General features: G+C 59.6%; 50 protein-coding genes, 1 pseudogene and 1 riboswitch. Of the genes and pseudogenes, 38 read left to right on the top strand and 13 right to left on the bottom strand.

The annotated features are described in order from the left end of the window. Positions 1 to 431: 431 nt before the first annotated feature. A complete protein-coding gene (gene gltA, locus AEQ67_RS02045; protein ID WP_008148584.1) occupies positions 432 to 1,721 on the bottom strand; it encodes a citrate synthase in 1,290 nt (429 codons plus the stop codon). A 363-nt stretch (positions 1,722 to 2,084) separates the two neighbouring features. On the opposite strand from gltA, the gene sdhC reads away from it, so the two are divergent. The 12 genes from sdhC to AEQ67_RS01985 all read left to right on the top strand — a co-directional run bounded on the left by sdhC (position 2,085) and on the right by AEQ67_RS01985 (position 16,593). Next, positions 2,085 to 2,459 (top strand): succinate dehydrogenase, cytochrome b556 subunit, encoded by a 375-nt coding sequence (sdhC, locus tag AEQ67_RS02040; protein ID WP_017337242.1) that lies wholly within the window; start codon positions 2,085 to 2,087, stop codon positions 2,457 to 2,459. Then, positions 2,453 to 2,821, top strand: coding sequence for a succinate dehydrogenase, hydrophobic membrane anchor protein (sdhD, locus tag AEQ67_RS02035; RefSeq protein WP_059402221.1), 369 nt, complete (start codon positions 2,453 to 2,455; stop codon positions 2,819 to 2,821). Before sdhC ends, sdhD begins: the two co-directional genes overlap by 7 nt. A gap of 3 nt (positions 2,822 to 2,824) precedes the next feature. Then, a complete protein-coding gene (sdhA, locus tag AEQ67_RS02030) occupies positions 2,825 to 4,600 on the top strand; it encodes a succinate dehydrogenase flavoprotein subunit (protein ID WP_059402220.1) in 1,776 nt (591 codons plus the stop codon). An 11-nt stretch (positions 4,601 to 4,611) separates the two neighbouring features. Beyond that, positions 4,612 to 5,316 carry a succinate dehydrogenase iron-sulfur subunit gene (locus AEQ67_RS02025; RefSeq protein ID WP_056743991.1) on the top strand — a complete coding sequence of 235 codons (705 nt, stop codon included), beginning with the start codon at positions 4,612 to 4,614 and terminating at the stop codon, positions 5,314 to 5,316. A gap of 262 nt (positions 5,317 to 5,578) precedes the next feature. Then, entirely contained in the window at positions 5,579 to 8,410 is a 2,832-nt protein-coding gene (locus tag AEQ67_RS02020; RefSeq protein WP_059402219.1) for a 2-oxoglutarate dehydrogenase E1 component, read from the top strand. 42 nt (positions 8,411 to 8,452) lie between these two features. Then, positions 8,453 to 9,673 (top strand): 2-oxoglutarate dehydrogenase complex dihydrolipoyllysine-residue succinyltransferase, encoded by a 1,221-nt coding sequence (odhB, locus tag AEQ67_RS02015; protein ID WP_059402218.1) that lies wholly within the window; start codon positions 8,453 to 8,455, stop codon positions 9,671 to 9,673. A 99-nt stretch (positions 9,674 to 9,772) separates the two neighbouring features. Then, entirely contained in the window at positions 9,773 to 11,209 is a 1,437-nt protein-coding gene (lpdA, locus tag AEQ67_RS02010; protein ID WP_059402217.1) for a dihydrolipoyl dehydrogenase, read from the top strand. A gap of 196 nt (positions 11,210 to 11,405) precedes the next feature. After that, on the top strand, positions 11,406 to 12,572 hold the full coding sequence (gene sucC / locus AEQ67_RS02005; RefSeq protein WP_008148602.1) for an ADP-forming succinate--CoA ligase subunit beta: 1,167 nt from the start codon (positions 11,406 to 11,408) through the stop codon (positions 12,570 to 12,572). Next, positions 12,572 to 13,453, top strand: a complete 882-nt coding sequence (gene sucD / locus AEQ67_RS02000; RefSeq protein WP_008148605.1) for a succinate--CoA ligase subunit alpha — start codon at positions 12,572 to 12,574, stop codon at positions 13,451 to 13,453. The genes sucC and sucD overlap by 1 nt, the downstream gene beginning before the upstream one ends. Before the next feature lie 436 nt (positions 13,454 to 13,889). Beyond that, positions 13,890 to 15,203: a branched-chain amino acid transport system II carrier protein gene (gene brnQ / locus AEQ67_RS01995; RefSeq protein ID WP_059402216.1), complete on the top strand. Its 1,314-nt coding sequence runs from the start codon at positions 13,890 to 13,892 to the stop codon at positions 15,201 to 15,203. Positions 15,204 to 15,454: 251 nt separating this feature from the next. Next, a complete protein-coding gene (locus AEQ67_RS01990; protein ID WP_059402215.1) occupies positions 15,455 to 16,192 on the top strand; it encodes a DUF599 domain-containing protein in 738 nt (245 codons plus the stop codon). Further along, complete coding sequence (locus AEQ67_RS01985) at positions 16,192 to 16,593, top strand: MAPEG family protein (RefSeq protein WP_059402214.1); 402 nt, start codon at positions 16,192 to 16,194, stop codon at positions 16,591 to 16,593. The genes AEQ67_RS01990 and AEQ67_RS01985 overlap by 1 nt, the downstream gene beginning before the upstream one ends. 79 nt (positions 16,594 to 16,672) lie before the next feature. Here the strand turns inward: AEQ67_RS01985 and AEQ67_RS01980 are convergent, their stop codons facing one another. Next, a complete protein-coding gene (locus AEQ67_RS01980; protein WP_033055882.1) occupies positions 16,673 to 16,906 on the bottom strand; it encodes a hypothetical protein in 234 nt (77 codons plus the stop codon). Positions 16,907 to 17,064: 158 nt separating this feature from the next. Here AEQ67_RS01980 and AEQ67_RS01975 point away from each other — a divergent pair, with 158 nt between their 5' ends. The 4 genes from AEQ67_RS01975 (at position 17,065) to AEQ67_RS01960 (ending at position 20,911) form a co-directional block, all read left to right on the top strand. Further along, positions 17,065 to 17,541, top strand: a complete 477-nt coding sequence (locus AEQ67_RS01975; RefSeq protein WP_059402213.1) for a PaaI family thioesterase — start codon at positions 17,065 to 17,067, stop codon at positions 17,539 to 17,541. Further along, positions 17,538 to 17,987 (top strand): PaaI family thioesterase, encoded by a 450-nt coding sequence (locus AEQ67_RS01970; protein ID WP_059402212.1) that lies wholly within the window; start codon positions 17,538 to 17,540, stop codon positions 17,985 to 17,987. Before AEQ67_RS01975 ends, AEQ67_RS01970 begins: the two co-directional genes overlap by 4 nt. 80 nt (positions 17,988 to 18,067) lie before the next feature. Further along, positions 18,068 to 19,972, top strand: a complete 1,905-nt coding sequence (gene htpG, locus AEQ67_RS01965) for a molecular chaperone HtpG (RefSeq protein ID WP_059402222.1) — start codon at positions 18,068 to 18,070, stop codon at positions 19,970 to 19,972. Positions 19,973 to 20,182: 210 nt separating this feature from the next. Beyond that, entirely contained in the window at positions 20,183 to 20,911 is a 729-nt protein-coding gene (locus tag AEQ67_RS01960) for a dienelactone hydrolase family protein (RefSeq protein WP_059402211.1), read from the top strand. Between the two features lie 160 nt (positions 20,912 to 21,071). Here the strand turns inward: AEQ67_RS01960 and AEQ67_RS01955 are convergent, their stop codons facing one another. The 5 genes from AEQ67_RS01955 to purM form a co-directional block, all read right to left on the bottom strand. Continuing rightward, a complete protein-coding gene (locus AEQ67_RS01955) occupies positions 21,072 to 21,932 on the bottom strand; it encodes a pirin family protein (protein WP_059402210.1) in 861 nt (286 codons plus the stop codon). A gap of 61 nt (positions 21,933 to 21,993) precedes the next feature. Continuing rightward, positions 21,994 to 22,410: an OsmC family protein gene (locus AEQ67_RS01950; RefSeq protein ID WP_059402209.1), complete on the bottom strand. Its 417-nt coding sequence runs from the start codon at positions 22,408 to 22,410 to the stop codon at positions 21,994 to 21,996. A 340-nt stretch (positions 22,411 to 22,750) separates the two neighbouring features. Next, entirely contained in the window at positions 22,751 to 23,464 is a 714-nt protein-coding gene (locus AEQ67_RS01945; protein WP_059402208.1) for a DUF3108 domain-containing protein, read from the bottom strand. 8 nt (positions 23,465 to 23,472) lie between these two features. Continuing rightward, positions 23,473 to 24,123 carry a phosphoribosylglycinamide formyltransferase gene (gene purN, locus AEQ67_RS01940; protein WP_059402207.1) on the bottom strand — a complete coding sequence of 217 codons (651 nt, stop codon included), beginning with the start codon at positions 24,121 to 24,123 and terminating at the stop codon, positions 23,473 to 23,475. Next, positions 24,123 to 25,181 (bottom strand): phosphoribosylformylglycinamidine cyclo-ligase, encoded by a 1,059-nt coding sequence (purM, locus tag AEQ67_RS01935; RefSeq protein WP_008148639.1) that lies wholly within the window; start codon positions 25,179 to 25,181, stop codon positions 24,123 to 24,125. The genes purN and purM overlap by 1 nt, the downstream gene beginning before the upstream one ends. 382 nt (positions 25,182 to 25,563) lie before the next feature. On the opposite strand from purM, the gene AEQ67_RS01930 reads away from it, so the two are divergent. From AEQ67_RS01930 to AEQ67_RS01905, 6 genes are all read left to right on the top strand, one after another. Then, entirely contained in the window at positions 25,564 to 26,622 is a 1,059-nt protein-coding gene (locus AEQ67_RS01930) for a DUF2066 domain-containing protein (protein WP_059402206.1), read from the top strand. Between the two features lie 40 nt (positions 26,623 to 26,662). Next, positions 26,663 to 27,736, top strand: a complete 1,074-nt coding sequence (locus AEQ67_RS01925) for an AI-2E family transporter (RefSeq protein WP_059402205.1) — start codon at positions 26,663 to 26,665, stop codon at positions 27,734 to 27,736. Between the two features lie 229 nt (positions 27,737 to 27,965). Continuing rightward, the gene (gene hda, locus AEQ67_RS01920) at positions 27,966 to 28,670 is read left to right on the top strand and encodes a DnaA regulatory inactivator Hda (protein ID WP_008033543.1); all 705 of its coding nucleotides are present in this window, start codon (positions 27,966 to 27,968) and stop codon (positions 28,668 to 28,670) included. 214 nt (positions 28,671 to 28,884) lie between these two features. Then, positions 28,885 to 29,535, top strand: coding sequence for a C40 family peptidase (locus tag AEQ67_RS01915; protein WP_059402204.1), 651 nt, complete (start codon positions 28,885 to 28,887; stop codon positions 29,533 to 29,535). Between the two features lie 165 nt (positions 29,536 to 29,700). Continuing rightward, positions 29,701 to 30,237 (top strand): C40 family peptidase, encoded by a 537-nt coding sequence (locus AEQ67_RS01910; RefSeq protein ID WP_059402203.1) that lies wholly within the window; start codon positions 29,701 to 29,703, stop codon positions 30,235 to 30,237. An 8-nt stretch (positions 30,238 to 30,245) separates the two neighbouring features. Beyond that, positions 30,246 to 30,908, top strand: coding sequence for a class I SAM-dependent methyltransferase (locus AEQ67_RS01905; RefSeq protein ID WP_059402202.1), 663 nt, complete (start codon positions 30,246 to 30,248; stop codon positions 30,906 to 30,908). A 120-nt stretch (positions 30,909 to 31,028) separates the two neighbouring features. On the opposite strand, the gene AEQ67_RS01900 is transcribed toward AEQ67_RS01905, so the two are convergent. Continuing rightward, positions 31,029 to 32,342 (bottom strand): PQQ-dependent sugar dehydrogenase, encoded by a 1,314-nt coding sequence (locus AEQ67_RS01900; RefSeq protein ID WP_059402201.1) that lies wholly within the window; start codon positions 32,340 to 32,342, stop codon positions 31,029 to 31,031. 69 nt (positions 32,343 to 32,411) lie between these two features. Beyond that, entirely contained in the window at positions 32,412 to 32,996 is a 585-nt protein-coding gene (locus AEQ67_RS01895; protein ID WP_059402200.1) for a hypothetical protein, read from the bottom strand. Positions 32,997 to 33,150: 154 nt separating this feature from the next. Continuing rightward, positions 33,151 to 33,384: riboswitch (cobalamin riboswitch) on the top strand. Between the two features lie 81 nt (positions 33,385 to 33,465). On the opposite strand from AEQ67_RS01895, the gene cobO reads away from it, so the two are divergent. The 14 genes and pseudogenes from cobO to AEQ67_RS01830 all read left to right on the top strand — a co-directional run bounded on the left by cobO (position 33,466) and on the right by AEQ67_RS01830 (position 44,952). Beyond that, complete coding sequence (gene cobO / locus AEQ67_RS01890; protein ID WP_059402199.1) at positions 33,466 to 34,077, top strand: cob(I)yrinic acid a,c-diamide adenosyltransferase; 612 nt, start codon at positions 33,466 to 33,468, stop codon at positions 34,075 to 34,077. Continuing rightward, positions 34,074 to 35,405: a cobyrinate a,c-diamide synthase gene (locus AEQ67_RS01885; RefSeq protein ID WP_059402198.1), complete on the top strand. Its 1,332-nt coding sequence runs from the start codon at positions 34,074 to 34,076 to the stop codon at positions 35,403 to 35,405. Before cobO ends, AEQ67_RS01885 begins: the two co-directional genes overlap by 4 nt. After that, on the top strand, positions 35,402 to 36,052 hold the full coding sequence (gene bluB / locus AEQ67_RS01880) for a 5,6-dimethylbenzimidazole synthase (protein ID WP_059402197.1): 651 nt from the start codon (positions 35,402 to 35,404) through the stop codon (positions 36,050 to 36,052). Before AEQ67_RS01885 ends, bluB begins: the two co-directional genes overlap by 4 nt. After that, complete coding sequence (gene cbiB / locus AEQ67_RS01875) at positions 36,049 to 36,957, top strand: adenosylcobinamide-phosphate synthase CbiB (protein WP_059402196.1); 909 nt, start codon at positions 36,049 to 36,051, stop codon at positions 36,955 to 36,957. Before bluB ends, cbiB begins: the two co-directional genes overlap by 4 nt. Beyond that, positions 36,950 to 37,942 carry a threonine-phosphate decarboxylase CobD gene (gene cobD / locus AEQ67_RS01870; RefSeq protein ID WP_059402195.1) on the top strand — a complete coding sequence of 331 codons (993 nt, stop codon included), beginning with the start codon at positions 36,950 to 36,952 and terminating at the stop codon, positions 37,940 to 37,942. Before cbiB ends, cobD begins: the two co-directional genes overlap by 8 nt. Continuing rightward, entirely contained in the window at positions 37,939 to 39,390 is a 1,452-nt protein-coding gene (locus AEQ67_RS01865; RefSeq protein WP_059402194.1) for a cobyric acid synthase, read from the top strand. The genes cobD and AEQ67_RS01865 overlap by 4 nt, the downstream gene beginning before the upstream one ends. Positions 39,391 to 39,537: 147 nt before the next feature. Next, positions 39,538 to 40,059 (top strand): bifunctional adenosylcobinamide kinase/adenosylcobinamide-phosphate guanylyltransferase, encoded by a 522-nt coding sequence (gene cobU, locus AEQ67_RS01860; RefSeq protein WP_059402193.1) that lies wholly within the window; start codon positions 39,538 to 39,540, stop codon positions 40,057 to 40,059. After that, positions 40,056 to 41,108 (top strand): annotated as a pseudogene (cobT, locus tag AEQ67_RS01855) (nicotinate-nucleotide--dimethylbenzimidazole phosphoribosyltransferase); the annotation flags it as partial. The gene cobU and the pseudogene cobT, both read left to right, overlap by 4 nt. 5 nt (positions 41,109 to 41,113) lie before the next feature. Further along, positions 41,114 to 41,683 carry an alpha-ribazole phosphatase family protein gene (gene cobC, locus AEQ67_RS01850; RefSeq protein WP_059402192.1) on the top strand — a complete coding sequence of 190 codons (570 nt, stop codon included), beginning with the start codon at positions 41,114 to 41,116 and terminating at the stop codon, positions 41,681 to 41,683. Positions 41,684 to 41,685: 2 nt separating this feature from the next. Further along, positions 41,686 to 42,420, top strand: a complete 735-nt coding sequence (locus AEQ67_RS01845) for an adenosylcobinamide-GDP ribazoletransferase (protein WP_059402191.1) — start codon at positions 41,686 to 41,688, stop codon at positions 42,418 to 42,420. Positions 42,421 to 42,545: 125 nt separating this feature from the next. Further along, positions 42,546 to 42,950 (top strand): MarR family winged helix-turn-helix transcriptional regulator, encoded by a 405-nt coding sequence (locus AEQ67_RS01840; protein WP_059402190.1) that lies wholly within the window; start codon positions 42,546 to 42,548, stop codon positions 42,948 to 42,950. Positions 42,951 to 43,002: 52 nt separating this feature from the next. After that, positions 43,003 to 44,211 carry an MFS transporter gene (locus AEQ67_RS01835; protein ID WP_059402189.1) on the top strand — a complete coding sequence of 403 codons (1,209 nt, stop codon included), beginning with the start codon at positions 43,003 to 43,005 and terminating at the stop codon, positions 44,209 to 44,211. After that, the gene (locus tag AEQ67_RS36460; protein ID WP_269084713.1) at positions 44,208 to 44,330 is read left to right on the top strand and encodes a hypothetical protein; all 123 of its coding nucleotides are present in this window, start codon (positions 44,208 to 44,210) and stop codon (positions 44,328 to 44,330) included. Before AEQ67_RS01835 ends, AEQ67_RS36460 begins: the two co-directional genes overlap by 4 nt. A gap of 55 nt (positions 44,331 to 44,385) precedes the next feature. Further along, a complete protein-coding gene (locus tag AEQ67_RS01830) occupies positions 44,386 to 44,952 on the top strand; it encodes a glutathione peroxidase (RefSeq protein ID WP_059402188.1) in 567 nt (188 codons plus the stop codon). An 89-nt stretch (positions 44,953 to 45,041) separates the two neighbouring features. On the opposite strand, the gene AEQ67_RS01825 is transcribed toward AEQ67_RS01830, so the two are convergent. From AEQ67_RS01825 to AEQ67_RS01815, 3 genes are all read right to left on the bottom strand, one after another. Continuing rightward, a complete protein-coding gene (locus AEQ67_RS01825) occupies positions 45,042 to 46,313 on the bottom strand; it encodes an OmpP1/FadL family transporter (RefSeq protein ID WP_059402187.1) in 1,272 nt (423 codons plus the stop codon). 146 nt (positions 46,314 to 46,459) lie between these two features. Continuing rightward, positions 46,460 to 46,942 (bottom strand): hypothetical protein, encoded by a 483-nt coding sequence (locus tag AEQ67_RS01820; RefSeq protein WP_059402186.1) that lies wholly within the window; start codon positions 46,940 to 46,942, stop codon positions 46,460 to 46,462. Positions 46,943 to 47,218: 276 nt separating this feature from the next. Further along, complete coding sequence (locus tag AEQ67_RS01815; RefSeq protein ID WP_007898912.1) at positions 47,219 to 47,443, bottom strand: hypothetical protein; 225 nt, start codon at positions 47,441 to 47,443, stop codon at positions 47,219 to 47,221. A gap of 1,119 nt (positions 47,444 to 48,562) precedes the next feature. Between AEQ67_RS01815 and AEQ67_RS01810 the strand changes: the two genes are divergently transcribed. Next, positions 48,563 to 48,886, top strand: a complete 324-nt coding sequence (locus AEQ67_RS01810; RefSeq protein ID WP_082377760.1) for a hypothetical protein — start codon at positions 48,563 to 48,565, stop codon at positions 48,884 to 48,886. Between the two features lie 175 nt (positions 48,887 to 49,061). After that, complete coding sequence (gene rmuC / locus AEQ67_RS01805; protein WP_177333625.1) at positions 49,062 to 50,426, top strand: DNA recombination protein RmuC; 1,365 nt, start codon at positions 49,062 to 49,064, stop codon at positions 50,424 to 50,426. Positions 50,427 to 50,495: 69 nt separating this feature from the next. On the opposite strand, the gene AEQ67_RS01800 is transcribed toward rmuC, so the two are convergent. After that, complete coding sequence (locus AEQ67_RS01800) at positions 50,496 to 53,966, bottom strand: hybrid sensor histidine kinase/response regulator (protein WP_059402183.1); 3,471 nt, start codon at positions 53,964 to 53,966, stop codon at positions 50,496 to 50,498. Between the last annotated feature and the right edge of the window lie 443 nt (positions 53,967 to 54,409).

Genomic DNA, 54,409 nt, shown 5'->3' with positions numbered 1-54,409 from the left:
GGCTCTCGGGGAGCAAGGTGCTTTGACCTCGATGTTCACCTTGGATGAAGCGTTTCATGGGCGACCCTTGCGATAAATTCTGGGAAATCATAGCAAGGGTTTGTTTCCACGTTTTTGCACACTCTGGGCCATGGATGGCCGATGGCGGCGGGCCCCCGGAGCAATGCCTTCGTTACGGCATGCCGAGCCTAAGCGAGGCACCGAATGGAGGGGCAAAGCGTTTTGCTTCCTTTTGGGCGTCTGCAAAAGGGAGTCGCTGTGAGAGCGAAACCGCCAGCGGCCGCGACCGCTAAAACGGATATGTACACAATGAAAGAGCCCGATCGGCCCGCAGGCCGTCGCGTACTCAATCTCAGGCACAAACAAAAACGGCCCCTATCTAAATAGAGGCCGTTCCCGGTACAACTTAAGATTTTATCGCAAGACAGGTCTTATTTGCGGTCTTCCAGCTTGGTGATGTCACGCGACTCGTAGCCGGTGTACAACTGGCGCGGGCGGCCGATTTTGTACGGGCTGGAGAGCATTTCTTTCCAGTGGGAGATCCAGCCAACGGTCCGCGCCAAGGCGAAGATCACGGTGAACATGCTGGTTGGAATGCCGATCGCCTTGAGGATGATCCCCGAGTAGAAGTCGACGTTCGGGTACAGCGAGCGTTCGATGAAGTACGGGTCGGTCAGGGCGATCTCTTCCAGGCGCATGGCCAGTTCGAGTTGCGGATCGTTGGTGATGCCCAGTTCTTTCAGCACTTCGTCGCAGGTCTGCTTCATGACGGTTGCGCGTGGGTCGCGGTTTTTGTAAACCCGGTGACCGAAGCCCATCAGTTTGAACGGATCGTTCTTGTCCTTGGCCTTGGCGATGTACTTGTCGATGTTCGAAACATCGCCAATTTCATCGAGCATGGTCAGAACAGCTTCGTTCGCGCCGCCGTGGGCAGGGCCCCACAGTGCAGCGATGCCGGCGGCGATACAGGCGAACGGGTTGGCACCCGAAGAACCGGCCAGGCGTACGGTGGACGTCGATGCGTTCTGCTCGTGGTCGGCATGGAGGATGAAGATCTTGTCCATGGCGTTGGCGAGGACCGGGCTGATCGGTTTGATCTCGCACGGGGTGTTGAACATCATGTGCAGGAAGTTTTCCGCGTACGTCAGGTCGTTGCGCGGGTACATCATGGGCTGGCCCATGGAGTATTTGTAAACCATCGCTGCCAGGGTCGGCATCTTGGCAACCAGACGGATCGCGGAAATTTCGCGATGCTGCGGGTTATTGATGTCCAGGGAGTCGTGGTAGAAGGCCGAGAGGGCGCCCACTACACCGCACATGACGGCCATCGGGTGGGCGTCGCGACGGAAGCCGTTGAAGAACGTCTTCAACTGCTCGTGAACCATGGTGTGGTTCTTCACGGTGCTGACGAACTGGGCCTTCTGTTCTGCGGTCGGCAATTCGCCGTTGAGCAGCAGATAGCAGGTTTCCAGGTAGTCCGACTTTTCAGCCAGCTGTTCGATCGGGTAGCCGCGGTGCAGCAGAATGCCGTTGTCGCCGTCGATATAGGTGATCTTCGACTCGCAGGAAGCGGTCGACATGAAACCAGGGTCAAAGGTGAAACGGCCCGTGGCCGTCAAGCCCCGAACATCGATAACATCGGGACCAACGGTGCCGGTTAAAATGGGCAGCTCGACGGGGGCTGCGCCCTCGATGATCAACTGCGCTTTTTTGTCAGCCATGTGGCCTCCTATTTATGCTTGAAATCATCAGACAGACCCCCCACGCAGGGCCCGCACCACTATAGTGAGATAAATTCGAATGTCAATTTGCCTAAAGTCTTGCTCCAGAAGGCTTTAACCGGACTTTTTCCTCGAAATTGACTGCCATTTACGCCTTTTATGCAACTTGTGCAATGCGCTATTAGGGGAAGGTGAACGCGTTGTCATTAGTAGCCTAACTGTCTATACTCGGCCTCCGACCGCCAGGGGCTTTTGGGCCTGCTTTATTGGGGGTCGCACTCCCTGGGTGGTGGGTACCTGACCAGTGCACTCCCCAACAACTTTGCCCTGATTGTTAGGGGCTCTTCAGTGTGAAAAAAAGCCGTGAATAGCCAACGACCTGTAAACCTAGACCTAAGGACCATCAAACTCCCAGTCACTGCTTACACGTCCATTCTTCACCGAATCTCCGGTGTCATCCTCTTTGTCAGCCTGGCCATCATGCTTTATGCATTGGACAAGTCGCTCGACTCGGAAGAAGGCTTCGGTCAGGTGAAAGCGTGTCTGACCAGTCCGCTAGCCAAGCTAGTGATTTGGGGAATCCTGTCCGCCTTGCTGTATCACCTGGTAGCCGGTGTGCGCCATTTGATCATGGACATGGGCATCGGTGAGACGCTTGAAGGCGGCAAACTGGGCTCGAAAATCGTTATCGCCGTTTCCGTGGTGGTAATCGTTCTGGCAGGAGTTTGGATATGGTAACTAACGTCACGAACCTGTCGCGTTCGGGCCTCTATGACTGGATGGCACAACGTGTGTCTGCGGTCGTTCTCGCGGCTTACTTCATTTTCCTGATCGGATACGTCGTTGCCCATCCAGGCCTCGGCTACGCCCAATGGCATGAACTGTTCGCAAGCAACTGGATGCGTATTTTCAGTCTCCTGGCCCTCGTTGCCCTCGGCGCTCACGCCTGGGTCGGCATGTGGACCATCGCGACCGACTACCTGACGCCAATGGCGTTCGGCAAGTCGGCGACTGCAATACGTTTCCTCTTCCAGGCAGTATGCGGCGTCGCGATGTTCGCGTACTTCGTCTGGGGTGTGCAGATTCTTTGGGGTATCTGATTCATGTCTACTACAGTTAATACGCTTTCGTTCGACGCCATCATCATTGGCGGCGGCGGTGCTGGCATGCGCGCTGCTCTGCAGCTGGCACAAGGTGGTCACAAGACTGCCGTAGTCACCAAGGTTTTCCCGACTCGTTCGCACACTGTATCCGCCCAGGGTGGCATCACTTGCGCCATCGCCTCGGCAGATCCGAACGATGACTGGCGCTGGCACATGTACGATACCGTCAAGGGTTCCGACTATATCGGTGACCAGGACGCTATCGAATACATGTGTTCCGTAGGCCCGGAAGCGGTTTTCGAGCTCGAGCACATGGGCTTGCCGTTCTCCCGTACCGAGCAGGGCCGCATCTATCAGCGTCCGTTCGGCGGTCAGTCGAAAGACTTCGGTAAAGGTGGCCAGGCTGCACGTACGTGCGCCGCTGCCGACCGTACCGGTCACGCCTTGCTGCACACCCTGTACCAGGCCAACCTCAAGGCCGGCACCGTATTCCTCAACGAATACTACGGCGTCGACCTGGTGAAGAACGAAGATGGTGCCTTTGTCGGCATGATCGTGATCTGCATCGAGACTGGCGAAACTTCCTACGTCCGCGCGAACGCCACCGTATTGGCGACCGGCGGTGCAGGTCGTATCTACTCGTCCACCACCAATGCCCTGATCAACACCGGTGACGGCGTCGGCATGGCTCTGCGTGCTGGCGTGCCGGTACAAGACATCGAAATGTGGCAGTTCCACCCGACCGGCATCGCCGGCGCCGGTGTACTGGTTACAGAAGGTTGCCGCGGTGAAGGCGGTTACCTGATCAACAAGCACGGCGAGCGTTTCATGGAGCGTTATGCTCCGAACGCCAAAGACCTGGCGGGTCGTGACGTTGTTGCGCGCTCCATGGTTAAAGAAATCATCGCCGGCAACGGTTGCGGTCCGGATGGCGACCACGTAATGCTGAAACTCGATCACCTCGGTGAAGAAGTTCTGCACAGCCGTCTGCCAGGCATCATGGAACTGTCCAAGACCTTCGCTCACGTCGATCCAGCCGTGGCGCCGATTCCGGTCGTTCCAACCTGCCACTATATGATGGGCGGCGTTGCCACCAACATTCATGGCCAGGCAATCACCCAGGATGCTGACGGTGTTGACCAGATCATCCCAGGCCTGTTCGCTGTAGGCGAAGTGGCTTGCGTATCGGTTCACGGTGCCAACCGTCTGGGCGGCAACTCGCTGCTCGACCTCGTGGTATTCGGTCGCGCCGCCGGCCTGTTCCTGGAACAGACCTTGAAAGAAGGCGTTGATTACGCCCGTCCTCGCCAGTCCGACATCGACGCTGCCCTGGCACGTCTCGATGGCCTGAACTCGCGTACCGAAGGCGAAGACGTCGCTACCCTGCGTAAAGAACTGCAAAACTGCATGCAGAACTACTTCGGTGTATTCCGTACCGGCGAATACATGCAGAAGGGTATTGCCCAGCTGGCTGATCTGCGTGGCCGTATCGCCAACGTCAAGATCAACGACAAGAGCCAGGCGTTCAACACGGCTCGAATCGAAGCGCTGGAACTGCAGAACCTGCTGGAAGTGGCCGAAGCGACCGCCATCGCCGCAGAGATCCGCAAAGAGTCCCGCGGCGCTCACGCCCGTGAAGACTACGAAGACCGCGACGACGAAAACTGGCTGTGCCACACCCTGTACTTCCCGGGTGACAAGCGCGTGACCAAGCGTGCTGTGAACTTCTCGCCGAAGACTGTTCCGACTTTTGAACCTAAGATTCGGACTTATTAAGGGTGGCCGCCATGTTGCAAGTCAGTGTTTATCGCTACAACCCTGATCAGGACGCTGCGCCGTTCATGCAGGAATTTACGGTCGATACCGGTGGTAAAGACCTGATGGTGCTGGACGTGCTGGCCCTGATCAAAGAGCAGGACGAAGGTTTCTCCTATCGTCGCTCTTGCCGTGAAGGTGTTTGCGGTTCCGACGGCATGAACATCAACGGCAAAAACGGCCTGGCGTGCGTCACGCCGCTGTCCGCTGTCGTAAAAGGTAACAAGCTGATCGTTCGTCCGCTGCCAGGTTTGCCGGTAATCCGTGACCTGGTCGTCGATATGAGCATCTTCTACAAGCAATACGAGAAGGTTAAGCCATACCTGCAGAACGACACGCCGGCTCCGGCCATCGAACGTCTGCAGACCCCTGAAGAGCGTGAAAAGCTCGACGGTCTGTACGAGTGCATCCTGTGCGCTTGCTGCTCGACCTCTTGCCCGTCCTTCTGGTGGAACCCGGACAAGTTCCTGGGTCCAGCTGCTCTGCTGCAAGCGTATCGCTTCCTGGCAGACAGCCGCGACACCAAGACTGCCGAGCGTCTGGCTTCGCTGGATGACCCGTTCAGCGTATTCCGCTGCCGCGGGATCATGAACTGCGTCAACGTCTGTCCGAAAGGCCTGAACCCGACTAAGGCCATCGGTCACGTACGTAACATGCTGCTGCAAAGCGGCGTGTGATTCAGCTGCTGTAAATGTAGGACCGCTGTACCCGTAGATGCTACGGCGCAGGCTTCAACCGGCGCCGTAGTTTTAACCTGAGCAGCAGCTTATAAGGCTGCGGCTCTTATTTTGAAGAAATGAGACAAGCAGGGGCATCCGGGCTGGTACCCGGACTATCAGCGTGATCCTAAGTGGCTTGTTTTGGTCGCTGCATTCGGACTTCTGCAAGTTTGCTCGGTGTCGACGCCGGTGGTGTTCCCCTAACCGAGGGTGACCAAGCATGCAAGAAAGCGTGATGCAGCGCATGTGGAACAGCGCCTACCTATCCGGTAGTAACGCTGCCTATGTGGAAGAGCTCTACGAGCTCTACCTGCACGACCCTAACGCTGTGCCAGAAGAGTGGCGCACCTACTTCCAGAAGTTGCCTGCTGACGGCAACACTGCCACCGATGTTTCGCACTCCACAATTCGCGATCATTTCGTCTTGCTGGCAAAGAACCAGCGCCGCGCCCAACCGGTTTCCGCCGGCAGCGTGAGCAGTGAGCACGAGAAGAAGCAAGTTGAAGTGCTGCGATTGATTCAGGCCTACCGTATGCGTGGCCACCAGGCAGCCCAGCTTGACCCGCTGGGGCTGTGGCAGCGTCCTGCACCTGCAGACCTGTCGATCAATCATTACGGCTTGACCAATGCCGATCTTGATACGACCTTCCGTGCCGGAGACCTGTTCATCGGCAAAGAGGAAGCGAGCCTACGCGAAATTCACGAAGCGTTGCAGCAGACATATTGCCGCACCATCGGCGCTGAATTTACGCACATCACCGATTCCGAGCAGCGCCAGTGGTTCCAGCAACGTCTGGAAAGCGTACGCGGCCGTCCAACGTACTCTGCCGACATCAAGAGCCACCTGCTTGAGCGCGTGACTGCCGGCGAAGGCCTGGAAAAATACCTGGGCACCAAATACCCGGGCACCAAGCGTTTCGGTCTGGAAGGCGGCGAGAGCCTGATTCCGATGCTCGACGAGCTGATCCAGCGTTCCGGTTCCTACGGCACCAAGGAAATCGTCATCGGCATGGCCCACCGTGGCCGTCTGAACGTACTGGTCAACACCTTCGGCAAGAACCCGCGCGAGTTGTTCGACGAGTTCGAAGGCAAGAAGAAGGTCGAACTGGGTTCCGGTGACGTTAAATATCACCAGGGCTTCTCGTCCAACGTCATGACCACCGGTGGTGAAGTTCACCTGGCCATGGCCTTCAACCCGTCCCACCTGGAAATCGTTTCTCCAGTGGTCGAGGGTTCGGTGCGTGCCCGTCAGGATCGTCGTAACGACCCGACCGGTGAAAAGGTTCTGCCGATCTCCATCCACGGTGACGCGGCATTCGCCGGCCAGGGCGTGGTGATGGAAACCTTCCAGATGTCGCAAACCCGCGGTTTCAAAACCGGCGGCACCGTGCACATCGTGATCAACAACCAGGTCGGTTTCACCATCAGCAACCCGCTGGACGCGCGCTCCACCGAGTACGCGACCGACGTTGCGAAAATGATCCAGGCGCCGATCCTCCATGTGAATGGTGATGATCCGGAAGCTGTATTGTTCGTGACCCAGCTGGCTATCGATTACCGCATGCAGTTCAAGCGTGACGTGGTCATCGACATGTTCTGCTACCGTCGTCGCGGCCACAACGAGGCCGACGAGCCTAGCGGCACCCAGCCTCTGATGTATCAGCAGATCGCCAAGCAGCGCACGACACGTGAGCTGTACGCCGATCGTCTGACCCAGGGCGGTGTGCTGGACGCAGAGCGTGTTCAGGCGAAGATCGATGAATACCGCAACGCGCTGGACAACGGTCTGCATGTTGTAAAAAGCCTGGTCAAAGAGCCGAACAAAGAGTTGTTCGTGGATTGGCGTCCGTACCTGGGCCACGCCTGGACTGCGCGTCACGACACTCGCTTCGACTTGAAGACCTTGCAGGAACTGTCCGCCAAGCTGCTGGAAATTCCAGAAGGCTTCGTGGTTCAGCGCCAGGTTGCCAAGATCTACGAAGACCGTCAGAAGATGCAAGCCGGCGGGCTGCCGATCAACTGGGGTTACGCCGAAACCATGGCGTACGCGACCCTGGCGTTCGAAGGTCACCCGATTCGCATGACTGGCCAGGACATCGGCCGCGGTACGTTCTCGCACCGTCATGCTGTCTTGCACAACCAGAAAGACGCGGGCACCTACATCCCGCTGCAGCACCTGTACGACGGCCAGCCACGTTTCGACCTGTACGATTCGTTCCTGTCCGAAGAAGCCGTACTGGCGTTCGAATACGGTTACTCGACCACCACGCCTGATGCGCTGGTGATCTGGGAAGCCCAGTTCGGCGACTTCGCCAACGGTGCCCAGGTGGTTATCGACCAGTTCATCACCAGTGGCGAGCACAAGTGGGGCCGTCTGTGCGGTCTGACCATGCTGTTGCCGCACGGTTATGAAGGTCAGGGGCCGGAGCACTCCTCGGCGCGTCTTGAGCGTTACCTGCAGCTGTGCGCCGAGCACAACATTCAGGTGTGCTTGCCGACGACGCCAGCCCAGATCTACCACTTGCTGCGTCGTCAGGTGATTCGCCCGCTGCGCAAACCATTGGTAGTCCTGACGCCTAAGTCGCTGCTGCGCCACAAACTGGCCATCTCGACCCTGGAAGATCTGGCTGAAGGTTCATTCCAGACCGTTATCCCGGAAATCGATGCCCAAGACCCGAAAAAGGTCGAGCGCATTATTCTGTGCAGCGGCAAGGTCTACTACGACCTGCTGGAAAAACGCCGTGCCGAAGGTCGTGACGACATCGCCGTCGTGCGTATCGAGCAGCTGTACCCATTCCCTGAGGACGACTTGAACGAAGTCCTGGCTCCTTATACCAACCTCAAACATATCGTTTGGTGTCAGGAAGAGCCGATGAACCAGGGTGCCTGGTACTGCAGCCAACACCACATGCGTCGCATCGTTGGCAATCACAACAAAGCGCTCGTTCTCGAGTACGCCGGTCGTGATGCTTCCGCTGCACCTGCTTGTGGTTATGCATCGATGCACGCTGAGCAGCAGGAAAAACTGCTGCAAGACGCCTTTACTGTTTAACGCCTTCGCGCACCTGAAACCGAATTTAAGGACCCACAGATAATGGCTATCGAAATCAAAGCCCCCACTTTCCCGGAATCGGTTGCCGATGGCACCGTTGCCACCTGGCACAAAAAAGCCGGCGACGCCGTCAAGCGTGATGACCTGATCGTCGACATCGAAACCGACAAGGTTGTGCTGGAAGTGTTGGCTACCGCCGACGGCGTGCTGGGCGCTATCGTCAAGAACGAAGGCGACACCGTTCTGTCCGACGAAGTCCTGGGCTCCATCGAAGCGGGCGGCGCTGCTGCCGCTCCAGCGGCTGCCGCTGCTCCGGCTGCTGCGCAAGCGGCTGCTCCGGCTGCCGAAGGCGAAGACGATCCTGTTGCTGCACCGGCTGCTCGCAAGCTGGCTGAAGAAAACGGTATCAACATCGCTTCCGTTGCCGGCACTGGCAAAGGCGGTCGTGTGACCAAGGAAGACGTGGTAGCGGCTGTTGCTGCCAAGAAAGCCGCTCCGGCTGCCGCGCCTGCCAAGGCTGCTGCTCCTGCCGCCGCTGCTCCGGTATTCTCTGCCGGTGACCGCGTTGAAAAACGCGTTCCGATGACCCGTCTGCGCGCCAAGGTTGCCGAGCGTCTGGTTGAAGCTCAATCGAACATGGCGATGCTGACCACGTTCAACGAAGTCGACATGACCGAAGTCATGGCCCTGCGTTCGAAGTACAAGGACCTGTTCGAGAAGTCCCACAACGGCGTACGCCTGGGCTTCATGTCGTTCTTCGTGAAAGCGGCCACCGAAGCGCTGAAACGCTTCCCGGCTGTCAACGCCTCGATCGACGGAGCTGACATCGTTTACCACGGCTACGCTGACGTCGGTGTTGCTGTTTCCAGCGACCGCGGCCTGGTTGTACCGGTTCTGCGTAACGCCGAACTGATGAGCCTGGCTGAAATCGAAGGCGGCATCGCCACCTTCGGCAAGAAGGCTCGCGACGGCAAACTGTCGATGGACGAAATGACCGGCGGCACGTTCACCATCACTAACGGTGGTACTTTCGGTTCGATGATGTCGACGCCGATCGTCAACCCGCCGCAAGCGGCCATCCTGGGCATGCACAACATTCTGCAGCGTCCTATGGCGATCAACGGTCAGGTCGTCATCCGTCCGATGATGTACCTGGCTCTGTCCTACGATCACCGTCTGATCGATGGCAAAGAAGCTGTGACCTTCCTGGTTACCATCAAGAACCTGCTGGAAGACCCGGCTCGTTTGCTGCTGGATATCTGATAGAAGCAGCCGCAGGTTTCAAGCTACAAGCTGCACGAAAGGGCAGCGTGGCTTGAAGCTTGCGGCTTCAAGCTTGCCGCAAAAAAGAGGATTTTTTGAATGTCGCAGAAATTTGACGTAGTAGTGATCGGCGCGGGCCCTGGCGGTTACGTAGCTGCCATCAAAGCAGCGCAGCTGGGTCTCACTACCGCCTGCATCGAGAAGTACACCGACAAGGAAGGCAAACTGGCCCTCGGCGGTACTTGCCTGAACGTCGGCTGCATTCCATCCAAGGCGCTGCTGGACAGCTCCTGGAAATACAAGGAAGCCAAAGAAGGCTTCGCGATCCACGGTATCAACCACGCTGGCGTGACCATGGACGTGGGTGCAATGGTTGGCCGTAAAGCCAACATCGTCAAAGGCCTGACCTCTGGCGTTGCGACCCTGTTCAAAGCCAACGGTGTGACCTCCATCGAGGGTCACGGCAAGCTGCTGGCCGGCAAGAAAGTCGAAGTCACCAAGCCTGACGGTTCGGTTGAAATCATCGAAGCCGAAAACGTCATCCTGGCCCCAGGTTCGCGTCCGATCGACATTCCACCGGCTCCGGTCGACCAGAATGTGATCGTCGACTCCACCGGCGCCCTGGAATTCCAATCCGTACCTAAGCGTCTGGGCGTGATCGGCGCTGGCGTGATCGGTCTGGAACTGGGTTCGGTCTGGTCGCGTCTGGGTGCAGAAGTGACTGTCCTCGAAGCCCTGGACACCTTCCTGATGGCTGCTGACGCCGCTGTTTCCAAGGAAGCGCTGAAAACCCTGACCAAACAGGGCCTGGACATCAAGCTGGGCGCTCGCGTGACCGGTTCCAAAGTGAACGGCGACGAAGTCGTGGTGAACTACACCGATGCCAACGGCGAACAGAACATCACGTTCGACAAGCTGATCGTAGCCGTTGGTCGCCGTCCAGTGACCACTGATCTGCTGTCTGCCGACTGCGGCGTGACCCTCGACGAGCGCGGTTTCGTGCACGTTGACGATCACTGCGCCACCACTGTACCGGGCGTCTACGCCATCGGTGACGTGGTTCGCGGCATGATGCTGGCGCACAAAGCGTCGGAAGAAGGCATCATGGTCGTCGAGCGCATCAAGGGCCACAAAGCCCAGATGAACTATGATTTGATCCCGTCGGTTATTTATACTCACCCGGAAATCGCGTGGGTGGGTAAAACCGAGCAGGCCTTGAAGGCTGAAGGCGTTGAAGTTAACGTTGGCACCTTCCCGTTCGCCGCCAGCGGCCGTGCCATGGCAGCCAACGATACCGGTGGTTTTGTCAAAGTCATCGCCGATGCCAAGACTGACCGCGTATTGGGCGTCCACGTGATTGGCCCGAGCGCTGCAGAACTGGTTCAGCAGGGCGCGATCGGTATGGAATTCGGCACCAGCGCTGAAGACCTGGGCATGATGGTTTTCTCCCATCCGACCCTGTCTGAAGCCTTGCACGAAGCAGCTCTGGCTGTGAATGGCGGCGCCATCCACATCGCCAACCGCAAGAAGCGTTAAGACAATAAGAAACCACGGCGGAATGGCCCGTCGTGAGCCTTGCATGCAAGACTCACCGCGGAATATCCGCTGGACGCAGTCTTGCGTAGTTGCACCGGTTGTCCGGAAAGGCTACGCAAGCAGCAGTCACAGGTGGTGCGGCACTTGAACAAGTGCAGCACCGAATGCGCAGTACCTAACGAAGACGGTAATAAGCATGAATCTTCACGAGTATCAGGGTAAGCAGCTGTTCGCTGAGTACGGCCTGCCAGTATCCCAGGGTTTCGCCGTAGACACCCCGGAAGCAGCAGCAGAAGCTTGCGACAAAATCGGTGGCACCGAGTGGGTTGTCAAAGCCCAGGTCCACGCTGGTGGTCGCGGTAAAGCGGGCGGCGTCAAGCTGGTTCGCAGCAAAGAAGACGCCAAAGCATTCGCTCAACAGTGGTTGGGCAAGCGTCTGGTGACTTACCAGACTGATGCCAATGGTCAGCCAGTCACCAAGATCCTGGTTGAATCGTGCACTGATATCGCTAAAGAGCTGTACCTGGGCGCTGTCGTTGACCGTTCGAGCCGTCGCATCGTGTTCATGGCTTCCACCGAAGGTGGCGTGGACATCGAGAAAATCGCTCACGACACCCCTGAGAAAATCCTCAAGGCCACTATCGATCCACTGGTTGGCGCTCAGCCATTCCAGGGTCGCGAGCTGGCATTCCAGCTGGGTCTGGAAGGCAAGCAAGTTGCTCAGTTCGCCAAGATCTTCGTAGGTCTGGCCAAACTGTTCAAGGATCACGACCTGGCTCTGCTGGAAGTGAACCCGCTGGTGATCAAGGCTGACGGCGATCTGCATTGCCTCGATGCCAAGATCAACATCGACGCCAACGCCATGTACCGTCAGCCTAAGCTGAAAACTTTCCACGATCCGTCGCAAGACGATCCGCGCGAAGCGCACGCTGCCAAGTTCGAACTGAACTACGTAGCACTGGAAGGCAACATCGGTTGCATGGTCAACGGTGCTGGCCTGGCCATGGGCACCATGGACATCGTCAACCTGCATGGCGGCAAACCAGCCAACTTCCTCGACGTGGGCGGCGGTGCTACCAAAGAACGCGTTACCGAAGCGTTCAAGATCATCCTGTCCGACACTAACGTCGCTGCAGTATTGGTCAACATCTTCGGCGGCATCGTTCGTTGCGACATGATTGCCGAAGGCATCATCGGCGCTGTGAAAGAAGTCGGCGTGAAAATCCCGGTTGTTGTTCGCCTTGAAGGCAACAACGCTGAGCTGGGCGCTAAAGTACTGGCAGAAAGCGGTTTGAACATCATCGCTGCTACCAGCCTGACCGACGCTGCTCAACAAGTTGTTAAAGCTGCGGAGGGCAAGTAATGAGCGTCCTGATCAATAAAGACACCAAAGTTATCTGCCAGGGTATTACCGGTTCGCAAGGTAGTTTCCACACCCAGCAAGCCATCGAATACGGCACCAAGATGGTCGGTGGCGTTACTCCGGGCAAAGGCGGCACCGAGCACCTGGGTCTGCCAGTTTTCAACACCGTGAAAGATGCTGTAGCTGCCACTGGCGCCACCGCCAGCGTGATCTACGTTCCAGCTCCTTTCTGCAAGGACTCCATCCTGGAAGCAGCCTTCGGCGGCATCAAGCTGATCGTTTGCATCACTGAAGGCATTCCTACCCTGGACATGCTGGATGCCAAGGTCAAGTGCGACGAGCTGGGCGTAGTCCTGATCGGTCCTAACTGCCCAGGCGTGATCACTCCAGGCGAATGCAAGATCGGCATCATGCCAGGTCACATTCACTTGCCAGGCAAGGTCGGTATCGTTTCCCGTTCCGGCACCCTGACCTACGAAGCTGTTAAGCAGACCACTGACGCCGGTTTCGGTCAGTCGACTTGCGTCGGCATCGGCGGTGACCCGATCCCAGGCTCGAACTTCATCGACATCCTGAAGCTGTTCCAGGAAGACCCGAAGACCGAAGCGATCGTCATGATCGGTGAGATCGGCGGTTCGGCTGAAGAAGAAGCGGCTGCCTACATCAAGGCACACGTGACCAAGCCGGTTGTTTCCTACATCGCTGGTGTGACTGCCCCTGCGGGCAAGCGCATGGGCCATGCTGGCGCAATCATCTCTGGCGGCAAGGGCACTGCAGACGAGAAGTTTGCTGCCCTGGAAGACGCAGGCGTTAAAACCGTGCGTTCGCTGGCAGACATCGGCAAGGCTTTGTCCGAGCTGACCGGTTGGGCGATCAAGTAAGCCTCGCGCTTAACTGACGCTTCACCAAACAAAGGCCACCTTAAACAAAGGCCACCTTCGGGTGGCCTTTGTCGTTTCCGGGGTTTGTGTTGGTCGTGCGGGCCTCTTCGCGGGCAAGCCTCGCTCCTACAGATTTACGGCGCCCACACGTATGGCGAATAACCTGTAGGAGCGAGGCTTGCCCGCGAAGGCGTTCTTACAGACATCCACCCTTTACATGCAAAAACGCGACACAAAAATGTCGCAGATCGGATAGTTCGCCCCCTAACAGTGCGTTTTCCGCCCAAATTCGTTAGGCTAGCCGCCATTTTTGCGTCCGCAGCCCACAAGGTTGCTACGCGCTAAACGGGTCAGTCCTATACGGACCGACAGCATTTCCCTCACCCATAGGGAAATCCCTCTCTAAATTCCGATTCAGTAGTGTGGTATTTCCTTAATGAAAGTGTTGAAAGGCCAGGACATCCTGGCACTTGGTTTTATGACGTTTGCCCTGTTTGTCGGGGCTGGCAACATCATCTTCCCGCCTATCGTCGGTTTGCAGTCCGGGCCTCATGTCTGGATGGCGGCGCTGGGCTTCCTGATCACGGCGGTCGGTCTGCCGGTGATCACCGTTGTTGCGCTGGCCAAGGTCGGCGGCGCGATGGATGCCTTGAGCAGCCCGATCGGCAAAGTCGCCGGAGGCTTGCTGGCCGCCGCGTGCTACCTCGCTGTCGGCCCGCTGTTCGCGACGCCGCGCACCGCGACCGTATCGTTCGGAGTGGGCCTGGCGCCGCTGACCGGCGAAAGCCCGCTGGCGTTGTTCCTCTATAGCTCGGTGTACTTCCTGCTGGTGTTCTTCATCTCGCTCTATCCGGGCCGTCTGCTGGATACCGTAGGACGTTTCCTCGCCCCGCTGAAGATCATCGCCCTGGCCGCTCTCGGTATCGCAGCGTTCGCCTTGCCGGCCGGTGACGTCGGCGTGGCCACGCCCGAGTATGTGGCGGCACCGTTCTCCCAAGGCTTCATCAATGGTTACCTGACCATGGATACCCTCGGTGCACTGGTGTTCGGCATTGTCATCGTCAATGCCATCCGCTCGCGCGGTGTCGAGTCGCCGGTACTGATCACTCGTTACGCGATCATCGCCGGGCTGATTGCCGGCGTGGGCCTGGCGCTGGTGTACGTCAGCTTGTTCCGTCTGGGCTCGGGCAGCCATGAAGTGGCCGCCGGTGCAACCAACGGCGCGGCGGTATTGCACGCCTACGTGCAGCACACCTTCGGCTCGCTGGGCAGTGGTTTTCTGGCGGTGCTGATCTCCCTGGCCTGCCTGGTGACGGCGGTCGGTCTGACCTGCGCCTGCGCCGAGTATTTCAGCCGTGTGCTGCCACTGTCCTACAAGACCTTGGTCATCATCCTGGCTGCGTTCTCTCTGCTGGTGTCCAACCTGGGCCTCACCAAGCTGATTGCGTTCTCGATTCCGGTCCTGACTGCAATCTACCCGCCGTGCATCGCCCTGGTAGCGCTGAGCTTCTGCAAGGACTTCTGGCATGAACAGGGTCGCATCGTCGGTCCGGTGATGCTGGTGTCGTTCATTTTCGGTCTGATCGACGCGCTCAAGGGTGCAGGTCTGGCAGACTGGATGCCGACGCAACTGGCTCACTTGCCGCTGAGCGAGCAAGGTCTGGCGTGGTTGGTGCCGTCGGTGATGACCCTGGTGGTCTTCGTGGTCTGCGATCGCCTGCTGGGCAAGCGCGCCGAAGCGCTCGCATAAGCTTTACGGCCCGCCACAAGCGGGCCTGAGCAGCGAACAGAAATGCCCCGTATCAATCGATACGGGGCATTTTTTATGGGCGTGATGCGGTGTCTTTTTTTGTGAGCTAACGTCGAAGCACTACCTGTAGGAGCGAGGCTTGCCCGCGAAGGCTGCCTATCTGTCGATAGATTCGTCGGATCTGACATCGCTTTCGCGGGCAAGCCTCGCTCCTACAGGTTTACCGTCGCCAATGTCTCACAGGGAATTGCATGTCGTTCATCCACGCCAACCTGATCCACATCCTCGCCGCGCTCTGGTTCGCCATTTGCTGGGGCGGCTACACCCGATATGCCACGTGGAAAGGCCGCGACACCGCGTGCCTGGCCAGTGTGCTGCACCTGTATCGCGAAGACTGGATGCGCCGCATGCTGCTGCGCGACAACCGTATCGCCGATGCCAGCGTGATCGGTAACCTGGAGCGCAACGCCTCGTTCTTCGCCTCCAGCACCCTGATTATCCTGGCCGGTATCCTGACCGTGCTAGGTGCCTCCGAGAGGGCAGTCTCGTTGCTGGCAGACATTCCGATGGTGCAACAGGCGTCGCAAGGGATGTCCGAAATCAAGTTGCTGTGCCTGGCGCTGGTGTTTGTCTATGCGTTCTTTACGTTCAGTTGGTGCATGCGTCAGTACAACTTTGCGGCGATTCTGGTCGGCTCGGCGCCGATGGTCGGCGAGCGCCATGTTTCCGAGCAGGAGCGTAAAGCGTTTGCGGCCCGCGCGGCGCGGGTGATCTCCATGGCGGCCAACCAGTTCAACTTCGGCCTGCGTTCTTACTACTTCGGCATGACCATGCTCGCCTGGTTTGTCAGCCCCTGGTTGTTCATGTTGATGAGTACCGGCGTGGTGCTGGTGTTGTACCGCCGCGAGTTTCATTCCGACGTTCTCGACGTGATGGTCTATACCCCTACAGAGGCGCCATTGCCCGAGGCGAACAAAGAGGCCGCTTGATGAGTATTCCGTTCTGGTGTGTGTTTATCAGTGCCTTGCTGATTTTTGTGGCAAAAATTCCAGTGGCCAAGGCGATGAACGAGCAGGGCGGTTACAACAATCACCTGCCGCGTCAGCAACAGGCGCAATTGACGGGCTTCGGTGCCCGTGCGCTGGCGGCGCATCAGAACTGTTTCGAGGCGTTTATATTGTTTGCGGTGGGGGTGTTGATGGCGCACACCACGCAGACGGCGGGATGGCTGATCGATACGCTGGCCATCATCTTCGTGATTACGCGAATTATCTACTTGCTGTGTTATTGGGGCGATCTGGCCTGGCAACGCAGTCTGGTGTGGTTCATCGGACTAGTGTGTTCGTTGCTGTTGATGATTAGTCCGACTTTTAGAACTATTTTGCTGTAGCGATTGCACTACAAACACAAACCGCAGGCAAAAGAAAACCCGCACTTGGCGGGTTTTCTTTATCACGCTAAAAACTGTTTTAGTTTTTAGGTGCTTCTTTTGCGGCGGCTTCGTTCGATTCAGCCTGAGCTTTGGCAGCTTCGGCGTTTTCTTTCGCAGCGTCGTTCACTTTATCCTGAGCTTTGCTCATGTCTTGCTGAGCTTGCTCAGCATGTTTGTCAGCTTCTTGAGCTTTGTCCTCGGATTTTTTATCGCAGGCAGCGAGACCGAGGGAAGCGGTCAACATCAAGGCAATAGCTAAAGTCTTACGCATGGGGTGTTTCTCCTTATGGAAAATATCTACTGGCCTTTCGAGCACAGCCCACAGCGTTAAGTTCCTCAATTCGTTCAGATATATAAGTTTGTTTTAGGGCGGAACTTTTGTCATTTCGCCTGCTGCTTTGACCGGACACTAAGAAGAGTTGTAATCAAATGGCCGAAAACCCCGTTTTTGAGCGTGCGACGCGATTCCTGTCGGCGCTGCGACATTGTCAGGTACTTGGGCTGCGAGTCCATAGTGCCAATAGCGAGGGCTTGACGGTGATTCTCCCGTACAGCCCGCAGATCGTCGGCAACCCGCAAACCGGCGTCATCCACGGCGGCGCCCTGACCTCACTGATGGACACCGCCTGTGGCATGGCAACCTTGTGCGTGCTGCCCGAGTTCGAAGTCTGCCCGACCCTCGACCTGCGCATCGATTACATGCATGCGGCCGAGCCCCATAAGGATGTCTACGGATTCGCCCAGTGCTATCGGGTCACTACCGATGTAATTTTCGCGCGCGGTTTTGCCTATCAAGACGACCCCGAGCAACCGATTGCTCATGTGGTGGGCACCTTCATGCGCATGGGCAAGGGCATCAAAGGCACCAAAGGCTTTGGTGGCGTCATTGCCGGAGGTACGAAATGAGTGACTTCAAGGAACAACTGCAGCAGGCCCATGAACAAGGGGACTACGCCTCGCTGCTGCACCTGATTCCCTATGCCAAGCTGATCGGTGTCGAGTGTTCACGAGTCGGGGATGAATTGCTGTTTCGGCTGCCGGCGAACAAGGACAACATTGGTAACCCTTTATTGCCGGCGATCCATGGCGGCGTGATTGCCGGGTTCATGGAGCTGTCCGCCGCCCTGCACCTGCTGGTTTTCACCGGTTCACCGGGCGTGCCGAAGATCATCGATTTCTCCCTTGACTACCTGCGCGCCGGGCAGTTTCGCGATACTTGGGCCAGATGTCAGGTGTGCCGGCAGGGGCGACGGGTCGCCAACGTTGCGATTACCGCCTGGCAAAGCACCGAAGCCGAGCCGATTGCCACGGCCCGCGCGCATTTCAAAATCGAAGAGCCCTTGAAATCCTGAACTCAGCCCCCAACTTTGATGACATCCCGCCGCCGACCCTCAAGGTCGCGGCTTAGCCATCTGATTGGAGTTTGATGACCATGAGTGTGGAAACTCAAAAGGAAACCCTGGGCTTCCAGACCGAGGTGAAGCAACTGCTGCACCTCATGATCCATTCGCTGTATTCCAACAAGGAAATTTTCCTTCGCGAATTGATCTCGAACGCCTCTGACGCTGTCGACAAATTACGTTTCGAAGCCCTGTCCAAGCCTGAACTGCTGGAAGGCGGCGCCGAACTGAAAATCCGTGTGAGCTTCGACAAGGACGCTAAAACCGTCACCCTCGAAGACAACGGCATCGGCATGAGCCGTGAAGATGCGATCACCCATTTGGGCACAATCGCCAAGTCCGGCACTGCAGACTTCATGAAACACCTGTCTGGCGATCAGAAAAAAGATTCGCACCTGATCGGTCAGTTCGGTGTGGGTTTCTACTCTGCATTCATCGTCGCCGATAAAGTCGACGTGTTCAGCCGCCGTGCCGGTGCTGCAGCCAGCGAAGGCGTGCACTGGTCGTCCAAGGGTGAAGGCGACTTTGAAGTCGCTACCGTTGAGAAAGCCGAGCGCGGCACGCGCATCGTCCTGCACCTGAAATCCGGTGAGGACGAGTTCGCCGATGGCTGGCGTCTGCGCAACATCATCAAGAAATACTCCGACCACATCGCTTTGCCGATCGAGTTGCCGAAAGAAGTGGCAGCCGCTGAAGGCGAAGAAAAGCCAGCCGTTGAATGGGAAACCGTCAACCGCGCCAGCGCGCTGTGGACCCGTCCTCGCACCGAGATCAAGGACGAGGAATACCAGGAGTTCTACAAACACGTCGCTCACGATTTCGAGAACCCGCTGAGCTGGAGCCACAACAAGGTCGAAGGCAAGCTCGAATACAGCTCGCTGCTTTATGTGCCGGCCCGTGCTCCGTTCGATCTGTACCAGCGTGAAGCGCCGAAAGGCCTGAAGCTGTACGTACAGCGTGTGTTTGTCATGGATCAGGCTGAGTCGTTCCTGCCGCTGTACCTACGTTTCATCAAAGGCGTGGTCGATTCCAATGACCTGTCGCTGAACGTGTCGCGGGAAATCCTGCAGAAAGACCCGATCATTGACTCGATGAAGTCGGCGCTGACCAAGCGCGTTCTGGACATGCTGGAAAAACTGGCGAAGAACGAGCCTGAGCAATACAAGAGCTTCTGGAAGAACTTTGGCCAGGTCATGAAAGAAGGCCCGGCAGAAGACTTCGCCAACAAAGAGAAAATCGCTGGCCTGCTGCGTTTCGCCTCCACTCAGGGCGAAGAAGGCGAGCAAGTGGTTGCGTTGGCCGAATACCTGGCACGCGCCAAGGAAGGTCAGGACAAGATCTACTACCTGACCGGCGAAACCTACGCGCAAGTCAAAAACAGCCCGCACCTGGAAGTCTTCCGCAAGAAAGGCATCGAAGTGCTGCTGCTGACCGACCGCATCGACGAGTGGCTGATGAGCTACCTCAGCGACTTCGACGGCAAGAGCTTTGTCGACGTGGCGCGCGGTGACCTGGACCTGGGCAACCTGGATTCGGAAGAAGACAAGAAGGCTGCGGAAGAAGTCGCCAAGTCGAAAGAAGGTTTGGTTGAGCGTCTGAAAACCGCACTGGGCGATTCCGTCGCTGAAGTACGGGTTTCTCACCGTCTGACCGACTCCCCGGCGATTCTGGCCATCGGCGAGCAGGACCTGGGCATGCAGATGCGTCAGATCCTCGAAGCCAGCGGGCAGAAGGTTCCGGAGTCGAAGCCGATCTTCGAATTCAACCCGGCTCACCCGCTGATCGAGAAGCTCGACAACGAGCAGAGCGACGAGCGCTTCGGCGACCTGTCGCACATCCTCTTCGATCAGGCGGCCCTGGCGGCCGGCGACAGCTTGAAAGACCCGGCCGCGTACGTGCGCCGTCTCAACAAGCTGCTGGTTGAACTGTCGGTTTAACTGCGTTGTACAAAAACCCGCTTCGGCTAATGCCGGTCAGTTAGGAATTTGTAGGAGCGAGCTTGCTCGCGATGGTCGTTAACGATAACGCGTGTTTACTGGCTAAACGCGGCGCTCTTGACTCCATCGCGAGCAAGCTCGCTCCTACACCGGCATTACCCGCTTCGGCGGGTTTTTTTTTATTCTGGTGTCTTTAACTGGGAGTTAGTCATGAGCCAAATCACTGTTCGTTCCGTCGCTTATCAGATTGACGGCCAGTCGTATGAAAGCCGCCTGGCCTTCGACGCCGATCATAAAGGCCCGCGCCCGGGGTTGTTGATGGCGCCGAACTGGATGGGCGTCAGCGCCGGTGCCGAGGAGATCGCCAAGTCGGTGGCGGCCAAGGGTTATGTGGTGCTGATTGCGGACCTCTACGGTCAGTCGGTGCGCCCGCAGAACGGCGACGAGGCGGGTGCCGCGATGATGCCGCTCAAGCATGACCGTCCGTTGCTGCGCAAACGCATGACTGCAGCGTTCGAACAGCTGCAAAGCCAGGGCGAGGCGGCGGTCGATACCTCGAAACTGGCAACGTTCGGTTTCTGCTTCGGCGGTTGCTGCGCCCTGGACCTGGCTCGCACCGGCGCGCCCGTCAAAGCGGCGGTGTCGTTCCATGGCACGCTGGATTCACCGAACCCGGCCGATGCCAAGCACATCAAAGGCTCGGTGCTGGTGCTGCACGGTGCTTCCGATCCGTTGGTGCCAAAAGAGCAACTGCCGGCGTTTGAAGATGAAATGAATGCGGCGGGTGTGGATTGGCAGCTGCTGAGCTACGGTGGCGCGGTGCATTCGTTTACCGATCCACATGCCAATGTGCCGGGCATGATGATGTACGACGCGAAAGTGGCTGCGCGGGCGTTTGCGTCGATGCATAACTTGCTGGATGAAGTGTTCAAGGGCTGATTGCAGTTCTTGGCCAATACTTGGCCGGTGTTTGTGCTGGCCTCATCGCGGGCAAGCCCGCTCCCACAGAAACTTGCGTTGTTTGCAATTTATGTGATCGACAGGATCAACTGTGGGAGCGGGCTTGCCCGCGATGGCGGTATAACTGGCGTCGAAAATTTTAAGGCAATTCAATCCGCTCACTTTCCCCCGGCACTGTCGGCCAGTCCCCGGCTGCCCAGCGCCGACGCGCTTCATCAATCGCTGCCGGATCGCTCGACACAAAATTCCAGTTGATCCGACGTGGCCCGTCCAGTGGCGCGCCGCCAAACAGCACGGCATGACAGTCGCTCTCGGCGAACAGCGTCATCTCTACCCCGACCGGCAACACCACCAGCGAATGCGGTTCAATCAGTTCGCCATCGAGTTGCACCTCGCCGTCCAGCACGTACAGCGCGCGCTCTTCGTGTTCGGTAGGTATCAGCAACGTCGTCGCGGTTTGCAGGTTCAATTCGGCATACAGCGTCGGAGAAAGCACCGGGACCGGGGATTCCAGGCAAAAGCCTGTCCCGGCGATCATCCGGATCTTCACCCCAAGGTTGTTGCTGACCGGCAGCGTGGCCGCCGGATGGTGGCTGTAATGCCCGGGACCCTGCTCGTGTTCCTTGGGCGACGCCAGCCAGATCTGCAAGCCGTGCATGGTGAATCCGCTGTCTTTCAACGCCTCGGGCGTACGCTCGACGTGGGCGATTGCGCTGCCTGCGGTCATCCAGCTGACGTCGCCGGTGTCCACCACCTGATCGGAACCGAGGCTGTCCTTGTGCTGGATCTGCCCCTGGAACAGGTAGGTGAGGGTGGAGAGGCCGATGTGCGGATGCTGGCGGATGTTCATGCCTTTGCCCGCCGGATAACGGGTTTCCAGCATGTGGTCGAAAAACACGAAAGGCCCGACGCTGCGGCATTTGGCTGATGGAAGAGGGCGCAGAATCGGCTGGCCTTCGACATCTTCGGCGCGGGGCCGGATCACGAGTGGAGTGGTCATGGTGCATTCCAGGCTGAGCGGGTGACGCGTGGAGCATAACCCGCTTGTGCAGCCCTTGCCGCTATTGGCTGAACGCACCTTCAGACAGGTGGGTTTCGATGCTGACTTCGGTGCTGGTCATCAGTTTGTGTACCGGGCAACGGTCGGCCACGCGGTGCAATTCATCGCGCTGGGCGTCAGTGAGCACGCCCTTGAGCGTCAGTTTGACGTGCAGCGCGTATTTGCCTTTCTGCTCTTCAGTGTTGTCGCGTTTGACTTCGACGGTGACGCCGGTCAGTGGGATGTCTTTTTTCTTGGCGTACATTTTCAGGGTCAGGGCCTTGCAGGCGCCCAGGGCGGCGTCGAAGTAGTCGTGCGGCTCCGGCGCCGTGCCTTCGCCGCCAACGGATTGCGGTACATCGGCAAAGAGCTCGTGTTCATCGATCTGGACGCTGTGGCGAAAACCTTCGGCGGAAACGGTATTGACGGTAACAGTCATGGGAAACCTCGCAGGCTGGGGAAAGTCATTCGATCAAAAAAGACCTTGAAGGTATAGAGCATTCCTGGTGTTACGCGTTCCACTTTGTTGGTGGTTGGGCTTTGAGTGCAGAAATGAATAAGAGCCCGCACACGGTCAAGGTAGGAGCTGGCTTGCCAGCGAAGCATTCGAATTCGCCGTGTTTATCCTGTTAAAACGCGTCATCGTTGACGACCTTCGCTGGCAAGCCAGCTCCTACAGGGGGTTGGTGTACGACCCAAAGAATGGATATACACCCAATAAAAAACCCCCGGTCAACGAGTATTACCTCATTGACCGGGGGCTTCTTCACAGAGCCAGATCAGCTGCCTTTGACAGCCTTCCCATTGACCGTACCGTCGAGGAGCATGATGTTGTACTCCTTGCCGTCGGTTTCAACCTGTTGCAGACGGACCAGCAGGTAATCCCAGTCCTTGGCAAACCACAGCACCGTGATGCGCTTGCTTTGGGTTGGGTCGCGCACGCGCTCGACCTTGATCGCATCGATCTGGCCAGCCTTGGTGTCGACTTTTTCCGAACCCAGCACGCGGAAGTCATAGGTATCGACTTCACCATCGTCGACCACCTGATAACTCATGCTTTTCTTGCCAGCAGCCACATCATGTTGCAGGGCCAACTGATATGTGGATTTGTCGACCATGCCGCGATTGAGCGGAATCTTGACCGGGTCACCGCGATCGGTCCCGGTGACCATCTTGTTGGTCCAGTCGAAGTCCAGGTCAGCCTTCTTGGCTTTACCCAGGCCGCCGCGTTCGAAGTGATAGGACTGGGGCAGCAAGGTGTCCTTGTCCAGGGTCAGGGTGCTTTGTTCGGACAGGCTGGCGATCATCATCGACGCCTTGAAACTGAGTGTCCAAACGCCGTTGGCGCCCTTGGTCAGGCTGCGTTCAGCCGTGCCGCTCATGGGCAACTGCTTCCAGTCAGCGGTGTAGCTGGCGGAGAAAGGTTGTAGTTCTGCAGCCTGCGCAAAAGGCAGAGCGAGCAGAGCGCAAGCGAAGAGCAGGGCACGACGCATAAAATCTCCTAGGTTCGAATCAAGTGGCCGCTGGCCGCGAGTAACTTGCCATCCAGTAAAGCACCTTGTTCGCCGAGGGATAAACGACCTTCGGCAAACCAGCGTACGGACATCGGGTAGATCAGGTGTTCCTGAGCATGGACCCGCTGCGCCAGACTCTGCGGCGAATCGTGCAACTCTACCGGTATTACTGCCTGTACGACCAGTGGTCCGCCATCGAGTTCCTCGGTGACAAAGTGCACGGAGCAGCCGTGCTCGGTGTCGCCGGCCTCCAGCGCGCGCTGATGAGTGTGTAACCCTTTGTATTTGGGCAGCAGCGAGGGATGGATATTGAGCAGGCGACCCTGGTAGTGACGCACGAAGTCAGCGCTGAGGATGCGCATGAACCCGGCCAGTACCACGAGTTTGGGATTGAAGGCGTCGATCAGTTCGATCAGGGCGGCATCGAAGGCTTCGCGGCCTTCGAAAGCCTTGTGATCCAGGGTGCGGGTGTCGATACCCGCGTCCCTGGCCCGTTGCAGGCCGTAGGCGTCGGCGCGGTTGGAAATCACCGCAGCGATGCGGACCGGGCTGTCGCCGGTCCGTGCGCTGTCGATCAAGGCCTGCAAGTTACTGCCGGTGCCGGACAACAGCACCACAACATCACAGGTTTGAGACATCAGTGAGCCTTGAGGTTCTTCAGTTCAACCTGGGCTGCGCCTTCGGCAGCGGTGGAGATCTGACCGATAACCCAAGGCTGCTCGCCGGCTTCACGCAACACGTTCAGCGCGGTTTCAACGTGCTCTTGAGCCACGCAGATAACCATGCCGACGCCGCAGTTGAGCACGCGGTGCATTTCGTTTTCGTCGACGTTGCCTTTCTCTTGCAGCCAGTCGAACACGGCAGGACGGGTCCAGCTCGCCACGTCAACCACGGCCTGAGCGCCTTTTGGCAGCACGCGCGGGATGTTGTCGAGCAGGCCGCCACCGGTGATGTGGGCCATGGCTTTGACTGCGCCGGTTTCCTTGATCAGCTTGAGCAGCGGCTTCACGTAGATGCGGGTCGGAGCCATCAACAGGTCGGTCAGCGGTTTGCCGTCGAGCTGGATGTTTTCGATGTCTGCACCGGACACTTCGATGATCTTGCGGATCAGCGAGTAGCCGTTGGAGTGCGGGCCGGAAGACGGCAGGGCGAGCAAGGCATCGCCGGCTGCGACTTTCGAACCGTCGATGATTTCGGATTTTTCCACGACGCCGACGCAGAAGCCGGCCAGGTCGTAGTCTTCGCCTTCGTACATGCCAGGCATTTCAGCGGTTTCGCCGCCGACCAGGGAGCAGCCGGACAGTTCGCAGCCTGCGCCGATGCCAGTCACGACCTGGGTCGCGGTTTCGACATTGAGTTTGCCGGTGGCGTAGTAGTCGAGGAAGAACAACGGCTCGGCGCCACAAACCACCAGGTCGTTGACGCACATGGCCACCAGGTCGATGCCGATGCTGTCGTGCTTGTTCAGGTTCAATGCCAGGCGCAGCTTGGTGCCGACGCCGTCAGTACCGGAAACCAGCACGGGCTGCTTGTAGCCGGCCGGGATTTCGCAGAGGGCGCCAAAACCGCCCAGGCCGCCCATGACTTCCGGGCGCGCAGTGCGCTTGGCGACGCTCTTGATGCGTTCGACCAATGCTTCACCGGCGTCGATGTCTACACCGGCGTCCTTGTAGCTCAGGGAGGGTTGCTTGCTCATGATCCAGGCCTTTAGGGGGGATTCAGGGGTAACGACCGAGTCCAGTGGGACCACTTAAACAGGCGAGGGCGAATGCCGAGCGCATATTTCAGGGTGCCCGGCTGTTGCCGGTCTGCGAAGGCGCGCGATTTTATCAGGCTTGAGGGGCAGCGGCCATCCTCACGCCGACGGCAGGGGCATATCGGCTTAAAAAAACCGTTATTGCTCGTGTCAGTGGCATCCTTCATGGCTGTATAAGGTATCGCGATTAACCGTCTATCGTTATGACAGTGCGAAAAACTCCAGCGATCGTGTGAATGTTTTGCGCCGGGATGTGGTCACAGCCTTGCCCGGTCATCTTCATGCGGTTTGTTCCAGCCGCTCTTGTCGTCAGGAATCTTCCATGCGTTTTTGTAAATTCTTTTTTGTCGGCTGTTTGTCATTGGTCAGCCTGGCGAGTCAGGCCGAAACCGTCAAAAACCTGTATCAGGTGCGTGAGCCTGTCAGCGGTCAATCGCCTGAGATACGCGATCAAGCAACCCAGCAAGCGCTGGATACGCTGGTGTTGCGCCTGACCGGCGATCCCAAGGCTGCGCAAAGTCCGGGGCTGGCGGCGATCCGCAAGGACCCGCAGCAAATCATCAGCCAGTACGGCTTTGACGCCGGGCCTCCGGAAGTGCTGAAAGTCGATTTCGACCCGGCCAGCACCGAGCAGGCGCTGCGTCGCGCCGGACTGGCCATGTGGGGCGCCAATCGGCCGTCGATCCTCGGCTGGTGGTTGAATGATTCCACCGAGGGCTCGAGCCTGGTCGGCGATGGTCAGGCCAGCGCTGCGCCGCTGCGTCGCGCAGCACAGCATCGTGGCTTGCCGTTGCGTCTGCCGCTGGCGGACCTGAGTGAACAACTGGTCGCCACGGCGCCGAATCTTGAAGGGACGGATGCGGCACCTCTGCGCGGCGCATCGGACCGCTACAACGCCGACGCCTTGCTCGCGGTGCATGCCCATGAAGAGGGCGGCCAGTGGCAGGCCAAATGGCATTTGTGGCTGGGCGATCAGAAAGAGGCCGGCAGCGTGCAGGGCGCCGACCAGGCTGCGCTGGCCGATGCCGTGATGCTGGCGGGCCGCGAACGTCTGGCGCCACGCTTTGTCGCCAAACCGGGGGCCTCCACCGAACAATTGCTGGAAGTGCAGGGCATGAACCTGGAGCACTACGCGGCGCTTGGGCGATTGCTCGAACCGTTTGGTGGGCGGCCGAAAAGTGTCGACGGCGACCGGATTCTCTACCGGGTCACTGGCAGTGCCGAACAACTGCGAGCGCAATTGTCGCTGGCGAAATTGCAGGAGGTCCCGGCAGGTCAGGCGCCAGCACCCACGGCACCGGTTCAACCCGCGGCCGACGGTTCGGCACCTGCCGTAGCGCCACCCCCTGCACCGACGCCGCAGTTGCGGTTCCGCTGGTAAGTTTTTCTTCTCTTTCCTTATATAGAAGCTGGAGTGGTACATGGCCGATACGCGGCGTTGGTTCTGGTTGGGTGGGGTGGTCCTGCTCTGCGTGTTCGTCTGGTTGTTGCATCCGATCCTGACACCCTTTCTGGTAGCGCTGCTGCTGGCCTATCTGTTCGATCCGCTGGTGGATCGGCTGGAGAGGGCCGGCCTGTCGCGGACGTGGGGCGTGGTGGCGGTGTTTGCGCTGATTACCTTGATCTTCACGACCTTGCTGCTGGTGTTGGTGCCGATGCTCGCCAAGCAGCTGTTTCGCTTGTACGAACTGGCACCGCAGATGCTCGACTGGTTGCAGCACACCGCACTGCCGTGGGCGCAATCGAAATTTGGCCTGTCGGATAACTTCTGGAAATTCGACAAGCTCAAGGCCGCCATCAGCGAGCACATGGGCCAGACCACTGACATTGTCGGCGTCGTGCTGAGTCAGGCGACCGCTTCCGGGCTGGCGTTGATCGGTTGGCTGGCGAATCTGGTGCTGATCCCGGTGGTGGCCTTCTATCTGTTGCGCGATTGGGACGTGATGATGGCCAAGATCCGCAGCCTGCTGCCGCGTGATCGCGAAGAGCGCGTGGTCATCCTGGCCGGCGAGTGTCATGAAGTGCTGGGGGCGTTTGTGCGCGGCCAGTTGCTGGTGATGGTGGCGCTGGGCGTGATCTACGCCGCGGGCCTGATGCTGGTGGGCCTGGAGTTGGGTCTGTTGATCGGTTTGATTGCCGGTCTGGCGGCGATTGTGCCGTACATGGGGTTTGTCATCGGGATTGGCGCGGCACTGATTGCCGGTCTGTTCCAGTTCGGTGGCGATCTGTATCCCATGATCGGCATCGTCGCGGTGTTCATGGTCGGCCAGGCGCTGGAAGGCATGGTGCTGACGCCGTTGCTGGTGGGGGACCGCATCGGTCTGCATCCGGTGGCGGTGATCTTTGCGATTCTGGCCGGTGGCGAGCTGTTCGGTTTTACCGGGGTGCTACTGGCGCTGCCGGTGGCGGCGGTGATCATGGTGCTGGTGCGCCATGTGCATGATTTGTATAAAGATTCTGAAATGTACAGTGGCGTCGACGAACCTGAGCTATAAGGCAGGTTGATGGCGCTTGGCGGGCGATCCGGTTCATGCCGGGTTGGCCCGCCACCTTCGCGCGGCTGCCACCGGTAGCGCCAAAGAAACTGTCACAAAACCAGTGCGTTAACGCAAACCTTTGATTTTGCTTGTGGTCTGTCGCATTGTGCGACCAGCGTCACGGGTATAAACTTCGCAAACTTTACACAGAGGCCACTAACGGTTCCGTTGGAACTGTTCAGTCAGCATGAAACCGATTCAGCTGCCCCTAGGTGTGCGTCTGCGTGATGACGCTACCTTTATCAACTACTACCCAGGCGCCAATGCCGCTGCACTCGGCTATGTCGAGCGTCTATGCGAAGCCGACGCCGGTTGGACCGAAAGCCTGATTTATCTTTGGGGCAAGGACGGGGTAGGGCGTACGCATCTGTTGCAGGCGGCCTGCCTGCGCTTTGAACAGCTGGGCGAGCCGGCGGTGTATTTGCCGTTGGCCGAGCTGCTGGATCGCGGCATCGAAATCCTCGACAACCTCGAACAATACGAACTGGTCTGCCTGGATGATTTGCAGGCGGTTGCCGGCCGAGCGGATTGGGAAGAGGCGCTGTTCCATCTGTTCAACCGTCTGCGTGACAGCGGTCGGCGCCTGTTGATCGCCGCGTCGACCTCCCCGCGTGAACTGCCGGTGAAACTGGCGGACCTCAAATCCCGCCTGACCCTGGCGCTGATCTTTCAGATGCGCCCGCTCTCCGACGAAGACAAATTGCGTGCCCTGCAACTGCGCGCATCCCGTCGCGGCTTGCACCTGACTGACGAAGTCGGGCATTTTATTTTGACCCGTGGCACTCGCAGCATGAGTGCGCTTTTCGAGCTGCTTGAGCGACTCGATCAGGCCTCTCTTCAAGCTCAGCGCAAGCTGACGATCCCTTTCCTGAAAGAAACTTTAGGCTGGTAAGGCCCAAGGTTTTCGCGGGTTTTGGCCTATTTCAGGCGCAAGAAAATCCGCTTTCCTACAGGGCTGCAGGCTGCGCAAGCGTTTAAATGGGGCTTAAGCGCTTAGATGTAAACGAGAAACCAAGAAGTCACATAAAGATCGATTGAATTTGCAAATGAGGTTGATAGCGGGCATAGTCTCGGCTTCTTTAAAACTATCAGCCACGGTCGTGCCCATGCTAAATCGCTTTGCACCCCTCGTGCCTCTCGCACTCGTCACCCTGTTGTTCGGTTGCGCTGCTCACTCCCCAGTGTCTCAGCAAGAGCAACAACAGCAGGTTAAAAACTCTGTCACTGCCCAGTCTTCCGCCCTGTATCAGCAAGCGCTCGAGCAGGAAGAAGCGGCCACCGAAAAAGAACTGGCAGCCTTCGCCGACGGCAAGTCCTACCAGCTTCCTGTTCTCGCCGACAGCATCCTCGAACGTGGCATGTCCCTGATCGGTACACGTTACCGTTTCGGCGGCACTTCCGAAGCCGGTTTTGATTGCAGCGGCTTTATCGGTTACCTGTTCCGTGAAGAAGCCGGCATGAACCTGCCGCGTTCCACTCGCGAAATGATCAACGTCGACGCTCCGCTGGTTTCTCGCAGCAAACTGGAGCCGGGCGACTTGCTGTTTTTCGCCACCAATGGCCGTCGCGGTCGCGTCAGTCACGCCGGGATCTACCTGGGTGACAACCAGTTCATCCATTCCAGCAGCCGCCGTAGCGGTGGTGTGCGGATCGATAGCCTGGGCGACAGCTACTGGAGCAAAACCTTCATCGAAGCCAAGCGTGCACTCGCGATGGCACCGACTGCGGCCCCGGCTATCGTCACGGCACGCAAGTAAGCGGACAATTTGTAAGGTGAACTTAAAGTCTTACTTGAAGTTTGCCGCGTAGCCGCTAGAATCCTGATCTAATATTGATGGCAAACCGCCTGCGTCCTGCGCAGGCGGTTTTCTTTTCTGTCTTCCCGGCAGAAAAAGCCGCAGCCAGATCAGGATGTTCTGCTTATGACGATGTCGGCCCGCCTCGCACTCATGTTCTTCGCAGCGCTGCTCAGCGCTTGCGCCAGCCGCCCACCGCCTCCTGCGCCGGTGGTTCGCGCGCCGATTATATTTGGTTCCCCCCAAGCATTCTCCCCCGAGGCAGAAGACGTACTGTTCCGCGCGCTCGGCCTGGTGGGCACACCGTATCGCTGGGGCGGCAACACGCCGGATTCCGGATTCGATTGCAGTGGCCTGATCGGTTACGTTTATCATGACGTCGCCGGTATCTCCCTGCCGCGCACCACGCGCGAGTTGATCAGCATGCAGGCGGCCAGCGTGGGCAAGGAAGGCCTGCAAACCGGCGACCTGATCTTCTTCGCCACCAACGGCGGCTCCCAGGTCAGTCATGCCGGGATCTACGTCGGTGAAGGCCGCTTCGTCCATGCGCCGGCCACTGGCGGCACAGTGAAGCTCGACAGCTTGTCCAAGGCTTATTGGCAGAAAGCTTATCTCAGCGCCAAGCGCGTCCTGCAACCTGAGCATCTGGCGCACAATCCCTAGAGGTTGTCATGACCGCTCGCACGCTTAATCTCGACGATTCCCTGTATCAATACCTGCTCGACGTTTCCCTCAGGGAAACGCCGCTGCTCAAGCGTTTACGCGACGAAACCCAAGCGCTGCCCATGGCTCGCTGGCAGATCGCGCCGGAGCAAGGGCAATTCCTCGCGCTGCTGGTGAAACTCACCGGCGCCAGGCGTTTGCTGGAAGTCGGCACGTTTACCGGTTACAGCGCCTTGTGCATGGCGTCGGCGCTGCCGGAGGACGGTTCGCTGATCTGCTGTGACATTCCCGGCGACTACAACGCCACCGCGCGCCGTTATTGGCAGGAAGCGGGGCTCGCCGGGCGGATTGATCTGCGTCTGGTGCCTGCTTTGGAAACCCTCGCCGAGCTTGAACGGCAAGGGCAGGGCGGGCAGTTCGATCTGATTTTCATTGATGCCGACAAGGCTAACTATCCGAGCTATCTGGAGCATGCGCTGCGTTTGCTGCGGGTCGGCGGTTTAGCGGTGTTCGATAACACGCTGTGGAGTGGGCGGGTGCTTGAGGAGAATTCCGAGAGCGCAGACACTCGGGCCATTCAGGCGCTCAATCGCGCGTTGAAGGATGATTTGCGTGTGGATCTGTCGTTGTTGCCGATAGGCGATGGATTGACCCTGTGTCGAAAACGCTGATCCCCTGTGGGAGCGGGCTCGCCCGCGATGAGGCCGGTTCAGTCAACATTGATGCTGCCTGAACCACCGCTATCGCGGGCAAGCCCGCTCCCACAGGGTTTGTGTATGGCAACGATGGCGCTATTTAACCGCCGAAACCCGCCACACCTTGTTCCCCACATCATCCGCCACCAGCAAATCACCCTGCTGATCAATCACCACGCCCACCGGGCGGCCCATGGCTTTTTCCTCGTCATTGAGGAAACCGGTCAGCACATCAACCGGCTTCCCGGTTGGTTTGCCTCCTGCGAACGGCACGAAAATCACTTTGTAGCCACTGTGCGGATTACGGTTCCACGAGCCGTGCTGGCCGATGAATGCCCCTTCCTTGAACTGCGCTGGCAGGGTGGTGCCTTCAGCAAACGTCAGGCCCAGCGACGCGGTATGCGGCCCGACCGCGTAGTCCGGTGCGATGGCCTTGGCCACCAGGTCCGGGTCTTGTGGCTCGACGCGAATGTCGGCGTGCTGGCCGTAGTAGCTGAACGGCCAGCCATAAAACGCGCCGTCCTTGACTGAGGTGATGTAGTCCGGGACCAGGTCGCTGCCGATTTCGTCGCGCTCGTTGACCGCCGTCCACAAGGCGCCGCTTCGAGGCTCCCAGGCCATACCGTTGGGATTGCGCAGACCCGAGGCGAAGATCCGGTGATTGCCGGTGGCGCGATCCACTTCCCAGATCGCCGCGCGACCTTTTTCCTTGTCCAAACCGTTTTCGCCAACGTTGCTGTTGGAGCCCACGGTGACGTAAAGCTTGCTGCCATCCTTGCTGGCGATGACGTTTTTGGTCCAGTGGTGATTCAGCGTGCCGCCCGGAAGATCGATCACCTTCATCGGCGCTGACTTGATCGCCGTATCGCCGTTTTCATAGTGGAAACGCAATAAACGGTCAGTGTCGGCGACGTACAGGTCATTGCCGACCAGGGTCATGCCGAACGGCGAATTGAGGTTTTCCAGGAACACCGTGTGGGTTTCGGCGACGCCGTCGTGGTCCTTGTCGCGCAGCAGTGTGATCCGGTTCGGGCTCGGTACAGCAGCGCCGGCGCGGCCCATGGCTTTGCCCATGACCCAGCCGCGAATGCCTTTGCCGTCATCGGGTTTCGGAGGTGCGTTGGTTTCGGCGACCAGCACGTCGCCATTGGGCAATACATAGAGCCAGCGCGGGTGATCCAGGCCCTCAGCAAACGCCGCCACCTGGGTTCCCGCCGCCGTGGTCGGTTTCGCGCCGGCCGGCCAGCCGATCGCCGGGGCGATGTTCACCGTCGGGATCAGGGTTTTGTTGGGTTCTGGCAACTGGGGAGACGGGCCGGTGCCGTCGGAAACTTGCAGGCTGGAGGTTTCACCACAGGCGGCGAGCCCTCCGGCGAGCGCGATGACAAGAACGAGCTGGGGCTTGCGCATGCTGATCTTCCCTATGAATGCAGTGACCTAATTCAATAGAGGAGCGCAGGCGTGCGATGGTTCAACCGGTCAGCCGCGAGCCTCTTTGAGCAGCACGGCGATGCCTGGGTGATAGTGGCCGGCTTCGTTGCGCAACTTGCGGTAGGCGTAGGGGAAATACCAGGCCACGGCGCAGGTGTGCTCCTTTTGCAAGTCGTCGACCATGTCTTGCAGTTCTTCCGGCGTGGCGCTTTGCTGGGTCTTTTGCGGCGCGACGAACAGGCAACCGAGTTTCAGGTCGCTGGCGTAGCTGATGCGCTTGGCGTCGCTGGTGATGTCCTGCAAGGCTTGAGTCAGGTTAAGACTGTTGACCCGTGGCCAGCGCTGGGTGGCTTGAAAAAAAGCGCGTTCTTCGGCGGTGGCGATAAACAGATCGGCGCGGCCGTTGCGTTCGCCTTCTTCGGTCTGTTTGCGCGTGGGGGCTTGCTGCAGCGTGACCATTTCCGCCATCCATGCCGCGGCGGAGAGCAGGCTGAGGTTGGCTTTTTCGTCGTACCAGTAAGGCGTGTCGTTATCGCCGCGCACGGCGTTGTAGCGGTCGATACAGTCAAACCAGCGTTCCAGCACCGGGCGCAGGAATTCCAGCTTCGGATTGCTGATGATCATGCCTTGCATGGGGCTCACCCTTGTTATTGTGTTGTCAGGTTGTGGCTCTTTGATATCACTGCTGTGAGTGTGGCACAAGATTGACGTCATTTAATTGATCGGCGGCAGTTTATCGCGCGCACGCCGCCCGTCTTCAATTGACGCTCCACCCCCAACCCTCTAACCTTCGCGGCTTGTTTCAGGTGCTTTGTGGCCTTGGTCGACAGAGTGAAACAGGGAAGCCGGTGAGTGATCTCTTCAATGCATGAAGGTCCGCGATCCCGGCGCTGCCCCCGCAACGGTAAATGAGTGAAAACTGCGTCTTGAGCCACTGTGTCGATCATCGACATGGGAAGGCGCGCAGTCCGGCCTTGCGCCGCTCATGAGCCCGGAGACCGGCCTGATCCATCCAGCGGCATCACGGTGGGCGATGCCAGGCTTCTTGCCGTCTATTCTTTTGCCTGCCCGCCGTTATCCAGCCTCAACGGAGAGCTCCCCCATGACTGATACCCCCGATCGTGACGAACGCCATTTGGCGCGCATGCAGCGCAAAAAAGCCGTGATCGACGAACGCATCGCCAATTCCCCGAACGAATGCGGCCTGCTGCTGGTGCTGACCGGCAACGGCAAAGGCAAGAGCAGCTCGGCGTTTGGCATGCTCGCCCGCTCCATGGGCCACGGCATGCAATGCGGCGTAGTGCAGTTCATCAAGGGCCGCAACAGCACCGGCGAAGAGTTGTTCTTCCGGCGCTTCCCGGAGCAGGTGCGCTTTCATGTGATGGGCGAGGGCTTCACCTGGGAAACCCAGGATCGCCAGCGTGACATCGCCGCCGCAGAAGCCGCCTGGGCCGTGTCCCAGGAACTGCTGCGCGACCCATCCATCGGCCTGGTGGTGCTCGATGAGTTGAACATCGCCCTCAAGCACGGCTACCTCGACCTCGATCAGGTACTCAGCGATTTGCAGGCTCGTCCGCCGATGCAGCACGTGGTGGTCACCGGTCGTGGCGCCAAGCCGGAAATGATTGAGCTGGCCGACACCGTCACCGAAATGGGCGTGATCAAGCACGCGTTCCAGGCCGGGATCAAAGCGCAAAAAGGCGTCGAGCTGTGAATCAACCCCGTCATTGCCCGGCGGTCCTGATCGCCGCGCCGGCCTCCGGTCAGGGCAAGACCACCGTCACTGCCGCACTGGCCCGTTTGCATCGCAATCAGGGGCGCAAGGTTCGCGTGTTCAAATGCGGCCCGGACTTTCTCGACCCGATGATTCTTGAGCGCGCCAGCGATGCGCCGGTGTATCAACTGGACATGTGGATGGTCGGCGAGCAGGAAAGTCGTCGACTGTTGTGGGAAGCCGCCGGTGAAGCCGACCTGATTCTTATCGAAGGCGTCATGGGCCTGTTCGACGGCACGCCGTCCAGCGCAGACCTGGCGCGGCACTTCGGTGTGCCGGTGCTCGGCGTGATCGACGGCACCGCCATGGCCCAGACGTTTGGCGCACTGGCTTTGGGGCTGGCGCGCTATCAGCCGGATTTGCCGTTCGCCGGCGTGTTGGCCAACCGCGTTGGCACTTTGCGTCATGCGCAATTGCTTGAAGGCAGCCTGACCGAAGGCCTGCGCTGGTACGGCGCTTTGTCCCGGGAAACCGGGATCGAACTGCCGAGCCGTCACTTGGGTCTGGTGCAGGCCAGCGAGTTGAACGATCTCGATCTGCGCCTCGATGCGGCGGCCGATGCACTGGCCAGCAGTTGCGAGGTTGCGCTGCCACCGGCGGTGGAATTCGCTGCGCCCGATGTGATCGTTGCCGAACCGTTGCTCGCCGGCGTGCGCATCGCCGTGGCCCGTGACGAAGCGTTCGCGTTCACCTATGGCGCGAGCCTGGATCTGTTGCGGGCGATGGGCGCCGAGTTGCTGTTCTTCTCGCCGATCCGTGACACCCAATTGCCGGCAGCGGACAGCCTCTATCTGCCGGGTGGTTATCCGGAGTTGCACCATGTGGCGCTGTCGCAAAACACCTCGATGCTGACCGCGATCCGCGCTCACCATGCGGCGGGTAAACCGTTGCTGGCCGAGTGTGGCGGCATGCTTTATCTGCTCGATTCGTTGACCGATGTCGAAGGCACTCGCGCGGAACTGGTCGGCTTGCTGGCAGGGGACGCGGTGATGCAAAAGCGTCTGGCGGCATTGGCATTGCAAGCGGTCGAACTGCCGGAAGGTTCGCTGCGCGGGCACACCTATCACCACTCGCTGACCAGCACCGAGCTTGAGCCGATTGCGCGTGGCCTGAGTCCTAATGGTGGGCGTGGGGCGGAGGCGGTGTATCGCGAGGGGCGGATGACGGCTTCTTATGTGCATTTTTATTTTCCGTCGAATCCGTCGGCGATTGCCGCGTTGTTTGGACCTGACCTTGTAGGAGCTGGCTTGCCAGCGAAGAGGCCATGACCGACAACGCCTTCTCCGAAGCCGAACGCGAAGCTGTTTATCGCGCGATCGCCGAACGCCGTGACATGCGCCATTTCAGCGGCGGCACCGTCGAGCCCGAACTCCTGCGGCGCCTGCTCGAAGCCGCGCACCAGGCGCCGAGTGTCGGCCTGATGCAGCCCTGGCGGTTCATCCGCATCAGCGACCGAGCCCTGCGCGGCAAGATCCAGCAACTGGTGGAAGAAGAACGCATCCGCACCGCCGAAGCCCTCGGCGAACGCAGTGACGACTTCATGAAACTCAAAGTCGAAGGCATCAACGATTGCGCCGAGGTGCTGGTCGCCGCGTTGATGGACGATCGCGAACGGCACATTTTCGGCCGCCGCACCTTGCCGGAAATGGACATGGCCTCGTTGTCCTGCGCCATCCAGAACCTCTGGCTGGCGTCCCGCGCCGAAGGACTGGGCATGGGCTGGGTGTCGCTGTTCGAGCCGCAAGCCCTGGCCGATCTGCTCGAGATGCCTGCCGGCGCCAAGCCGCTGGCAGTGCTGTGTCTCGGCCCGGTGAAGGAATTCTATCCGGCGCCAATGCTGGTACTCGAAGGCTGGGCGCAAGCGCGTCCGCTGAGCGAATTGCTGTACGAAAATGTTTGGGGAGTGAGTCAATGAGTGTGGCGTTGTTGAGTGTCGCCGCCGTGGCGCTGGATGCGCTGCTGGGTGAACCCAAACGCTGGCATCCGCTGGTGGCGTTCGGCCGTTTTGCCGACCGCATCGAGCAACGTTTTAATGGCGGTGGTCGCGGCTGGCGCAGTCATGGCGTTACTGCCTGGGTGATCGCGGTATTGCCGCTGACCCTGCTGGCCACGGCATTTTCCTGGGCACCTTATGTGGGCTGGATCGTTGAGATTCTTGCACTCTATTGCGCGCTCGGCATGCGCAGCCTGGGTGAACACGTCGAGCCGGTGGCCAAAGCCCTGCGCAGCGATGACCTGGAGGAGGCACGCAAGCGCGTGGGCTATCTGGTCAGCCGTCAGACCAGCGAACTGGATAAAACCGAAGTCGCCCGCGCGGCTACCGAATCGGTGCTGGAGAACGGCAGCGACGCAGTGTTCGCCGCGCTGTTCTGGTTTGCCGTGGCCGGCGCGCCGGGTGTGGTGCTCTACCGTTTGAGCAACACGCTCGACGCGATGTGGGGTTATCGCAACGAACGCTTTGAGCGTTTCGGCTGGGCGGCGGCGAAGATCGACGACGTGCTCAACTACATTCCTGCGCGACTGGTGGCGTTGACCTACGCGCTGCTCGGTAAAACCCGCCTCGCGCTGAAATGCTGGCGCACCCAGGGTCCGACCTGGGACAGCCCGAATGCCGGTCCGGTGATGGCCGCCGGTGCTGGTGCGCTGGGTGTCGAGTTGGGCGGGGCGGCGATCTATCACGGTGAACTGCATCAGCGTCCGCAACTGGGCGAAGGCGCGCCAGCGGATGCCGACTCCATCGACCGTGGCTGGCAATTGGTCCAGCGCGGGGTATGGTTATGGCTGCTGATTCTCTGCGTGGGGGCTGAATTCTATGCTTGAACACGGTGGAAGGTTGCGCAAGGCCGCGCTCGAATATGGCATCGCTGAAGCCGATTGGCTCGACCTGTCCAGCGGCCTGGCGCCCTGGCCGTTTGCGGTTCCAGAGATTCCATTGCGCGCCTGGGCGCGTTTGCCGGAAACCGATGATGGTCTGGAACAGGCCGCCTGCGATTATTACGGCGCCGTGCAGGTGCTGCCGGTGGCCGGCTCGCAAATGGCGATCCAGTTGCTGCCGCGTTTGCGTCGGGTCGGCAAGGTCGGCGTGCTCTCGCCGTGTTACGCCGAACACGCCGAAGCCTGGCGCCGTAGCGGTTACATCGTGCGCGAAGTGCTGGAGCAGGAAGTCGACTTTTTCCTCGACAGCGTCGACGTGCTGGTGGTGGTCAACCCGAACAATCCCACCGGCCTGAGCCTGACCCCGAGTCGTCTGCTCGACTGGCATTCAAAACTGGCCCAGCGCGGTGGTTGGCTGGTGGTCGACGAGGCGTTCATGGACAACACGCCGCAGCTCAGCCTGGCACCTTTCGCCAATCAGGTCGGGTTGATTGTGTTGCGCTCCTTCGGCAAATTTTTTGGTCTGGCCGGTGTGCGGCTGGGCTTCGTGCTGGCCGAACGCAAGTTGCTCAAATTGCTGGCCGAACAAGTGGGCCCGTGGGCGGTCAGCGGACCGACCCGTGTACTCGGTCAGGCCTGTTTGCTCGATACCCAAGGGCATGCCCGGCAACGGCAGCGCACCGAGGAGGCCAGCGAGCGTCTGGCGCTGCTTCTTGAACAGCACGGTTTCAAACCGCAGGGCGGTTGCGCCTTGTTTCAATGGCTGATCACCGAGTGCGCCGAAGAACTGCATGAGTTCATGGCCCGGCGCGGCATCTTGCTACGGTTGTTCACGCACAACAGCAGCCTGCGATTTGGCCTGCCGGCCGATGAAGCCGACTGGGCACGTCTCGCCGCCGCATTTGAAGCTTACGCCAAGGAAAGCCAATGACTACGTTGATGGTGCAAGGCACCACATCCGACGCCGGTAAAAGCACGCTGGTGACGGCGTTGTGTCGTTGGGTGGTTCGTCAGGGCGTGAGCGTCGTCCCGTTCAAACCACAGAACATGGCGCTCAACAGTGCCGTGACTGCCGACGGTGGCGAGATCGGTCGCGCGCAAGCCGTACAGGCCCAGGCCGCCAATCTTGAGCCGCACACTGACATGAACCCGGTGCTGCTCAAGCCCAACAGCGACACCGGCGCCCAAGTGATCATTCACGGTCGTGCGGTCACGACGATGAACGCCGTCGCCTATCACGACTACAAAGCCATCGCCATGCAGGCGGTGCTGGCTTCCCATGCGCGGTTGAGCGCAGCCTTTCCGGTGGTGATGGTCGAAGGCGCAGGCTCGCCGGCCGAGATCAATCTGCGTGCCGGCGACATTGCCAACATGGGCTTCGCCGAGGCGGTCGACTGCCCGGTGGTGCTGATCGCCGACATCAATCGCGGCGGGGGTTTCGCGCAGCTGGGGGGCACCCTCGAACTGCTGTCGCCCAGCGAACAGGCGCGGGTCAAAGGTTTCATCATCAACCGTTTTCGCGGCGACATCGCGTTGCTACAACCCGGTCTGGACTGGCTGGAGACGCGCACTGGCAAACCGGTGATCGGCGTCTTGCCCTACGTAATGGACCTGCATTTGGAAGCCGAAGACGGTATCGATCAGCGCCAGACCGACAAGGCCGACCAAGTGCTGAAGGTGGTGGTGCCGGTGCTGCCGCGCATCAGCAACCACACCGATTTCGATCCACTGCGCCTGCACCCGCAAGTGGACCTGCAGTTCATCGGCCCCGGCCAGGCGATTCCGCCGGCCGACCTGATGATCCTTCCCGGCTCGAAAAGCGTGCGCAGTGACCTGGCGTATCTGCGGGCCAATGGCTGGGACACCGCCATCGCCCGGCATTTGCGCTATGGCGGCAAAGTGTTGGGGATTTGCGGCGGTCTGCAAATGCTCGGTGAGCAGGTGCATGACCCACTGGGTCTCGAAGGCGCGCCGGGCTCCAGTGCCGGTTTGGGGCTGCTGGCATTCGAGACGCTACTCGAAGAAGAGAAGCAATTGCGCAATGTGCGTGGGCGTCTGGCGCTGGAAGATGCGCCGGTCAGCGGCTATGAAATTCATGCCGGCGTGACCACCGGGCCGGCGCTGGAAAACGCTGCGGTGCAGTTGGATGACGGTCGTTGTGATGGCGCGCAAAGTGTCGATGGGCAGATTTTCGGCACCTATCTGCATGGGCTGTTCGAGTCCCCAGCGGCGTGCAGTGCGCTGTTGCGTTGGGCCGGTTTGCAGGAGGTGCAGGAAGTGGATTACCACGGGTTGCGTGAGCGCGATATCGAGCGGCTGGCGGATTTGGTGGAAAAGCATTTGGATACCGCGCTGTTGCGTGAGCTTTGTGGGTTTTGAGGTGGCTGATTCGGCCTCATCGCGGGCAAGCCCGCTCCCACAGGTTCCGTGGGTGGACAAACATCTGTGAACTGCCTCGATCCTTGTGGGAGCGGGCTCGCCCGCGATGAGGCCCGTCGCCTTACCGAAGATGCTAAGGAATAAACCATGCTGCAACTGATCCTCGGCGGCGCCCGCTCCGGCAAAAGCCGCCTGGCTGAAAAACTCGCGACAGACAGCCAACTCCAGGTGACCTACATCGCCACCAGCCAACCCCTCGACGGTGAAATGAACGACCGGGTGGCCCATCACCGCGCCCGCCGACCGGCCGAATGGGCGCTGATCGAAGAACCCCTGGAACTGGCCCGCATCCTGCGCGAAACCGCCAGTCCCGAGCGTTGCCTGCTGGTGGATTGCCTGACCCTGTGGCTGACCAATCTGCTGATGCTCGACAACCCCGAGCGCCTCAGCGCCGAGCGAGAAGCCTTGCTGGACTGCCTGACCTCACTGCCGGGTGAAATCATTTTTGTCAGCAACGAGACCGGAATGGGTGTCGTGCCGCTGGGCGAATTGACTCGCCGCTATGTCGATGAAGCCGGTTGGCTGCATCAAGCTCTGGCCGAGCGCTGTCAGCGAGTCGTCCTGACCGTCGCCGGCCTGCCCCTGACTTTGAAAGGAACTGCGTTATGACTCAATCCTGGTGGCTGAACCCGTGCAAGCCGATCGATGCGGCAGCGGTCGAGCAGGCCGCAGCGCGTCAGCAGCAACTGACCAAGCCGGCCGGTTCCCTCGGCCGACTGGAGTCGGTAGCGGTGCAATTGGCGGGGTTGCAGGGGCAGGTCAAGCCGGGCCTCGATAAGCTGTGGATCGCGATTTTTGCCGGCGATCATGGCGTGGTCGCCGAAGGGGTGTCGGCGTTTCCCCCGGAAGTCACCGGACAAATGCTGCACAACTTCGTCAGTGGCGGCGCGGCGATCAGCGTGCTGGCACGGCAGTTGGGCGCTTCCCTTGAAGTGGTTGACCTCGGCACTGTCAACCCGGCGTTGAATTTGCCGGGTGTGCGTCACCTGAACGTGGGCCCTGGCACGGCGAATTTCGTCGACGGTCCGGCGATGACGCAGGCCCAGGGCGAACTCGCCTTGCAGGCCGGACGCGACAGCGTGCAGCGCGCCATTGCGGCGGGCGCGCAGTTGTTCATCGGCGGCGAGATGGGCATCGGCAATACCACTGCGGCCAGCGCCTTGGCTTGTGCATTGCTCGATTGCCCGGTGGTGCATCTGGCCGGGCCGGGCACCGGACTGAACGCGGCGGGCGTGAGCCATAAGGCTCAGGTCATCGAGCGTGCGTTGGCCTTGCATGGCGCTCAGCGTGGTGACACGTTGCAAACCCTGTTCAACCTCGGCGGTTTTGAAATCGCCGCACTGGTCGGCGCCTATCTGGCGTGTTCCCAGGAAGGTGTCGCAGCGTTGGTGGACGGCTTCATTTGCAGCGTCGCCGCGTTGGTCGCGGTGCGCTTGAACCCCGAATGCCGGCAGTGGCTGTTGTTCGGGCATCGCGGTGCCGAGCCAGGTCATCGCTTTGTACTGGAAACCCTCAACGCCGAGCCGTTGCTGGATCTCGGCCTGCGCCTGGGCGAGGGCAGCGGTGCCGCGTTGGCCGTGCCGGTGCTGCGTCTGGCCTGCGATCTTCACGGGCAGATGGCAACCTTCGCCGAGGCTGCGGTGGCGGATCGTCCGGCAGGACCTTGCGCCTGGATCTTTTGCGCCACGGCGAAACCGAACTCGGCGGCGGCCTGCGCGGCAGCCTCGACGATGCGTTGACCGACAAAGGCTGGGCGCAGATGCGCGCCGCCGTGATCGAGCAGGGGCCGTGGGATCGTCTGGTCAGTTCGCCGTTGCAGCGTTGTGCACGGTTCGCTGAAGAGCTCGGCGCGCAACTGGGGTTGCCGGTGCAGCTGGATAAGGATGTGCAGGAGCTGCACTTCGGCGACTGGGAAGGGCAGAGCGCGAAGGCGCTGATGGAAACCGACGCCGAGGCCTTGGGATTGTTCTGGGCCGACCCTTATTCGTTTACACCGCCTCAGGGTGAGCGAGTCGAGGATTTTTCGGCGCGCGTGCTCGCTGCGGTTGCGCGTCTGCACACAGCTTACGCGGGCGAGCGGGTGTTGCTGATCAGCCATGGCGGCGTCATGCGTTTGCTGCTGGCTCAGGCCCGGGGACTGCCCCGTGAACAGTTGCTCAACGTTGAAGTCGGCCACGGTGCGTTGTTCTCGCTGTCGGTCGAATCTGGCGGTTTATTAAAGGATGCGTCCTGACCATGTTGCCGTTCTGGATCGCCCTGCAATTTCTGAGCAGCTTGCCGATACGTCTGCCAGGCATGCCGGCGCCTGAGGCATTGGGGCGGTCGCTGCTGTTTTATCCGCTGGTAGGGCTGCTGTTCGGCGCGATTTTGTGGGCGCTGAATTGGCTGTTGCTGGGCACGCCGTTGTTGCTTCACGCCGCGTTGTTGCTGACGGTTTGGGTGTTGCTCAGTGGTGCGCTGCACCTTGATGGCCTGGCCGATAGCGCCGATGCGTGGCTCGGCGGGTTCGGCGACCGTGAGCGCACGCTGACGATCATGAAGGACCCACGCAGCGGCCCGATTGCCGTGGTGACGCTGGTGCTGGTGTTGCTGCTCAAATTCGCGGCGTTGCTGGCGTTGATTGAGCAGGGGCACGGCGTTGTTTTACTCATCGTTCCCTTGATTGGCCGTGCTGCGCTGTTGGGGCTATTTCTGACCACGCCGTATGTTCGCGCCGGTGGACTGGGGCAGGCGTTGGCTGATCACTTGCCGCGATTGGCCGGTAAGCAGGTGTTGGGCGTCAGTGCGGTGGCTTGTGTACTGATTGCCGGTTTCAGCGGGGTGTTGGCGTTGGTGCTGGCGGCGCTGGTGTTTGTCTGGTTGCGGCAGGTGATGGTGCGGCGCTTGGGTGGCACGACCGGCGATACGGCTGGTGCGTTGCTGGAGTTGCTGGAGATGGCATTGCTCGTAGGGCTGGCACTAATTGTGTAGGAGCGAGGCTTGCCCGCGAAGCTTTTGGCGCACTCAAGGACGCCTTCGCGGGCAAGCCGCGCTCCTACACGGGTAACATGCATCAAATATTTGCTTTCATTTAACCGCGGGTATATACACGCACCATGCTCGATTCCCAATGTTTATGCATCAACCTGCGTCGCGCCGCCCGTGGCGTCAGCAGGCATTACGACGGCGCTCTCGACGGCTTCGGGATCAACGTTGCCCAGTATTCTTTGCTATGCAATCTGCAGCGTCTGGATCAACCGAGTATTTCCACCCTGGCCGAAGCCATGGGCCTGGACCGCAGCACGCTCGGGCGCAATCTGCGCGTGCTGGAAGGCGAAGGGCTGGTGATGCTGGTCGAGGGCGAGGACATGCGCAATCGTATCGTCCGGCTGACCGAAGCTGGTGCTGACCGACTCGCTGCAGCCTTGCCGGCCTGGGAAGCGGCGCAGCAGCGCTTGATTGACCGCTTGGGAGCCGAGAAACGCGAAACGTTGCTGAAGCTGCTGGACGAACTGGCTTGATGCCGGGTTGTTCGATCTTAAGCGGGTATATACCCGCTACCGGAGAATAAGAATGACCTCGATGTGGCGTACTTGCGGTTGGGTGTTGGTGGGGAGTGCGCTGATTCTTGCGTTGTCTCTGGGGGTGCGACACGGCTTCGGATTGTTTCTGGCACCGATGAGCGCCGAGTTCGGATGGGGGCGTGAGACGTTTGCTTTTGCCATCGCCTTGCAGAACCTGATCTGGGGCCTGGCGCAGCCCTTCACCGGCGCGCTGGCCGACCGCTTTGGTGCGGCGAAAGTGGTGGCGGTCGGTGGTGTCCTGTATGCGCTGGGACTGGTGTTCATGGGCATGTCGGATTCGGCTGCGACCTTGTCCCTGAGTGCCGGCCTTTTGATTGGTCTCGGCCTGTCGGGCACTTCGTTTTCGGTGATTCTCGGTGTGGTCGGGCGCGCAGTGCCGCCGGAGAAACGCAGCATGGGCATGGGCATTGCTAGCGCCGCCGGTTCTTTCGGCCAGTTCGCCATGTTGCCCGGTACGCTCGGGTTGATTGGCTGGCTCGGTTGGTCCGCCGCGTTGCTGGTGCTAGGCGTGCTGGTGGCGCTGATTGTGCCACTGGTGAGCATGCTCAAGGACAAGCCGTTACCCGTGCTCGGTCATGAACAAACCTTGTCTGAAGCACTGCGCGAGGCTTGCTCCCATTCGGGTTTCTGGCTGTTGGCGTTCGGCTTTTTTGTCTGCGGTTTCCAGGTGGTGTTTATCGGCGTGCACCTGCCGGCTTATCTGGTGGACCAGCATCTCCCGGCGACGGTGGGCACCACGGTGCTGGCGCTGATCGGCTTGTTCAACATCTTCGGTACTTATACCGCCGGCTGGCTCGGTGGGCGGATGTCCAAGCCGCGTTTGCTCACGGCTCTGTATCTGTTGCGAGCGGTGGTGATTGGGTGGTTCCTGTGGGCGCCGGTCACGACCACCACCGCCTACCTGTTTGGCATGATGATGGGCTTCCTGTGGCTGTCGACAGTGCCTTTGACCAACGGCACTGTGGCGACCTTGTTCGGCGTGCGAAACCTGTCCATGCTCGGTGGGATCGTTTTCCTGTTTCACCAGCTCGGTTCATTCCTCGGTGGCTGGTTGGGCGGGGTGGTGTATGACCGAACCGGGAGCTATGACTTGATCTGGCAAGTGGCGATTCTCTTGAGTCTGTTGGCCGCCGCGCTGAACTGGCCGGTGCGTGAGCAGCCGGTGGCGCGCCTGCAAACCCGGCTGAGTGCGATATGAACAGTCTTTGGCCGCAGATAGCAGCAGTCGCTGTCGGCGCCTTGCTGCTGGCCCTGGCGTGGTGGGGCTGGCACCAGGGCGGGCTGGCATTGATGCAGTTGGGCATGGGTGCTTGCTAGCAGGACAGAAGGGCGAGTAACTTCGTTTCTGACGACCTCTGAAGGATGCACCGACATGCTGATGCGCTGGTTGGCAGTTCCCGCGTTACTGGTAGCGTTTACCGGATTGGCTCAAGCGGCAGAGTGCCCGGCACTGTTGCAAGGCTCATTGCCCAAGTTGCGCGCCAATGAATCCATCGACCTGTGCCAGCGCTACGCCGGCAAGCCGCTGGTGGTGGTCAATACCGCAAGCTTTTGTGGTTTCGCCCCGCAGTTTAAAAGCCTTGAGGCGCTGAATCAGCGTTACAAGGAGCAGGGGCTGGAGGTGCTTGGCGTTCCGTCTAACGACTTCAAGCAGGAGTCCCAGGACGGCGCAGAGACCGCCAAGGTTTGCTACGTGAACTACGGCGTGACCTTCACCATGACCGAGCCGCAGAAAGTCCGCGGCGAGGGCGCCACTCACTTGTTCAAGATTCTCGCCAAGCAGACGAGCGCGCCGAAGTGGAACTTCTACAAGTACGTAGTCGATCGCCAAGGCAAGGTGATTGCCAATTTCTCCAGCCTGACCAAGCCCGACGATCCCGAGTTCATTGAAGCGGTGGAGAAGGCCCTGGCTTCGCCGCCGCGGGCGTCCACCCCCTGATCGCCGCCCACAAAAAAGCCCCGCCTCTGAACAAGAGAGCGGGGCTTTTTTGATTCGGGCGGCGAGGGGTTCAGCCTCGCCGCGAATCATCAGAAGCGGGGAGTCGCGCCCACACCCAAACCATTTGCATAGTTTTCATACTTGGCGCTGTAGGCCCGGCGGCCGTTGTTGTCGTTGACCTTGACCGCCTCTTCACGCAGGTACGAATACGCCACGTCGATGGTCAGGTCGTCGGTCGGGCTCCAGCCGGCACCCAGGCTCAAGATCGTGCGATCGCCAGTCGGGATGCGTGGGGAGCGGTTTTCGTTGTTGGTCGGTGCCTGGTCAACGGACAGGCCGGTACGCAGCACCCATTGCTTGTTCAACTGGTAGGAAGCACCGATGGCGTGAGCCCAGGTGTCGTGCCAGTTCTGCTCTTCGGTGATAGTGCCGAACCCGCGTGCGGCCAGAGCGGCAGGAACGCCTTCGTTCTCGACGGTGATTTCTTTCAGGCGGCTCCAGCGAGTCCAGGTGCTGCCTGCGTAGAGGGTCCACTGGTCGTCCAGTTTGTGGGTAACCGAGAAGTCGACCGACTCAGGCGTCGTGATGTCCAGCGAAGCGTCGAACTTCTGGTTCGGGTTCTGACCCAGGGCACCCAGCAGGCCGTAGTTAACCTTGGTATTACCCTCGAGCTTGTACTTCACTTTCGAGTGGTAAGTCAGGCCGACGCTGGTGCGGTCGGTGGCTTGAACCAGGATACCAACGTTGTAGCCCAGCGCGGTGTCGTCACCCTTGATCTTGACTTCGCCGTCCGGTGCCAGCGGGTTCAGCGACAGGTTCGATTCCAGCTTGCCGTCGATGCGGTTGATGGTCGGGCCGAAACCGATGGACACCTTGTCGTTGAAGGCGTAGCTGACGGTTGGCTGGAGGGTGACGATCTTGACTTCGCTCTTGCTGCCGAAGTAACGACCGGCAAAGCCGTTCTCGTAGTCGGTCACCAGGCCGAATGGGGCGTACACGCCGATGCCGAAGGCCCACTGGTCATCGATTGGCTTGACGTAGTAGCCCATCGGTACGCCCATGAAAGGAACCATGTCACCTTTGTTCGTACCACCGTTCGGACGGGAGCTGGCATCACTGATGTCAGTGTGTGCATCGATAAATGCAACACCGCCGGTTACTTGTTCGCGTTTGAGGCGAGACATGCCGGCAGGGGTGCCAAAAATGGTGGATGCGTCATCGGCAGATGAAGATCGCCCAGCAAAACCTGTACCCATCCCGCTGATGCTTTGTTCGTTCAGGGCAAAGCCACTTGCGAAGATTTGGGTGGATGCCAAGGTAACGGCGAGGCTAAGGGTGGTTTTGAGCATTACTTTTTTCATTATTAGAACTCCTGGTGATCACCGGGGCGAAAATTACCAACATTTTCGTTCCAGCGCCATAGGCTGTATCGCTTGATTTAGAGCGGTTTTGTAGGACAATCAGGCCAGATTCGCGACGTGTTACGCGATCTTGCGAAAATGCTGGGTCAGCAGGCGACCTGATTCAAAGATGAAACACAGGTTTGCCAGGCGTAAGTGAAGTCTCTCAGACGTCCTTGGGGCTGGAAGATCTGGCGCCAGATTCGGGCCATTCCCAGCAGGTCGTCGGCTTCGGGGAGGGGAGTGTTCTGTTCTTCGATCAGCAGCCACGCGATGGCTGTGGCGTAACGCAGGTTGACGGTCAATTCGAGGTGCGGACCGCTGAGGAAAGCATGCTGGCTGGCCAAACCGCGGACCAGGCTTGCGCGTTCCGGGTCAAGTGCCAGGTAGTGGTCCCAAAGTGCCTGGTGGCGGGGTTCGGCGATTCGGTACAGGCCGTGTCCACGGCGGTCATGCAGGGCAGTACCAAGGGCTGACTGGCTGGCGGCGATGCCCAGCAGCAGGGATTCGGCAGTTGCGCTATGGCGTCCAAGGTAGATCAATGTCGGGCGGATCACATAGCGGCACAGTTCGCTGGCAGCGATACCCATAAAACCCTCGAAACATGAAATGGTCGGCGAAACCTGAATTTAGCGTTGGCAGCGGTGAATCGAGTCAGGCTCGCCGGAAGCGGATCAAGCCGCTTGAGTTGAAGTGTAGTGTCATATTCGCGCCGTAAAGGCCTGTTTTTAAAATATTTCCGGCTGCCAGTTATAACCGTTATATCGGTTAGTGCTTAGGCGCAGAGAGGGAAAAGTGAAATATCGGGCAATAAAAAGCCCCGCTTTTTGGGCAGGGCTTTTGAGGTTTTCAGTCTTTCTGGCGTATCAGGCAACCAGTGCCTGACGGGTACGCTCGATCACGGCCTGCAGCGGCTCGGCGCTGGAGTATTGATCGGGGTACAGGCGTTCGCTGTGACGAGCGATGCCGTGTTCGTTGACCAGAGTGAAGCTGAAGCAGCCTTTGCGAGCGGCCATGATCAGGCAGTTCATTGGTGCAAAAGCGTTGGTTAGGGTGCGGATGGCATCCTGGGTGTGGATTTGAGTAGACATAGTCATTGGGTGTTCCTACAAGCGACACGGATAAGAACCGTGCAAAGTTAAAACGTTCCAGTGACGACGACCACCATTGGTCGAACGAAGAACCCGACTGGAACAAAGCAGCCAGTTTGAAGCGCTGATAAATTGGCGCGCTTGGGCTGGCAGGTAGGTACTTAGGAGGGCAGGCAACACATCAAGGGCAAAGGTTCTGGGCCCAGGGTGAAGATCCTGATCAATTTGCAGGTTGGTTCGGTCAGAGTAAGTGAACTTCGCAACACCCTTTGCTTTCGTTTCAAAGGCTGTGTTGACGCAAGGTTTACCTGGAAACCATCGAGGTGGTCGATCCGCTTTGTCGGTGCAGGCTTCCGTTGGGAGGCTGACCGGGGGGGATTTGTTCGACCAGAATTGACTTTCAGCTTGGTACTAACGCCGCGGATACTAACGGATTGAATTGCAGAAAGGAAGTGTGTTAGCAAAAAAGATTCATGGCGTGCCTTTTGTAGCAGCTGTCGAGCTTGCGAGGCTGCGTTCGGCTGCGCAGCAGTCGTAAACCCTGAGTGCAAGGTTTATCTGAAACACCGCATTGTCTGATTTTACGACTGCTGCGCAGCCGAACGCAGCCTCGCAGGCTCGACAGCTGCTACAGAGCCGAACGCAGCTGCTACAGGTGCGCGGTGCTGCTCTGTAAAGCTCGGAATCCGACGGCTGGTCGGCCGCCTGGAGCTGCCTGAATCACGGCTTTGCGCAGGTTTATCCCCAGGCTCAGCTAAAAAAAGCGCCGAAAAAGCCCATCGATATAACTGCCTCGAAGGTACTTGTGCACATAAGTCGCGCGGGTTGTCACCCCGCTGTCATCTTCCCTTCAAACGCAGTGGGTGCCTGTAACCAAAATTTAAGTCAATGAAAAACATCGCTTTTTTTTACTGGTGAAAAAATCGTCAGTTTGACTGCGGGCCCCATTCCATAGGGCTTTGCGAGAGTTCAAGGGCGGTTGTCCACTGAGTTATCCACAGCTTCTGTGGATTGTCCCGAGCGCTTGCTCTAGGACGGGCGTGCCGGGTTTTTTTAGGCTTTACCTGTAAGAAAAAAAGAGTAGAGTGGCGCGCCTTCCGATCTGCCCCACAGTGCTTTATGAAGTTTCGCTCAGCATCAGACTCTGCCACCTCGACACCCCCCAATGTGATCCCTCCCAAGCGCTTTTCGATGCGTGTGGCGGAGTGGCTTCTCGACAGCCCGCGCCTGGGCGAAAACACCAACGTCAAACACTTTGCCGGACGTTTGCTCAAGCAGCCCGCCCGTGAAGGCGTCGTGGCCGCGCAAAGCCGTCTCGGTCTGCTGATGTGCCGTGAATGCGGCAACGCCCGGGACCGCCGAATCGGCCAGGACCTTTTGCGTCAAGCCGCGCGGGCAGGGGATAAGCGCGCCCGGCAGGAACTCGGTCTGATCGAAGACTGAGCTGTCCAAGACCTGACGCCTTGGTTAACCTTCAGGCTTTATTTGATTGGCAGGAGTGGCTATGGCTATGGACTTGACCAGCGCATTGCTCGGTCTGGCGGGCGCTGCACTGCCGTTATTGGTACTGGCCTGGCAACTTCAGCGCCGAGCGAGCGCAACGCAGTCAGACGTTGCGCTGCTGGAAGAGCGACTGGCCATGGCTAATCTGGCTCAGGACGGCTTGAACGCCCAGCTCGAAGCCTGCCGCGATGAGATCGGTGATCTGGGCCAGGCCAACGCTGCCAAACAGGCAGACCTGGCGGCCCTGCGCCGTGAAGTCGAATTGCTGCAGATCGAGCGCGACGACGCCCGCGATGCCGCCCACGCCTGGAATCTCGAACGCGCCGGTAAAGAGGCTGAGCTGCGTCGCCTGGACGCGCAAGCTGCCTCGCTCAACGCCGAGCTGCGCGAGCAGCAGGAAAGCCACCAGCAGCGCCTCAACGACCTGCAAGGCTCGCGAGACGAATTGCGTGCGCAGTTCGCCGAGCTGGCGGGCAAGATCTTCGACGAGCGTGAGCAGCGTTTTGCCGAAAGCAGTCAGCAGCGTCTGGGGCAGTTGCTCGATCCGTTGAAGGAACGCATTCAGTCTTTTGAAAAACGCGTCGAGGAAAGTTATCAGGCGGAAGCCCGCGAGCGCTTCTCGCTGGCCAAGGAGCTGGAGCGGCTGCAACAGTTGAACCTGCGCCTGAGCGATGAAGCCACCAATCTAACCCGTGCCTTGAAAGGCCAGAAAACCCAAGGCAACTGGGGTGAGCTGATTCTTGAGCGAGTGCTCGAGCACGCGGGGCTGGAGAAAGGGCGCGAGTATCAGACCCAGGTCAATCTCAAGGGGCCGGATGGCGAGCGTTTCCAGCCGGACGTGATCATTTATCTGCCGGGCGACAAGCAGGTGGTGGTCGACTCCAAGGTCAGCCTCACGGCTTACCAGCAATATGTGGCCGCCGAAGACGATGCCATCGGCCAGATCGCCATCAAACAGCACGTGCTGTCGCTGCGCAATCACGTCAAAGGCTTGGCCGGCAAGGATTACAAACGACTCGACGGCTTGCACAGCCTGGATTTTGTCCTGCTCTTCGTGCCGATCGAAGCAGCGTTCTCCGCCGCCTTGCAGTCGGAGCCGACGCTGTTTCAGGAAGCGTTCGACCGCAACATCGTGATCGTCAGCCCGACCACCTTGTTGGCGACGTTGCGCGTCATCGACAGCCTGTGGAAACAGGAGCGCCAGAGCCAGAACGCCCGGGAAATCGCCGAGCGCGCCGGGTGGCTGTACGACAAGTTCGTGTTGTTCATTCAGGATCTGGATGAAGTCGGCAATCGCTTGCAGCAACTGGACAAAGCCTACAGCTCGGCGCGCAACAAGCTGACAGAAGGGCGCGGTAACCTGGTCAGCCGCAGTGAGCAACTGAAGTTGCTCGGCGCGCGGGCGAGCAAGAGCCTGCCGGCCGATTTGCTGGAGCGGGCGATGACCGATGTGGATGGCCTGGCCGAGCTGCCTGAATAAACCGAAAAGCATCGCGGGCAAGCCCGCGAAGGCGGCATTCGCGCCACCACAAGATTCAAACCTTAAACATCACAACGGCAAATGCCGACTCAACAACGCCCGCAACGCCGCCGGTTTCACCGGTTTAGCCAGATAATCCAGCCCCGCCGCATGCACTTGGGCGACCATCTCCGGTCGCCCATCGGCACTGATCACCACCCCCGGCACCGGTTCCCCCAAACGGGTCCGCAACCATGCCATCAGCTCGGTCCCCGTCTCGCCGTTATCCAAGTGGTAATCCACCAGCGCCAATTGCGGACGGATGCCGTCGCTCAGCAGCGCTGCGCATTCTTCGCGGTTGCGCGCCGTCCAGACCTGGCAACCCCATCGCGTGAGCAGGCTGTTCATGCCAATCAGGATGCTGTCTTCGTTATCGATGCACAGCACCTGCGCACCGCTGAGCAATTTGCCGTTGAGTTCAACCACCTTGGCCGGAGTCGCAGTTTGCGCCCGAGCCAGCGGCACGCTGACGCTGAACACACTGCCGCGACCTGGCCAGGAGCGGACCTGCAAGGTGTGACCCAGCACGCGACACAGCCCGTCAGCAATCGCCAGCCCCAGCCCCAGGCCTTTTTCGGCTCGGGTCTGGTGGCTGTCGAGGCGTTTGAATTCTTCGAAAATCACCAGCTGCTTATCTTCCGGAATACCCGGGCCACGGTCCCAGACCTCCAGGCACAGTTCGCCCTTGCGCCGACGAACGCCCAGCAACACGGGCCCTTTGGCGTAGCGGAACGCGTTGGTCAGGAAGTTCTGCAAGATCCGCCGCAACAGTTTGCTGTCGCTGTCGACCCGCAACGTACTGCCCCGGACGCGGAACTTCAGCCCTTGGTCGCGGGCCAGCGCCTTGAACTCGGCGCCGAGGACGTCGAACAACTCATTGAGTACGAACGGTTTGGGATCGGGGTTGATCTTGCCGTTTTCCAGACGGGAAATGTCCAGCAGGTCGCTGATCAGGTCCTCGGCCGAGCGCAGTGAAGTGTCGAGGTGATGGACTAGTTTCTGCGCCTCGCTGGACAGTCCGTCGTCCTGATGGGAAAGGGCGGCGGAGAACAATCGCGCAGCGTTCAACGGTTGCATCAAGTCATGGCTGACGGCCGCGAGGAAGCGGGTTTTTGACTGGTTGGCCGATTCGGCAGTGCCCTTGGCTTCGGTCAGGGCCACGTTGAGCTGCGACAGTTCGTGGGTCCGTGCAGTCACCCGTTGCTCCAGGCCCTCGTTGGCCTCGGTCAGTGCCTGCTCGGCTTCGCGGAACGCGGTAATGTCGGTGAAACTCATGACGAAACCGCCGCCCGGCATCGGGTTGCCGATCAGCTCGATCACTCGTCCATTGGGGAACAGCCGCTCGGAGGTGTGGGCGCGGCCCTGGCGCATCCAGTGCAAGCGGCGGGCGACGTGCACTTCGGCTTCGCCGGGCCCGCACAGACCGCGCTCGGCGTTGTAGCGAATGATGTCGGCGATGGGCCGACCGACGCTGATCAAGCCGTCCGGGTAGTTGAACAGCTCCAGATAGCGCCGGTTCCAGGCCACCAGTTTCAGCGACTGGTCGACCACGCTGATGCCCTGGGTAATGTTCTCGATCGCCCCTTGCAGCAACGCGCGGTTGAACTGCAACACTTCCGAGGCCTCGTCGGCGATTCGGACCACATCCTCAAGCTGCATTTCCCGACCTTCAATGGCGGCTTTTACTACCGCGCGCGTCGAAGAGGCCCCAAGCACACCGGCCAGCAGCCGTTCTGTGTGGGCGATCCACTCGCCGTCGGCGTTCTGGTTGGGGTTGAAGCCTTTGCCCTGACGGTAGGCGAAACGGATGAAACTCTGGCGGGCGCGTTCTTCACCGACGAAGCGTGCGGCCAGTTGCAGCAAGTCGTCGATCTGTACTGACAGCATCGAACGGGCGCTGGGCCGGGCGCTGATTTCCTGGCCAATGAAACGACCGGCCTGCCAGTGCTCCGAAACTCGTGTGCGCGACAGCACCGAGACCCAGGCAAACAGGGTGAAATTGCCCGCCAGCGACAGAACCACGCCTTGGGTCAGCGGGGTGATCGGCAAATGCAGCGGGTTGCTGTGCAGCCAGGCCAAGCCCGGGAAACTGTTCAGCGACCAACCGAGGCTAAGGGCGGCGATTGGCAAAATCAGTGTGTAGAACCACAGGAACGTCCCGGCGGCGAGGCCGGCGAACACACCGCGACGGTTGGCCTGTTTCCAGTACAGCGCGCCGAGCATCGCCGGGGCCAGTTGGGTCACGGCGGCGAAGGCGATCTGGCCGATGGTCGCCAGGCTCGCAGTCGAGCCCAGCAGGCGATAGCTGACGTAAGCCAGCAGCAGAATCACCACGATGCTGACTCGGCGTACCGAGAGCATCCACTGGCGGAACACTTCGAACGGCCGCTCGGCGTTGTTGCGGCGCAGCAACCACGGCAACAGCATGTCGTTGGAAACCATGGTCGACAGCGCCACGCTGGCCACGATCACCATGCCGGTCGCCGCCGAAGCGCCACCGATAAAGGCCAGCAACGCCAGGGCCGGGTGAGCCTGGGCCAGGGGAAGGCTGATGACGAAAGAGTCCGGCAGCACCGAGCTGGGCAGCAGCATCTGACCGGCCAAAGCGATCGGGACTACAAACAAGGCGGCCAATGCCAGATACGCCGGGAACACCCATTTCGCCAGGCGCAGATCCTGAGGGTCGATGTTCTCCACTACAGTCACGTGGAACTGCCGCGGCAGGCAGATGATCGCCATCATCGCCACACCGGTTTGCACCACCATCGACGGCCAATTGATGGTTTCCTTCCAGTATTCTTCGAGGCGCGGGGCGAGCATCGCCTGGTCGAACAGGTCGTCGAAACCGTCGTACAGGCCGTAGGTCACGAACGCCCCGACCGCCAGAAAAGCGAACAGCTTGACCAGCGATTCGAACGCAATCGCCAGCACCATGCCACGGTGGTGTTCCGTGGCGTCGAGGTTGCGCGTACCGAAGACAATGGTGAACAACGCCAGCACCAGTGACACGATCAATGCCGTGTCCTGCGCGCGAACGCCCATGGCGTCAGCGCCGGCACCGATCAAGAGGTTCACCCCGAGCACGATGCCTTTGAGTTGCAAGGCAATGTAGGGCAACACGCCGACCAGGCAAATCAAGGCCACCACCACCGCCAGCGACTGGGATTTGCCGTAGCGCGCAGCGATGAAGTCGGCAATCGAGGTGATGTTCTCCTGCTTGCTGATCATCACCATTTTTTGCAGGACCCATGGCGCGCAGACCAGCAGCAGGATCGGACCGAGGTAGATCGGCAGGAACGACCAGAGCTGTTCGGCGGCCTGGCCCACGGCGCCAAAGAACGTCCAACTGGTGCAATAGACCGCCAGCGACAGGCTGTACACCCACGCGCGCACTCGCGGCGGCAACGGCGTGCTGCGACGGTCGCCGTAGAAGGCGATGGCGAACATGATGGCCATATAGGCCAGGGCGACGGCGGCGATCAGCCCGCTGGACAGCGACATGGAAACTCCAGGCAAAAGACACCCGGGATTCACACCCGGTCAGACAGTCTCGCACGATGGACGGGGTTAGTCAGTGTCGACCAAGGTCGAGGCGCGGCGGGGTGTCGCAGGTTGTGAGTCAGCTGGATCGTTGGTGGTTTTTCGGGCCCCTTCGCGGGCAAGCCCGCTCCCACAGTAATCTCCTGTGAGTGACAAATAGTGTGCACACCGAAGATCCCTGTGGGAGCGGGCTTGCCCGCGAAGGTGTCGTTACTGACTCAGCGCAATCTCCCACAGTAATCTCCTGTGAGTGGCAAATAGTGTGCACACCGAAGATCCCTGTGGGAGCGGGCTTGCCCGGGTAGAAACCGGAGACATCCTTTACGTTTTAAACCGGAGACATCGTTTACAGGTATGAAATACGGTCAGGAGGTGCCTGACCATGCCCTGGAATCGAGAGTCCC

Source organism: Pseudomonas sp. RIT-PI-q (genome assembly GCF_001297125.1).
Classification (GTDB): Bacteria; Pseudomonadota; Gammaproteobacteria; order Pseudomonadales; family Pseudomonadaceae; genus Aquipseudomonas.
This window is presented reverse-complemented; position numbering and strand designations above follow the sequence as displayed.

What these genes read in the sequence shown, in the direction of transcription:
- gltA (WP_008148584.1), bottom strand. Translation starts at nt 1,721, where the DNA reads ATGGCTGACAAAAAAGCGCAGTTGATCATCGAGGGCGCAGCCCCCGTC.
- sdhD (WP_059402221.1), top strand. Translation starts at nt 2,453, where the DNA reads ATGGTAACTAACGTCACGAACCTGTCGCGTTCGGGCCTCTATGACTGG.
- sdhA (WP_059402220.1), top strand. Translation starts at nt 2,825, where the DNA reads ATGTCTACTACAGTTAATACGCTTTCGTTCGACGCCATCATCATTGGC.
- AEQ67_RS02025 (WP_056743991.1), top strand. Translation starts at nt 4,612, where the DNA reads ATGTTGCAAGTCAGTGTTTATCGCTACAACCCTGATCAGGACGCTGCG.
- AEQ67_RS02020 (WP_059402219.1), top strand. Translation starts at nt 5,579, where the DNA reads ATGCAAGAAAGCGTGATGCAGCGCATGTGGAACAGCGCCTACCTATCC.
- odhB (WP_059402218.1), top strand. Translation starts at nt 8,453, where the DNA reads ATGGCTATCGAAATCAAAGCCCCCACTTTCCCGGAATCGGTTGCCGAT.
- lpdA (WP_059402217.1), top strand. Translation starts at nt 9,773, where the DNA reads ATGTCGCAGAAATTTGACGTAGTAGTGATCGGCGCGGGCCCTGGCGGT.
- sucC (WP_008148602.1), top strand. Translation starts at nt 11,406, where the DNA reads ATGAATCTTCACGAGTATCAGGGTAAGCAGCTGTTCGCTGAGTACGGC.
- sucD (WP_008148605.1), top strand. Translation starts at nt 12,572, where the DNA reads ATGAGCGTCCTGATCAATAAAGACACCAAAGTTATCTGCCAGGGTATT.
- brnQ (WP_059402216.1), top strand. Translation starts at nt 13,890, where the DNA reads ATGAAAGTGTTGAAAGGCCAGGACATCCTGGCACTTGGTTTTATGACG.
- AEQ67_RS01990 (WP_059402215.1), top strand. Translation starts at nt 15,455, where the DNA reads ATGTCGTTCATCCACGCCAACCTGATCCACATCCTCGCCGCGCTCTGG.
- AEQ67_RS01985 (WP_059402214.1), top strand. Translation starts at nt 16,192, where the DNA reads ATGAGTATTCCGTTCTGGTGTGTGTTTATCAGTGCCTTGCTGATTTTT.
- AEQ67_RS01980 (WP_033055882.1), bottom strand. Translation starts at nt 16,906, where the DNA reads ATGCGTAAGACTTTAGCTATTGCCTTGATGTTGACCGCTTCCCTCGGT.
- AEQ67_RS01975 (WP_059402213.1), top strand. Translation starts at nt 17,065, where the DNA reads ATGGCCGAAAACCCCGTTTTTGAGCGTGCGACGCGATTCCTGTCGGCG.
- AEQ67_RS01970 (WP_059402212.1), top strand. Translation starts at nt 17,538, where the DNA reads ATGAGTGACTTCAAGGAACAACTGCAGCAGGCCCATGAACAAGGGGAC.
- htpG (WP_059402222.1), top strand. Translation starts at nt 18,068, where the DNA reads ATGAGTGTGGAAACTCAAAAGGAAACCCTGGGCTTCCAGACCGAGGTG.
- AEQ67_RS01960 (WP_059402211.1), top strand. Translation starts at nt 20,183, where the DNA reads ATGAGCCAAATCACTGTTCGTTCCGTCGCTTATCAGATTGACGGCCAG.
- AEQ67_RS01955 (WP_059402210.1), bottom strand. Translation starts at nt 21,932, where the DNA reads ATGACCACTCCACTCGTGATCCGGCCCCGCGCCGAAGATGTCGAAGGC.
- AEQ67_RS01950 (WP_059402209.1), bottom strand. Translation starts at nt 22,410, where the DNA reads ATGACTGTTACCGTCAATACCGTTTCCGCCGAAGGTTTTCGCCACAGC.
- AEQ67_RS01945 (WP_059402208.1), bottom strand. Translation starts at nt 23,464, where the DNA reads ATGCGTCGTGCCCTGCTCTTCGCTTGCGCTCTGCTCGCTCTGCCTTTT.
- purN (WP_059402207.1), bottom strand. Translation starts at nt 24,123, where the DNA reads ATGTCTCAAACCTGTGATGTTGTGGTGCTGTTGTCCGGCACCGGCAGT.
- purM (WP_008148639.1), bottom strand. Translation starts at nt 25,181, where the DNA reads ATGAGCAAGCAACCCTCCCTGAGCTACAAGGACGCCGGTGTAGACATC.
- AEQ67_RS01930 (WP_059402206.1), top strand. Translation starts at nt 25,564, where the DNA reads ATGCGTTTTTGTAAATTCTTTTTTGTCGGCTGTTTGTCATTGGTCAGC.
- AEQ67_RS01925 (WP_059402205.1), top strand. Translation starts at nt 26,663, where the DNA reads ATGGCCGATACGCGGCGTTGGTTCTGGTTGGGTGGGGTGGTCCTGCTC.
- hda (WP_008033543.1), top strand. Translation starts at nt 27,966, where the DNA reads ATGAAACCGATTCAGCTGCCCCTAGGTGTGCGTCTGCGTGATGACGCT.
- AEQ67_RS01915 (WP_059402204.1), top strand. Translation starts at nt 28,885, where the DNA reads ATGCTAAATCGCTTTGCACCCCTCGTGCCTCTCGCACTCGTCACCCTG.
- AEQ67_RS01910 (WP_059402203.1), top strand. Translation starts at nt 29,701, where the DNA reads ATGACGATGTCGGCCCGCCTCGCACTCATGTTCTTCGCAGCGCTGCTC.
- AEQ67_RS01905 (WP_059402202.1), top strand. Translation starts at nt 30,246, where the DNA reads ATGACCGCTCGCACGCTTAATCTCGACGATTCCCTGTATCAATACCTG.
- AEQ67_RS01900 (WP_059402201.1), bottom strand. Translation starts at nt 32,342, where the DNA reads ATGCGCAAGCCCCAGCTCGTTCTTGTCATCGCGCTCGCCGGAGGGCTC.
- AEQ67_RS01895 (WP_059402200.1), bottom strand. Translation starts at nt 32,996, where the DNA reads ATGCAAGGCATGATCATCAGCAATCCGAAGCTGGAATTCCTGCGCCCG.
- cobO (WP_059402199.1), top strand. Translation starts at nt 33,466, where the DNA reads ATGACTGATACCCCCGATCGTGACGAACGCCATTTGGCGCGCATGCAG.
- bluB (WP_059402197.1), top strand. Translation starts at nt 35,402, where the DNA reads ATGACCGACAACGCCTTCTCCGAAGCCGAACGCGAAGCTGTTTATCGC.
- cbiB (WP_059402196.1), top strand. Translation starts at nt 36,049, where the DNA reads ATGAGTGTGGCGTTGTTGAGTGTCGCCGCCGTGGCGCTGGATGCGCTG.
- cobD (WP_059402195.1), top strand. Translation starts at nt 36,950, where the DNA reads ATGCTTGAACACGGTGGAAGGTTGCGCAAGGCCGCGCTCGAATATGGC.
- AEQ67_RS01865 (WP_059402194.1), top strand. Translation starts at nt 37,939, where the DNA reads ATGACTACGTTGATGGTGCAAGGCACCACATCCGACGCCGGTAAAAGC.
- cobU (WP_059402193.1), top strand. Translation starts at nt 39,538, where the DNA reads ATGCTGCAACTGATCCTCGGCGGCGCCCGCTCCGGCAAAAGCCGCCTG.
- AEQ67_RS01845 (WP_059402191.1), top strand. Translation starts at nt 41,686, where the DNA reads ATGTTGCCGTTCTGGATCGCCCTGCAATTTCTGAGCAGCTTGCCGATA.
- AEQ67_RS01840 (WP_059402190.1), top strand. Translation starts at nt 42,546, where the DNA reads ATGCTCGATTCCCAATGTTTATGCATCAACCTGCGTCGCGCCGCCCGT.
- AEQ67_RS01835 (WP_059402189.1), top strand. Translation starts at nt 43,003, where the DNA reads ATGACCTCGATGTGGCGTACTTGCGGTTGGGTGTTGGTGGGGAGTGCG.
- AEQ67_RS36460 (WP_269084713.1), top strand. Translation starts at nt 44,208, where the DNA reads ATGAACAGTCTTTGGCCGCAGATAGCAGCAGTCGCTGTCGGCGCCTTG.
- AEQ67_RS01830 (WP_059402188.1), top strand. Translation starts at nt 44,386, where the DNA reads ATGCTGATGCGCTGGTTGGCAGTTCCCGCGTTACTGGTAGCGTTTACC.
- AEQ67_RS01825 (WP_059402187.1), bottom strand. Translation starts at nt 46,313, where the DNA reads ATGAAAAAAGTAATGCTCAAAACCACCCTTAGCCTCGCCGTTACCTTG.
- AEQ67_RS01820 (WP_059402186.1), bottom strand. Translation starts at nt 46,942, where the DNA reads ATGGGTATCGCTGCCAGCGAACTGTGCCGCTATGTGATCCGCCCGACA.
- AEQ67_RS01815 (WP_007898912.1), bottom strand. Translation starts at nt 47,443, where the DNA reads ATGTCTACTCAAATCCACACCCAGGATGCCATCCGCACCCTAACCAAC.
- AEQ67_RS01810 (WP_082377760.1), top strand. Translation starts at nt 48,563, where the DNA reads ATGAAGTTTCGCTCAGCATCAGACTCTGCCACCTCGACACCCCCCAAT.
- AEQ67_RS01800 (WP_059402183.1), bottom strand. Translation starts at nt 53,966, where the DNA reads ATGTCGCTGTCCAGCGGGCTGATCGCCGCCGTCGCCCTGGCCTATATG.